A 47,434-nucleotide genomic window follows, 5' to 3' on the forward strand; every position below is an offset into this window, starting at 1 on the left:
GATGCGTCCACGATCCCAGATCGCCGGGCGGCACCACATCGGTATGCCCGTTGAAGCCCAGACTCCGCGCCCCCCGCTCGCCCCAGCGGGCAAACAGGTTCGGCACCCCGCCCCGGTCCACGCGACAACAGGTGAACCCCGCCCCGGTCAGCAGATCGGCCAACAACACCAGCGCGCCGCCTTCCTCGGGCGTGACCGAGGGGCAGCGGATCAGGCGGGCGGTCAGCTCGGCGGGGTCGGTCATCTCATATCCCTAATTGCAATGCACGGCGGATCAGGTTGCCGCCACTCGGAACCAGCAGCACCCGCATCCAGCGCCGAAACTGCACCACATCCAGCCGGTCCTGCAAGGCAAACCCCAATCGCAGCCCGAACATACCCGCCACGCTATCGCCGCATAGGGCAAAAGCAACCGCCTGCATTCCGGCACAACGCACAGGCTTCCTGTTTGCCCAAATACGCATGCGACAGCGCAATCGGCGCGACATTTTCAGTCTTTATTAACGTCCGTCACGCATTATCATTGCGCTGCATTTGCGAAAGCCCTAGACATGCTGCAACGCCGAAACGGATGGATTCGATGAAAGACATGCCCGCACAGACCACCGCCGTCATCGCCGAACTGGAAGATTTGCAAGCCCGCGCCAAAACCGCCGTGCTGGCGCTGGTCGCCCCCGATGGCAAGGTCGATGCAGCGGCGCTGGAAACGCATCAGCGCGCCGCACATGCACTGTCGTGGCTGGCAACCTATGTGGAATCGCTGCGGCAACTGGCGGCATGGGCAGACCGGGTGCAGGGCGAAACCGAGGGGCTGATCCTCCAGATCGGCTTTGGCGAATACCTGTCGCAGATCGCCGGCGGCATCCCGATGAGCCAGACGGAATTTGCCCGCCTGTCGGATATGGGCGTCGAATGGCACCCTTCGGATGCGGCAACGGCGCTGATGGCGGGCAACACACCGCAGGCGCGGGCGCGGCTGGCAGCGATCATCGCCGACAATCCCGGCGCAGCCACCATCGGCAAAACCGGGCTGGACGAGGATCTGGAAATGATCCGCGACCAGTTCCGCCGCTGGGCCGATGACAAGGTGGTGCCCCACGCCCACGACTGGCACATGCGCGATGAACTGATCCCCATGGAAATCATTTCCGAACTGGCGGAACTGGGCGTCTTTGGCCTGACCATCCCCGAGGAATTCGGCGGTCTCGGCCTGTCCAAGGCCAGCATGGTCGTGGTCAGCGAAGAATTGTCGCGCGCCTATATCGGCGTCGGCAGTCTTGGCACCCGGTCGGAAATCGCCGCCGAACTGATTATCTGCGGCGGCACCGAGGCGCAAAAGGAACAGTGGCTGCCGAAGCTGGCCAGCGGGGAAATTCTGCCGACGGCCGTGTTCACCGAACCCAACACCGGGTCCGACCTCGGCAGCCTGCGCAGCCGCGCGGTGCGCGATGGCGACACCTGGAAAATCACCGGCAACAAGACCTGGATCACCCATGCCGCCCGCACTCATGTGATGACCCTGCTGGCCCGGACCGAGCCGGAAACCGACGACTGGCGCGGGCTGTCGATGTTTCTGGCCGAAAAGATGCCGGGCACCGACACCGACCCCTTCCCCACCCCCGGCATGACCGGCGGCGAGATCGAGGTTCTGGGCTATCGCGGCATGAAGGAATACGAGCTTGGCTTTGACGGGTTCGAGGTCAAGGGCGACAACCTGCTGGGTGGCGTCACCGGCCAGGGCTTCAAACAGTTGATGCAGACCTTTGAATCGGCGCGGATTCAGACGGCGGCGCGGGCGATTGGCGTGGCGCAGAACGCGCTGGAACTGGGGCTGCAATACGCGCTGGACCGCAAGCAATTCGGCAAGGCGCTGATGAATTTCCCCCGCGTGGCCGACAAGCTGGCCCTGTCGGCGGTGGAAATCATGATCGCGCGGCATCTGACCTATTTCAGTGCGTGGCAGAAAGACCACGGCAACCGCTGCGATCTCGAGGCGGGGATGGCGAAACTGCTGGGCGCGCGCGTGGCCTGGGCGGCGGCGGATAACGCCCTGCAAATCCACGGCGGCAACGGCTTTGCACTGGAATATCAGATCAGCCGGGTTTTGTGCGATGCCCGTATTCTGAACATCTTTGAGGGTGCCGCGGAAATTCAGGCACAGGTGATCGCCCGGCGTCTGCTGGGCTGAGAGGGGCGCGCCCCAAGGCGGGGGGCTTCGCGCCCCCCGGACCCCCTGCGGCGTATTTGTTGCAAACAGGAAACCCCTGCGGGCGGTCGCGCAGGCGTGATGTGGACGGGAACGGAAATCCGGGCTAGGGGGTTGCCGGATTAATAATGATTCAAATGCCCTGAGGAGACGCCCGCATGTTCCGTCCCGTTGCCCTTGCCGTGACTGCCGCCGCCGCTCTGGCCGCCTGCACGCCCACGCCGAAAACCCCCGCCACGCAGGAAGGTGACGTTCCGCTTGGCCCTTATTACATCGTCGGTCTGGGCCGCGATGCCGTGCCAACCCGCAATGCCACGCTGAATCTGGCGCCCGGCCAGATCACCGGGCAAGGCCCCTGCAATACCTTTGTCGCCACCAATGCCGCAACGCTGCCGGCGATTCAGATCACCGCGTTTCAGGCCGGTCAATCGACCTGCCGCGATTCCGCGCTGGAAAGCCGCTATTTCTCGGCTCTGCAACAGGCGAGCAGCGCCGAATATAATGGCGGCGTTCTGGTGGTCAAAGGCCCGGTCTGGATCACCTACGAGGCGGGCACTCTGGCGCAGTAATCGCGGCGGCAGCATTTCGGGAAAGGCGGGCCAAGGGTCCGCCTTTTTTGGTATCAGCCGGTTACGCCGCGCCGGGCCGCTGTCGGCGCAGGAACCGCTGCGCCAGCAGATCAAGGCCGATCATCGCCAGCAAGGTGAGGCCGGTCAGCGGAAACAGCGCGCCGCCGATCCCCAAAAGGATGAACAGGCCGGTAAAGACACGGCGATCCGACGGCAAGGGCGGCACGCCAAGGCTGCCTGCCGGTCTGCGCTTCCACCACATGACCGCCGCCGAAACCGCCAGCAGCACGATCCCGGCACAGACCAGCAGCAGCACGATCTGGTTCGCCAGCCCATAGGTCTGCCCCATATGGGTATTGATGCCGAACTCCAGCCACCGCCCCAAGGGGCCATAGTCGGCATAGCTCATATCCAGCAGCGGGCGGCCGTCATACTGATCCAGATGAACGACGCGCTGCTGGCCAAGATCGGCGGGATAGACCGAGCCGGAATAGACCCCGGTCGGTGTCGTCGGCAAAGCAACCGTATAGCCGCGATGCAGGTTCAGGTCGTCAAAGATGCGCACCGCCGCGTCAAGGCCGATCTCGGTCTGGCCCGGCATCGGCGCAGCGGTTTCAGGGATCTGCGCCTGTTCCAGCGACCATGCGGTTTTCGCCACATCGGTCAGCTTTTGCCCCGACATCGGCACCTCGACGCGCACCCCCGCCGGATAGCCAAAGTTGTTGCCATTGGCCCATTCGTTCACCTGCTTGCCCCAGACCGAGGACCACGGCATCCCCGTCACCGCCAGAAACACGATAAAGGCGCCGGTGAAAATCCCCGTCACCGCATGGGTATCGCGCCAGAATACCCGCCGCGCAGGCGTGCCGCGCAGCGTGACCACGCCACCGCCCTGTCCGCGCGGCCACCACAGGTAAACCCCGGTCAGCACCAGCAGAATGGAAAAGCCGCCTGCGATCTCGATCACCTTGCGCGGGGTCGGGCCGAAATAGCGGAACGAGTGCAGATAGCGCACCGTCCATGCAAAGGTGCTGCGGTCGGGCCGCACCTCCAGCACGTCGCCGGTATATTGGTTCACATAAACCGCCATGCGCCCGCCGGTTTCGGGTTGAACGGTGATTTCCGTCGAGGCCCGGTCAGTTACCGGGTCAGTGTATTTCACCGCCGTGCCGGGCTGTGCGCTCAGCGCCGCGTCGATGATCTGCGACGGCGACAGGCGCTGTTCCGCCACGGGTGTCACCAGTTTGAAATCGGCGTGAACCAGATTGTCCACCTGATCGCGGAACAGATAGATCGCTCCGGTGATCGCCAGCGTTATCATAAAGGGCAAGACCAGCAGCCCGGCATAGAAATGCCAGCGCCAGACCGCGCGGTAAAGGTCCGTGGCCTGGCGGCGCACGGCAGATTGCGGGGCAGCCGCCCCGTAAGAAGTATCCGTCATGGTTGGTATCCGTTTTTGAAGATTTCGGTTGCGAAAACGTCAGCTTGCGGATGGCGGACCGGTTGCGGGCGGCAGGCCGGTGACAGCCGCCAGCCTTGGTGCGGCTTGTCTTTGCGGGCAGGCATCACGGCGCAAGGCCAGCCCGGCGGGGCGGATGATTGCGCCGAGGGGATCGAGGGTTGCCGGGGGATGTGTTCCGGCGCAGGGACAGGGCGCGGATTGCGGCCCCTCGCGCCGGTCATCGCCGCTGTCGGGCAGCGGTTGCATCGTCACGGGGTCGAATGCGGCCTCGACCATCCCTTCAGCGGTGCAGATGACCATTGTCACCGTTCCGCCCGCATCGCGCATCGGCATGATCGCGGCGGGGACAAGCGACGACAGCATCAGCGGCAGCAGCATCGCCCACAGCGCAATCAGCCGCAGGGCGCGGCGCATCATCTTACGCATCGCCCACCTCCGCCGTCAGCCGACGCACCAGCCGCCCGCGCGCGGCAGGCAGCGGGCGGCCCACCAGTTCAGCCGCCAGCCGCGTGGTCAGGAAATGGCCGGTGATGGCCAGCCCCTCGGCCAGACCATTGCCACGGTTATCGCCCGCCCCGCCCATGCTCGCGGGCAGCGGCAGCAGGCGGTCGGCCCATTCCCCTGCCCCGGCCCGGCTGACGGCGCGGCCCGATTTCGGGCTGACATAGGCCAGCCCCTCGGGCGCGCCGGTGACGGCGCAGGTGGTCAGGTCAAGGCCAAAGCCCATCTCGTCCAGCAGGCGCATTTCCCAGATCAGGTAATCCTGCGGCCAGTCGGCACCGGCCTCGATCGCGTCCAGCAGGGTCTCGGTCAGCAGCGCCAGACGCGGATGCGGGTCGCGTTCGGGCAGCGCAAAAGACAGCAGCGCGCAGACCGCATTCAGCCCCGCCAGCCCCAGCGGATCGGACAGCAGCCCGGCCCGCGCGCGCACCGGCTGCGCGGTGAAATGGCCCAGGGCATCCGCCTGCCGCGCCCGCCAGCGCAGCGCCAGCCGCGACCCCGGCTGCAACAGCGCCGCCCGCCGCGCCGAGGCCCCGCCCGGCACCAGCCCGGCGTGGCGGCCATATTCGGCCGTCATCACCTCGATGATGGCCGCTGTTTCGCCGTGCGTCCGCCGCGCGATCACGGTGCCTTCGGCCTGCCACTCCATCCGCCTGCCCTTTCCTTTCGCCGCAGCCTGCACCATCCTGAGCGAAACGAAAAGGAGGCCGCGATGCTGAAACCATGGAGCGAGGCGCAGCCAAGGCTGGTCGAGGTCGCGGCGGGGCGCGCAGCCGCCGATCTGGTGATCCGCGGCGGGGCCTGGGTCAACGTCCACACGCGCGAAGTGGTGGGCGGGCAGGACATCGCCATCGCCGACGGGCGCATCGCCTGCGTGCTGCCCGATGCCTCGGCCAATATCGGCCCGGATACGCAAGTGATCGAGGCCGCCGGGCGTTTCATGCTGCCCGGCCTGATTGATGCGCATATGCATATCGAATCGGGGATGCTGACCCCTGCCGGTTTTGCCGCCGCCGTCATCCCGCATGGCACGACGACGATCTTTCACGACCCGCACGAGATCGCCAATGTGATGGGGCCAGCGGGCGTGCGGCTGATGCGCGATGAAAGCGTGATCCAGCCGATCAACATCCTGACCCAGATGCCCAGTTGCGCGCCATCCGCCCCCGATCTGGAAACCACCGGCCACCCGATCACCAAAGGCGATGTGGCGCAGGCCATGGGCTGGGACGGGATCGTGGGTCTGGGCGAGATGATGAACTTTCCCGCCGTGATCGCCGGTGATGGCCAGATGCTGGCCGAGATCGCCGCCACCCGCGCGGCGGGCAAGGTCGTGGGCGGCCATTACGCCAGCCCCGATCTGGGCCGCAACTTTGCCGCCTATGTCGCAGGCGGCGCGCAGGACGACCATGAAACCACGACCGAAGCGCAGGGGATTGCCCGCGTCCGTCAGGGCATGGCCTGCATGATGCGGCTGGGGTCGGCCTGGTATGACGTGGAATCGCAGATCACCGCGATCACCGAACGCGGGCTTGATCCACGCGGCTTTATGCTTTGCACCGATGACAGCCATTCGGGAACTCTGGTGCATGAGGGGCATATGAACCGGGTGGTGCGGCACGCGATTGACTGCGGCTGCGATCCGCTGATTGCGATCCAGATGGCGACGCTCAACACCGCCACGCATTTCGGGCTGGCGCATGAGTTGGGGTCGATCACGCCGGGGCGGCGGGCGGATGTGATCCTGACCTCGGATCTGACGCGGCTGCCGGTGGAGCTGGTGATCGCACAGGGCCGCGTGGTGGCGCAGGACGGCGCGCTGCTGGTGGATTGCCCGCGCATCGACTGGCCCGATACGGCGCGGCAATCGGTGCGGCTGGGGCGGCGGCTGAATGCGGACGATTTCGCCGCCCGCGCCAAGGGCGACCGCGCGCGGGTTCGCGTGATCGGCGTCGTGGAAAATCAGGCCCCAACACGGGCGCTGACGCTGGATCTGCCCGTCAGGGACGGCGTGATCGAACCCGAAGGCGATGTAGCCTGCCTGTCGCTGGTCGAGCGTCACCACGGCAGCGGAGCCGTGACGAACGGCTTTGTGTCGGGCTTTGGCTGGCAGGGGCGCATGGCGCTTGCCTCGACCGTGGCGCATGACAGCCATCACATCATCGTCGCCGGCACCTGCCGCGAAACCATGGCGGCGGCGGTGGCACATCTGGCCACGCTTCAGGGCGGCGTCACCCTGTGGCGCGACGGGGCGGAACTGGCCACCGTGCCGCTGCCGATCGCCGGGCTGATGTCGGACGCCCCCGCCCCCAAGGTCGCCGCCGCCGCACAGGCGCTGACGCAGGCGATGCGGGATTGCGGCTGCACCCTGAACAACGCCTTCATGCAGCATTCACTGCTGGCGCTGGTGGTGATCCCGGAACTGCGTATCTCGGACAAGGGGATCGTTGACGTGACGCGGTTTCAGGTAGTGGATCTGCTGGCCCCCGACGAACCGGGAAGCGGGTGACCGATCAGTTTTTCGGCCTCGGGGCACCAATCCACAACACCATGTTGCAGCATGACCGTCGGATCAGGGTTATGCCCGGTAATGAACGGCGCAAAGCTGAGATCACTGTTATCGGCAAAAGCCTTGGCGCGGCTTTCGGCCTCATTATGGCTTAGCCGCTTTTGTTCGATCAGTTTCTGTTCACGCTGAACCACGCCACCGGCAAATTTGTAATGATGAAGAATGCCGGTAAAGCTGGGGCAACGCAGGCCGGTTGTGACATGCGGATGAGCCATCGGATCAATGTTTCCCGACATCTTGAACAAGGGATGCTTAATCAGGCAGCAGTTTTCGCCAAATACCTGCCGTCTGATACCGCCAAACAGAATGGGCAGACCGACACCGGAAATCTGGTTTTGTTGCAGGAAATAGGCCAGAGGCGCATCAGCGGATGAATAATCATAACTTTCGATCCCATCCAGGCTATAGCCGGAAAACGCCTTGCGCACCTGTGAAAACGGCACCGTTTCATCGTAATTCCTGACCGGATCGGACGGGACCATTTCCAGCATATAGGAAATCATTCCGCTATACCCGCCCGCATCCAGCCGCCGGACCAGATCATGCAGGGAAACTTTGTCAGAATGCGGATAGTCGAAAATCTCATCGCAATCTATTGCCAACCGCCAGCCACCCTTCAGATATTCCGTAACAGCAAGCCGGCGGATATATTTCTGATAATCCCGAAAAGAGGCCGAACAGACCGCAACAGTCGTATTCGGCAAGGATGACGCAATCTCGACCGAGCTATCGGTCGATTCATTATCCACATAAACAACGTGATCGACACCCATCTGGCGATGATACCGAACGCATTCTTCAAGGAAATAGGCGTTGTTCCGCCCCAAAAGGACAAGCCCGATCTGGTCTTTACCAAGCGTAACCTGCCTTGGCCCAGATATATGGCGAAACGTCTTGCGCAGTTGACGGCGGCGGTGCGCCTCGACCATGGCGCGATAAGCATCACCGACTATGGACATCCAGATTTACCCTCTATCAGACACGGCGCTTTATCTGCGCATTACAACATAACAGAAACCTGCTCATGGCGCCGGACTATAACCAGATGTTGCCATACAGGAAAGCCGCAACCTCTCTGCCCGGTTCACTGCATCCGCTTGGTCGTGCTTTGCCGCTGCATCCGCCGCCGCGCACCTGCCTGCCGGACCAGCGCGACGGAATAGATCACCAGCGAGGCCCAGATCATCGGAAAGGCGATCATCTGCGCGCCGCGGAAGGTTTCGCCAAAGACGAAAACGGCGGTCAGAAAGATCATCGTCGGCGCGATATATTGCAACACGCCCATGGTGGACAGCCGCACCTGCTTGGCCGCGTTGGCATACATCAGCAGCGGGATCGCCGTCACCGGGCCACAGCCCAGCAGAAACAGCGTATCATGCCAGCCTGTCGCGGCGAAATGCGCCTGCCCCTGCGCCATCTGCCACAGCGCATAGCCTGATGCCAGCGGCAGCAGCAGCAAGACCTCCATCGTAAAGCCCTGATTGGGGCCAAGCGGCAGGCGGCGCTTGAAATAGGCGTAAAAGCCCCAGCTGAAGGTCAGCCCCAGCGCAACCAAGGGCAACCGCCCGGCCGAAACCGTCAGCACCAGAACCGCCAGCGCCGCCAGTGCGATGGCTGCCATCTGCATCCGGCCCAACCGCTCGCCCAGCAGGGTGGCACCCAGAAAGACGCTGAACAGCGGGTTGATATAGTAACCCAAGGCGGCCTCAAGCGCGCGGTCATTGGCGATGGACCAGACATAGATCAGCCAGTTCGCCGAAATCAGCGCCGCGCAGATCGCCGCCATCGCCAGCAGACGCGGGTTTCGCAGCGCCTGCCAGACCTGCGCACCCTTGCGCTGCACCAGCAGGACGGTCAGCGCAATCGGCAGCGACCAGATGATCCGATGCGCGATCACCTCGGCCGGAGGGATATGGGCCAGTTGCTTCATGAACAACGGCAGAAACCCCCAAAAGATATAGGTGCCGACCGCAAGGGTCAGCCCGGCCGGGGAATCGCTTTGATCGGGGGCGGCGCTCATCCCGGCACGCTAGCGGCAGGCTGCGACAGACGCCATGGCCAAACGTCAGCCCAGCCCCGGCTGATTCAGCAAGGTGGTGCCGTCGCGGCTTTCGATCTCGATCACCCACAGGTCGGGGTCAAATCCGCGCTGGCGGGCGATGGCGGCATCGACCTCGCGTTCGGGGCCGCCCGCCATCTGCGACCAGATGCGCGCGCCGCTGTCCAGATCGTATTCGCGCGCCCACAGATCGGCGCTACCATCCAGCCGGGCGCATTTCACCAGCACCGCGCCCGCCGTAGCATCACCGCGCGCCAGCACATAGGCCGGGATATGCGCCTGCCCCAGCCGCGCCAGATAGGCCGACACCCACAGCCCCGCAGCCAGCCGCGCCTCAACCATCGCCGTCGCGGAAATCCAGCCCCATCTCGGAATAACGCTCGGCCTCGTCCAGCCAGTTCTCGCGCACCCGCACTTGCAGGAACAGATGGACACGGCGGCCCATGAACTCTTCCAGCTCGATGCGGGCGGCCTGACTGACGGCCTTGATCGTCTCGCCGCCCTTGCCCAGCACGATGCCCTTGTGGCCGGGGCGGGCGACATAGATCACCTGATCGACACGGGCCGAGCCATCCTGCCGTTCTTCCCACGCCTCGGTCTCGACGGTCAGCTGATAGGGGATTTCCTCGTGCAGCCGCAGGGTCAGCTTTTCGCGGGTCATTTCCGCAGCGATCATACGCATGGGCAGATCGGCGATCTGATCCTCGGGGTAAAGCCACGGGCCGGCCGGCATCTGTTCCGCCAGCCACGCGCGCAGATCATCACAGCCATGCCCGCGCTCCGCCGATACCATAAAGGTGCGGGTGAACGGAAAGGCCGCGTTCATCTTGTCGGCCAAAGCCAGCAGCGCCTCGGCCTTGACCCGGTCGATCTTGTTGATGACCAGCGCGACGGTGCGACCCTTGCCGCGTTCCATCATCGCATCCAGAATCCGCTCAACCCCATCGGTCAGCCCCCGATGCGCCTCGATCAGCAGACAAACCACATCGGCATCCTCGGCCCCGCCCCATGCCGCCGCGACCATGGAACGATCCAGCCGCCGCCTTGGCCGGAAAATCCCCGGAGTATCCACGAACACGATCTGGGCATTCCCCTCGATCGCAATGCCGCGGATGCGCGCGCGCGTGGTCTGAACCTTATGGGTGACAATCGACACCTTGGCGCCGACCATCTGGTTCAGCAAAGTGGATTTGCCCGCATTCGGTTCGCCGATCAGCGCCACAAAACCGGCGCGGCTTTCAACCTTCTCATCCATCAGCCCACCCGTCCCATCTTTGGTCCCTAAATATCCTCTGGGGGTCCGGGGGGCGAAGCGCCCCCGGTTGCAACGCCGCCGCTCACCCCGCCACCTGCGCCAGCAAAGCCGCCGCCGCAGCCTGTTCCACGCCGCGCTTGGCACCGGCCCCCTGAGCATCGGCGCTGCGGCCATCGGCCAGCGTCACGGTGATGCGGAACACCGGGGCGTGGTCCGGCCCCTCGCGCCCGGTCTGTTCATAGACCGGCGGCGGCATCCCCTGCGCCTGCGCCCATTCCTGCAAGGCGGTCTTGGCGTCACGGGCATCGGCGGCCACGTTGCTCAGCCGCTGGTCCCACAGGGTCAGGATCACGTCACGGGCCGCATCCAGCCCCGCGTCCAGATATACGGCGGCCAGCACCGCCTCCATCGCATCGGCCAGCAAGGCGTCTTTGCGCCGCCCGCCCGACAGCCGCTCTGACCGGCCCAGCTTCAGCACATCGCCAAGGCCGATCTCGCGCGCAATCTCGGCACAGGTTTCGCCACGCACCAGCGCGTTCAGGCGCGGCGCAAGCTGACCCTCGCTGGCCTGACGATCGGCAGCGATCAGCGTTTCGGCGATCACCAGCCCCAGAACCCGGTCGCCCAGAAATTCAAGCCGCTGGTTATCGGGGCGGCTGGCGCTGGAAATCGACCCATGCGTCAGCGCCCGCGCCAGCAGGTCCGGCCGGGCAAAATCATGGCCCAGCCGTGCCATAAAGGCGCGCGTGTCGGCTGCGACCTTCAACGCACCGCCTTGAAGAAACGATCCGACCGCCAGGTCCAGAAATACAACAACGAGTTGCCCGCGGATGAAAACATGATCCGGTCGGCACGGCCGATCAGATATTCCGCCGGAACAAAGCCCACGCCGCCGGTGATGGCACCAAAGCGCGAATCCTCGGAATTGTCACGGTTATCGCCCATAAAGAAATACTGCCCCTCGGGGACGGTAAAGACCGGCGTGTCATCGGCGATCCAGCCATCGCGGATGTTCAGCACGTCATGGGCCACCCCGTTGGGCAGAGTTTCCGTGAACCGCTGATATTCGCAGGCACCGCCGGGCGGCACCGGATCATTGGCGCAGGCCGGCACCAGACGCTGCGGCCCCTGCGGCTCTTTGATTTCGGTGAAGGTGCCGTTGGGCACCTGCGGCACCTCTTGCCCGTTGATCCACACGCGCCCGCCGCGCATCTGCACGGTATCGCCGGGCATCCCGATCAGCCGCTTGATGAAATCGACATTGCGCGAGGGATGACGGAACACCACCACATCGCCGCGCACCGGGTCGCTGGCCAGAATGCGGCCCGAAATGGGGCACAGCGAAAACGGGCAGGAATGCCGGGAATAGCCATAGGCCATCTTGTTCACGAACAGGAAATCCCCGATCAGCAGCGTGTCCTTCATGCTGCCCGACGGAATCCAGAACGGTTGAAAGAACAGCGTGCGAAAGATCCCCGCGATCACCAGCGCCCAAAAGATGGTGCGGATCGTTTCGATGATGCCGCCTTCGTTACGGGCGGTGCTGCGGTCTGCCATGTTCTGCGGTCCTTTCCGGTTCCCGACCGTCATGGGGCGGCGGGCCGGGCAAAGTCAAGCGCCGGGCAGCGGCAGCGCCTCGATCACGACGAAAGCCTGCGCCCAGGGGTGGTCGTCGGTCAGGGTAACATGAACCACGGCCCGATGGCCCGGCGGGGTCATATCGGCCAGCCGCACCGCCGCCCATCCGGTCAGGACCATCACCGGCTGCCCGGTGTCCAGATTGCCAACCGCCATATCGCGCCACGCGATCCCCATGCGCAGCCCGGTGCCAAGCGCCTTGGAGCAGGCCTCTTTCGCGGCCCAGCGTTTGGCCAGCGTCGCGGCTTCATGCGCGCGCGACCGCGCACGGGACAGTTCGCGTTCGGTAAACACCCGGTTACGAAAACGGTCGCCATGGCGATCCAGCACCGCCGCAATACGGTCGATGTTGCACAGATCGGTGCCGATACCAAGAATCATGGCCCGGCTGTCCGGGTCAGCCGCGCCGTGATCTGGCCGGTTGCCTGATTGATGGTCACGCTCAGCGTGGCAGGGGCGCCGCTGCCGGTTTCGGGCACAGAGGTTTGTGCCGGCATCGTCACCTCCAGCCCCTTGGCCGGGTCATAGGTCACGCTGCGCGCCGGGAAATCCAGCGCATAAAAGCCCGCGGGCCAGCCGCCCGCCTCGGCGCGGCTCAGCGAAACGACGCGGCATTGCCGGGCCTGCGCCTCGTCATAGGGGGGCGACAGGATCAGCAGATGAACCGAGGCCGCCGCCGGTTCGATACTGTCGATCTGCGCCAGCCGCACCGCGCCATCGGCATAGCTGGCGGACATCTGTTCCCACGGCTCGGCAATCGCTTCGGCCCGCGTCCACGCGCCGCAGGGGTTCACCGATTGCGCGGCGGCGGGCAGCGTGGTCAGGGCAAGGGCCAGTGCAAAGCGGATCACGAACGCGCCTCGTCCATGCAGCGGCGCATCTGGCGGATGGCCTGATCCAGTCCGGTGAACACCGATTCCGCGATCAGGAAATGGCCGATGTTCAATTCGGCGATCTGCGGAATCGCGGCGATGGGGCCGACGGTGGCAAAGGTCAGGCCGTGGCCTGCGTGGACCTCTAGCCCCAGATCCGCCGCCAGCGCCGCGCCGTCGCGCAGACCGGTCAGTTCGGCATCGCGGCGGGCGGTGTCGCCCTCGGTATCGAAGTCGCAATAGGCGCCGGTATGCAGTTCCACCACCGCCGCGCCGATTCGCGCCGCCGCCTGAATCTGCGCCGGCTCATGGCCGATGAACAGCGACACCCGGCTGCCCGCATCCCGCAGCGGTGCGATGAAATCGGCCATGCGCGTTTCCTGCCCGGCGACGTCCAGCCCGCCCTCGGTCGTGCGCTCTTCGCGTTTTTCGGGGACGATGCAGACCGCATGAGGCCGATGCCGCAGCGCGATGGCCTGCATTTCCGCCGTCGCCGCCATTTCCAGATTCAGCGGCAGGCGCAGCTCGCGCATCAGCGCATCAATATCGGCATCGGTAATGTGGCGGCGATCCTCGCGCAGATGGGCGGTGATGCCATCCGCGCCCGCCTGTTCGGCCAGCCGGGCGGCGCGCAAGGGATCGGGCCAAGGCGTGCCGCGCGCGTTACGGATCGTGGCCACATGGTCGATATTGACGCCAAGACGCAGCATAAGATCACCTTTTCCCAGATTTGCGGGCAGATTAGCCGCTCAATTCCGTCTGCGCCACCCACCAGCCGGGGCGGCGCAGCGCATCCGCCGCCGCCCGTGCCTGCGCCGGGGTGTCGAACAGGCCAAAGCATGTCGCGCCCGACCCCGACATGCGCGCCAGCCGCGCGCCCGTGGCCGTCAGCGCATCCAGCACATCGCCGATGGCGGGGGCAATGCGGATCGCGGGCGCTTGCAGATCGTTGCGGCAGGCGGCGGCAAAGCGGATCAGCCCCTCGGCATCGCGCCAGTCGGGCGCAGGCATGGGTGGGTTGTCGCGGCGGTCCAGCGCGGCAAACACGGCGGGGGTCGCCACCGCCACGCCGGGATTGACCAGCACCACCGGCACCGGCGGGATGGCGGGAACCGGGTCCAGCATCTCGCCCACGCCGCGCATCCGGGCGGGGCGGCCGGCCAGACAGACCGGCACATCCGCGCCCAGCCGTTCCGGCGAAGCGGGCAGCGCCAGCCCCTGCCGGGCAAAGCCGCGCAGCACCGCCGCCGCATCGGCAGAACCACCGCCGATGCCGCTGGCCACGGGCAGGTTCTTGGTCAGCCGGATCGCCGCATCCCCGCCGATGGCGCGGGCCGCGCGCAGGCACAGGTTGTCATCGCCCGCACCCAGCCCCGGCGCGAAGGGGCCGTCGATGCGCAGCGACAAAGCGCCGGACGACAGCGCAATCACATCGCCCACTCTGGCAAACACCACCAGCGAATCCAGCAGGTGATAGCCGTCGCCGCGCCGCCCGGTCACATGCAGCGTCAGGTTCAGCTTGGCGGGCGCGGGTTCCGTCAGCATCAGGGCTGTTGTTCGGCACTGCCTGCGGGGGGGCGCGCATCACCGTTATCGGCCTGTTCATCCGCCAGCACGGCATCAAGGCCGCGATCCAGCTTGGCGCGCAGACGGTCGGGGTCCATGTCTTCCTCGGTCTGGGCACCGCTGCCCAGCAAAGACAAGGCCCGGCGCCACTGGATTTCGGCCTCGCGCTTGCGCCCGACCATCCAATAGATGTCGCCAAGGTGATCGTTAATCAGCGGGTCGTTCGACATGCTGCGCGCGGCATTTTCCATCGGCGCCACCGCTTCGTCATAGCGGCCCAGCCGGTAATAGGCCCATGCCAGCGAATCCTGAATGTAGCCATCGTTCGGGGCCAGTTCGACGGCCCGTTTAATCATCCCCAGACCGCGTTCCAGATTGATGTTCCGGTCGATCCAGGAATAACCCAGATAGTTCAGCAGGCTGGCCTGATCGGGGCGGATGTCGATGGCGGCCAGAAAATCAGCCTCGGCCCGGTCGAACTGGCCGGATCGTTCCAGCGCGATCGCGCGCGCATACAGCGGAAACCAGCGCGCATCGTCGGGGGCATCGGCCAGCAGGGTCAGCGCCTTGTCATAGGCGGGCACGGCGGCAGCGTGCTTGGCCTGCTGGCGCAGCAGATCGCCCAAGGCGATCCACGCCTGCGGCAGATCAGGATAAGCGGCGGTCAGGGCCAGCGCGGCTTTTTCGGCCTCGTCCTTGCGCTCGGCGCGGGACAGGGCGTCGATGCGCGCCAGTTCGGCCACCGGACGCACCGCGCCCAGACCGGCCAGCGCATCGAATTCCTGTTCGGCCAGATCGAACTGCCCCTGCGATTGCAAAAGCTGGGCGACCATCAGCCGCGCCTCGCCCAGATCGGGGGCCAGCCAACTGGCCAGCCGGGCGTGGATCAGCGCCAGAGGGTCGGGGTCAGGGCCGGGGGCCTGCGCCATCGCCATGCCAAAGGTCAGAAACACCTGCGCCATCCCGTCCTGCGGCGAACGGATCACGTCAAAGGCCACCGGCATCCCGGTCACAAGCTGCGCGCGCAGCGCCAGCAGGGTCGGTTCGGATTCGATGCCCTGAATGCCGTCCAGCATGTCGATGGCATCCTCGTGGCGGTCAAGCTGCGCCAGAATCTGCGCGCGGGCGATAAAGCCCAGAATATGTGCCCCGGTCTGCGGATCGGCCAGCAAATCCGCGGCACCTTCGTAATCACCAGCCATCGCACGGGCCAGTGCAAGGTGATAGTTAACCATCCCCTGCGCACCGGGAATCCGGGTCAGGTCTTCGAACGTGGCCAGCGCCTCGGTCGCCTGTCCGGCCCCCATCTGCGCCCAGCCACGCAGCATCTCGTCCAGCAAAACCCGGCCCGGAGGCTCACCCTGCGCCAGCGGCGGGGCGGCATCCAGCAGCGCGATCAGGCCGGGCCAGTCGCCCGCCCGCGCCAGATCCGCACGGCGGACCAGACCCGACAATTCCGAGGGATGTTCCTGCTGATCCGCAATGCGGTGCGCCACAGTCGCCGCCTGATCGAACCGCCCCGAAGACACCAGCGCGATCAGGGCCGAATCCTCAAGGTAAGCATTGCCGGGATCTTGCGAGACGGTGCGCAGGAAATAATCGGCGGCGGCGCGGAAATCATTGTCGGTCGCCGCCATACGCCCCGCCAGATACGGCCCGGCCAGACCGCGCGTCAGCGGGGCCGATGACGCGGTTTCAGCCTGTTCGGCGGCTTCTGCCGGGGCGGCATCATCCTGCGCCGCGACCGTCTGGCCCGCCATGGCGGCAATCAGGGTTACGATCAAGGCGGCGTGTCTGCGGGTGCTGCGGGTCAAATCATCCGTCCTGTCGGTAGTGTCGCATCTGCGGCGATACCCTAATGGCAGGCCGGGCGGCGGGCAACGCCACCCCGGCCCGGCCAGATCACATATTCGGGTAGTTCGGCCCGTCGCCACCCTGCGGAGTCGTCCAGTCGATGTTCTGCGACGGGTCTTTGATGTCGCAGGTCTTGCAGTGAACACAGTTCTGAAAGTTGATGACGAACCGCGGGCCGGAATCGTCCCGGATCACCTCATACACCCCTGCCGGGCAATACCGCTGCGCCGGTTCGTCATATTCGGGCAGGTTCACCGCCACCGGCACCGAAGGATCGCGCAGCCGCAGATGGCAGGGCTGCGATTCTTCGTGATTGGTAAAGCTGAAGGCCACATTGGTCAGCCGATCAAAGCTGAGCTTGCCATCGGGGCGGGGATAGTCGATGGGCGCGAAATCGGCAGCCTTGCCGGTGGCGGCGGCGTCGGTCTTGCCGTGGCGCCAGGTGCCCAGCGGGTTCCAGCCGGTAAGGTTGGCCACCCACATGTCGAAGCCGCCCAGACCAAGGCTGGCCCACAGGCCCAGCCTGGACCAGATCGGCTTGACGTTGCGGACCGGTTTCAGATCCTTGGCGATGGGGCCGCTGCGCACCTCGTCTTCGTAGGCGGTCAGGCGATCACCCTCGCGCCCGGCGGCGATGGCGGCGGCTGCGGCCTCGGCGGCGGCGATGCCCGACAGCATGGCGTTGTGGTTGCCCTTGATACGCGGCACGTTCACCAGCCCCGCCGAACAGCCCAGCATTACACCGCCGTCAAAGGCGATGCGCGGAATCGACTGCCAGCCCCCTTCGCTGATCGCGCGGGCACCATAGGCAACCCGCTTGCCGCCCTCTAACAATTCCGCGATCATCGGATGATGCTTGAGCCGCTGGAATTCCATATAGGGATACAGATGCGGGTTCTGATAGTTCAGGTGGACGACAAAGCCGACCAGAACCTGATTGTTCTCAAGATGATAGATAAAGCTGCCGCCGCCCGCATTCTTGCCCAGCGGCCAGCCCATCGTATGCACGACGCGGCCTTTGTGGAATTTTTCCGGGCTGATTTCCCAGATTTCCTTCATGCCGATGCCGAATTTCTGCGGGTCATGGCCCTGGGACAGGTTCAGCCGCGACATGATGACCTTGGCCAGCGACCCGCGCACACCTTCGGCGATGAACACATATTTGCCGCGCAGCTCCATGCCCGGCTCATACCCGTCGCCGATGCTGCCATCGGGGTTGCGGCCAAATTCGCCCGCGACCACGCCCGCCACGCGGTCGCCATCCCAGACCACCTGCGAAGCGGCCATGCCGGGGAAAATCTCGACGCCCAGCGCCTCGGCCTGTTCGGCCAGCCAGCGGCAGACGTTGCCCATGGATACGATGTATTTGCCATGGTTCGACATCAGGGGGGGCATCGGCCAGTTCGGCACACGGATCTGGCCCGCCTCGCCCAGAATGTAAAAATTGTCGTCCGTCACCTCGGTCGTGACCGGCGCGCCCTGTTCGCGCCACTCGGGGATCAGCCGGTCAAGGCCGGATGTATCCAGCACCGCGCCCGACAGGATATGCGCCCCGATTTCCGACCCTTTTTCCAGAACGACCACGTTCAGGTCCCGGTCGATCTGTTTCAGCCGGATCGCGGCCGACAGCCCCGACGGACCGCCCCCCACGATCACAACGTCATAATCCATCGATTCACGTTCGATGAGGCTCTCGTCGCTCATGGCTGCGTCCTTCCCCTTGGTTCCGGCGAAATCAGTAACCCGCCTGCCTGCGCAGGGCAATCATGACGCTGGGAAGAATTCTGCCGAACCTGTGCGGCGGGGTTGCAAATTCCCCGCGCTTGGGGTCAGGCTTGGCGTAACAGTTGCGCCCCTGCCACCTGATTGGCGGGGGCGTTCGATTAACACCTCATCTGAAGGGGCAGCGATGGAAAAGATACCGATGACGCGCGCGGGCCATCACGCGCTGGAAAACGAATTGCGCGATCTCAAGGCGAATGACCGCCCGGCGGTGATCCGCCAGATCGCCGAGGCGCGCGAACATGGCGACCTGTCGGAAAACGCCGAATACCACGCCGCCCGCGAAAAGCAGAGCTTTATCGAAGGCCGCATCAAGGAACTTGAGGTGATCCTGTCGCGGGCCGAGGTCATCGACACCTCGCGCCTGTCGGGGGCGGTGAAATTCGGTGCCAAGGTCACGCTGCTGGACGAAGACACCGACGAAGAAAAAACCTTCCAGATCGTCGGCGAGGCCGAGGCCGATCTGGAACGCGGCCTGCTGAACATGAAATCGCCTCTGGCCCGCGCCCTGATCGGCAAGGAAGAGGGCGATTCCGTCGAGGTGGTGACGCCGGGCGGGCAAAAAGATTACGAAATCCTGTCGATCCGCTACGAATGAACGGGCTGCGCGACAGAATCGAACTGCTGCGGCAGCGCGACGGTGCGCTGACCGTCGGCATTGCCCTGACCGCCGTCTGGCTGCTGATGGTGGCGGTGTTCTGGCTGTTTGGCCCGGCAGGCGACGGCACAGCCAGCGGGCTGGCGCGGCTGGCATCCTTCATCGGTGTGGTGATGCCGCTGGCGCTGATCTGGCTGGCGGTCGGGCTGGCGCGATCCATCGCCACCCTGCGCGCCGAAGCCGACGATCTGCGCGCAAAGCTGACGCAGATGCGCACGGCCGGGGGCGATACGATCCGCCCCGCCGCTGCCGCACTGGCAACGCCGCCTGCCCCGGCCCCGGCTCCGGCAGCAATGCCGACCGCTGCGGCACCCACCCCGCCACCTGCCGCCGCCGTGCGGGCACGGCCTGCGGATACGCGGCAAACGGCGATGCGCTTTGACGCGCCCGAATCCGTGCCCATCGACACGACCGACCTGATTCTGGCACTGAACTTTCCCGATGGTCCCGACGATCTGCGCGCCATCGACGCCCTGCGCGCCGCGTTGCGCGACCACGACACCGCACGGCTGATCCGCGCCGCGCAAGATGTGGTCACGCTGCTGGCCGAGGCGGATCTGTATATGGACAGCCTGCGCCCCGACCCGGCCCCGCCCGAGCTGTGGCGCCGCTTTGCCGATGGCGCGCGCGGCAGTTCAGTGGCGGCAATCGGCGGCATCCATGACGAAGCCGCGCTGGACATCGCCACCGCCCTGCTGAAAAACGACGAGATTTTCCGCGACAGCGCCCATCACTTTCTGCGCCATTTCGATCTGGCGCTGACGCGGATGGTTTCAGGGATGAGCGACGATGACATCGCCGATCTGGCGCAGACCCGTTCGGCGCGGGCCTTTATGCTGCTGGGGCGCGCGGCGCATATCTTTGGCTAGGTCGCGCCCCAAGGTGCGTATTTGGGCAAACAGGAAGCCCGCAGCCGGTTTTCCATGACAAATGGCAGCCCAGGTGTGGCGGGGGGCGGCAGATGGTGCCCCCCCGTCGCACTTGTCAGATACCGGCGTCCACGATGGCGCGGGCCAGCACCGGGACCGTCTGCTGGTTCAGGCCGGCGATGTTCAGCCGCGAATCGCCGACCATATAGATCGCCGCGTCCTGTTTCAGCCGCTGCACCTGTTCCGGCGTGGCCCCAAGGCGCGAGAACATACCGCGATGCTGGGCGATGAAGTCGAAGCGGTCTGATCCGGTCAGGTCGCGCAATTCGTCGGCCAGTTGTTCGCGCAGGGCCAGCATCCCTTTGCGCACGTCCTCCAGCTCGGCGGCCCAATCGGCGCGCAGGGCGTCGCTGGTCAGGATCGTCGAGACGATGCGCGCGCCGTGATCGGGCGGGAAGGAAAAGTTCTGCCGGTTCAGGAAGGCCAGCGACCCTTGCGCCAGATCGCGGGTGGCCGCGTTTTCGCACACCGCCAGCAGCAGGCCGGTGCGTTCGCGGTAGATGCCAAAGTTCTTGCTGCACGACGCCGCGATCAGCACCTGCGGCAGGCGCGAGACGATCAGGCGGGTGCCTGCCGCGTCTTCCTCTAGCCCGTCGCCAAAGCCCTGATAGGCCAGGTCGATCAGCGGGATGGCGCCGGTTTTTTCCAGAATGTCGGCGACCTCGGCCCATTGGTCCAGCGTCAGGTTGGCGCCGGTCGGGTTGTGGCAGCAGCCGTGCAGCAGCACCAGATCATCCTTGCGGGCGCGGGCCAGACCGGCCTTCATCCCCTCGAAATCGACGCCACGGGTTTCCGGGTCAAAGTAGCGGTATTCGACCGAGGGCAGCCCCATGAATTTCAGGATCGAGTTATGGTTCGGCCAGGTCGGGTCGGACACATGCACCGTTACAGCCGGATTGGCCAGCCGCGCCAGTTCCAGCGCCTGCCGCACCGCGCCGGTGCCGCCCACGGATGCCACGCTGGCCACCCGGTCGGCGGGCCAGCCATCTCCTATAATCATGCCGGTCAGCGCGTTGCGGTAATCCGCCTCGCCTGCCAGCCCGGTATAGGTTTTCGTGGTCTGGCTTTCCCAGATCTGCTGTTCGGCGGCCTTGACCGCGCGCATGACCGGGGTCAGGCCCTGCGCGTCCTTATAGACGCCGACGCCCAGGTCGATCTTGCCCTGACGGGTATCGACCTTGAATTCCTCGATCAGCATCAGGATTTTGTCAGGGGCTTGGGCTTTCAGATTGGACAGCATCTCAGGCGTCTCCGGTTGCGATCTTGAGGTCGTCAAAGCTGCCCCATTCGGTCCAGCTTCCGTCATAAAGCGAATGGTCGCGGTGTCCGGCGCGTTCCAGCGCCAGCAACAGCACGGCGGCGGTGATGCCGCTGCCGCAGGTGGTGATGGCCGGGCGGGTCAGATCGACGCCCGCCGCCTGAAAGGCCGCGCGCAGCTCATCTGGCGATTTCATCGTGCCATCGGCGTTCAGCACCTGCCCGAACGGCAGGTTGCGCGCGCCCGGAATATGGCCCGAGCGCAGGCCGGGGCGCGGTTCGGGCACATCGCCGCGAAAGCGTTCGGGGCTGCGCGCGTCGATGATCTGGTAATCGCCCAACTTGGATGCCGCCGCCACCTGCGTCACGTCGCGCACCAGATGCGCCTGCCGCTGCACCGTCATGTGACGGTCGCGCAGGATCGGGGGCATGTCCTCGACCTCGCGGCCTTCGGCCTGCCATTTCTGGAAACCGCCGTCCAGCACCGCCACGTCGGTCTTGCCCATCAGGCGAAAGGTCCACCAGACCCGCGCGGCGCTGCGCACATCGGAATTGTCATAGACCACCACCTGATGCCCGTCGCCGATGCCCATGGCGCGCATCCGGCTGATGAACATTTCCACCGGAGGCGCCATATGCGGCAGGCCGCTGCGTTTATCGGCGATTTCGTCGATGTCGAAAAACCGCGCGCCGGGGATATGCGCCTGATCGTATTCGGCGCGGGCATCGCGGCCAAGCGCGGGCATATGCCAACTGGCGTCGATAATGCGCAGATCGGGGTTGTTGATATGATCGGCCAGCCAGCCGGTCGAAACCAGAACCTGCGGATCGTCCGTCATCGTGCTGCTCATGCCGCTCCCCTGTCACCGCAAACAACAAATCGCCCCGATGTAACCCTAGCCGGGCTGCGGGGCAATGGGTCAGCCGCCCAGATGCGAGGTGCCGCGCGCCTCGGCCAGTTCGACCTGACGCTGACGTTCGCGGAAACGGGCGCGGTCGGCGTCGCTGTATTCGGTGGCGCAGTGGTGGCACTGAACGCCCGGCTCATATTCGGGCCGCGCGCGGTCATCCGGCGACAAGGGGCGGCGGCAGGCGTGGCACAGCCCGTCATGCGCACCCTGCGCCAGCCCATACGTCAGGCTGACCCGCTGATCGAAGACAAAGCAATCGCCGCGCCACAGGCTGTCGCTGGCGGGCACGTCTTCGAGGTATTTCAGGATGCCGCCTTGCAGGTGGAACACCTCGGGCACGCCTTCGCCCAGCAGAAAGTTGGTGGATTTTTCGCAGCGGATGCCGCCGGTGCAGAACATCGCCACCCGCTTGCCCGCGAACTGATCGGCATTCGCCCGCCACCACGCCGGAAAATCGCGAAAGCTGCGGGTGCCGGGGTCGATGGCGCGGGCAAAGCTGCCGATGGCGTATTCGTAATCGTTGCGGGTGTCGATCACCACCACGTCATTGGCCGAAATCAGCGCGTTCCAGTCGCGCGGCGCGACATAGCGCCCGACCGCCGCCGTCGGATCGACATCGGGCTGGCCCATGGTGACGATCTCGCGTTTGAGCCGCACTTTCATGCGGGCAAAGGGCATGGTTTCGGCGGGGCTTTCCTTCCACTCCAGCGCGGAACAGCCCGGCAGGGCGCGGATGTGATCCAGCACGGCGGCGATGCCTGCCGCAGGCCCGGCGATGGTGCCGTTGATACCTTCGCGCGCCAGCAACAGCGTGCCGCGCACGCCATGATCCTGACACACAGACAACAGCGGCCCGCGAAGGGCCGCCGGATCGTCGAAACGGGTAAAGTGATACAACGCGGCGACAGTCAGCATATGCTGCCCTTAGCCGCCGCGCCGCCGTGCCGCAACCTAGAACTGCAAGCCCAGCGCCATGCCGCCCAGCAAATAGCAGAACAGCGTAATCAGCACGACACCGACGATATTCAGCACCACGCCGCCACGCGCCATCTGCCCGATGGTCACATAGCCCGAACCGAACACGATGGCGTTCGGCGGCGTGCCGACCGGCAGCATAAAGGCACAGGTCGCCGCAAGGGCCGCCGGGATCAGCAGCGTCATCGGATCGGCCCCGATACCCAGCGCGACCCCGCCCAGAACCGGGATAAAGGTCGCCGCCGTTGCGGTGTTCGAGGTGACTTCGGTCAGGAACAGGATCAGCAGGGTAACAGTCGCCGCCAGCGCAAGGATCGGCAAGGTGCCCAGACCCGAGACCTGCGCGCCGAACCACTGATCCAGCCCCGAGGCCGCAACCGCCCCCGCCAGCGCCAGACCGCCGCCGAACAGCAGCAGCACACCCCAAGGCAGGCCGTCCTCGGCGTCCTTCCAGTCCAGAACCATGCGCTGCGTGCCCTGCCCCGGCAGGATGAACAGCAAAATCCCCGCAGCGATAGCGATGGCCGTGTCGTTCAGACTGCCCAGCGGGCCAAGATTCACGCCCAGCAGACTGCTGAACAGCCCCGGCACCACCCAGAAAAACGCAGCACCGCCAAACACCAGCATCACCATCCGTTCGCCCTGCGACACAGGGCCAAGACCGGCGATTTCACGGTCGATCATCTGACGCCCGCCCGGAATCTCGGTCAGGTTGAACCGATACAGCACGTTGGTCATCAGGAACCACGCGATGAAAATAAAGGTAAAGGCCAGCGGCGTGCCAACCATCATCCACTGAAGAAAGCCGATCTCGCGCCCCAGTTCATCGCGGACATAGCCGGCAACGATGGCGTTGGGCGGGCTGCCCAGCAGCGTGCCAAGCCCGCCCATGCTGGCCGACCATGCAATCGCCAGCACCAGACAGACGCCAAAGGCGCGGATTTCGGGATCGCGGATCGCATCCGACAGGGTGGCACCACCCGACAGCGCATCGCCCAGATCATCGGCGCTTTGCGTGGTGGCCTTGCTTTCGATCACCAGTTTCAGCACCGACAGCGCAATCGGCAGCATCATCAGCGTGGTGGCCGTGTTCGACACCCACATCGACAAAAAGCCGGTGGCCAGCATCAGGCCCAGCACGATCCGCTTGGGTTCGACCCCGACCTTGCGCAGCGTCAGCAGCGCGATACGGCGGTGCAGGTTCCATTTTTCCATCGCGATGGCGATCAGAAAGCCGCCCAGAAACAGAAACACGATGGAATTGGCATAAGCTGCGGTGGTCTGTGTCACCGTCCGTTCGGTCAGCGCCGGAATCAGCACCACCGGCAACAAGGAGGTCGCCGACAGCGGGATCGCCTCGGACATCCACCAGATCGCCATCAGCGTGCCGATGGACGCGACCACACGGGCATCAGGCGACAGCTCTGCCGCATTCCCCAGCAACATGTAAACGATCAGCGCCGCCGCAATCCCGCCGGCGCGAAAAATCCATATCCACCGATTGCCGGCACCGGGACCGTCGGGATATTCTTCGTATTGGCCCTGATGGCGCAGTTCATCCATCATAAGTTCCCCCCTCACGCATTACCGTCAGTTTTGACGTATATCGTCCTTTACTGCGACGCACCTGCCGCAAGCGTCAAGCGTCATGCGACCGAAAGACGCATTTATCGCACGGGATTGCCGCCATTGACGCGCCCCCCTCAGATGCTACCACTGACGGTCAGCGCAATCTTGGGGGGAACGGCTGTGGCAAGCGCCTTGATCGTTATCGACATGCAACTGGATTTCTGCCCCGGCGGCCGTCTGGCCGTGGCTGGCGGCGATGAGATCGTGGCGCCGATCAACGATCTGATGGCCGATTACGATACCGTCGTGCTGACGCAGGACTGGCACCCGCAGGATCACGCCAGCTTTGCCAGCAACCACCCCGGCGCAGCGCCGTTCAGCGTGGCGCAGATGCCCTATGGCCCGCAGGTGCTGTGGCCCGACCATTGCGTGATCGCGACCGAGGGGGCCGGGTTTCACCCCGCGCTGGCCGTGGATGTCGCCGATCTGGTGATCCGCAAGGGATTTCGCCCGCAGATCGACAGCTATTCCGCCTTTTACGAAAACGACCGCACGACCCCAACCGGGCTGGCGGGCTATCTGCGCGAACGCGGCGCAAGCGACCTGACCTTTGTCGGGCTGGCGCATGATTTCTGCGTCGCGTGGTCGGCCATCGACGCCGCCCGGCTGGGCTTTCGCGCCCGTGTCATTGAAACCGCAACCCGTGCCATCGACCTTGACGGATCGCTGGACCGCGCCCGCGCCGATATGGCCGCCGCCGGCGTGACGCAGGAGTAATCAGATGGTCGATATCGCCACCCGCGTCTATAATCACAAATGGAAAATCGACCCCATCGTGCGGTCTCTGATCGACACCGATTTCTATAAGCTGCTGATGTGCCAGTCTGTTTTTCGCAACCGGCCCGATACGCAGGTGACATTCAGCCTGATTAACCGATCCCGCGACGTGCCGCTGGCCCGGCTGATCGACGAAGGCGAATTGCGCGAACAGCTTGACCATGTGCGCAGCCTGTCGCTGACGCGCGGCGAAAGCACATGGCTGCGCGGCAATACCTTCTATGGCAAGCGGCAGATGTTCCGCCCCGACTTTATGGAGTTTCTGGAGAACCTGCGCCTGCCGCCCTATCATCTGGAACGCAAGGGCGATCAGTATGAGCTGACCTTCGAAGGCCGCTGGCCCGAGGTGATGCTGTGGGAAATTCCCGCGCTGGCCATCCTGATGGAGCTGCGATCACGCGCGGTTCTGGGCGAGATGGGGCGGTTCGAATTGCAGGTGCTGTATGCCCGCGCCATGACCCGCATCTGGGAAAAGATCCAGAACCTGCGGCATCTGGACCGGCTGCGCATCGCCGATTTCGGCACCCGCCGCCGCCACTCCTTTCTGTGGCAGGACTGGTGCGTTCAGGCGATGATCGAGGGGCTGGGCAACCGCTTTACCGGCACCTCGAACTGCCTGATCGCCATGCGCCGCGACATCGAGGCGATCGGCACCAATGCCCATGAATTGCCGATGGTCTATGCCGCGCTGGCCGATACCGACGATGAATTGCGTCAGGCCCCCTATCGCGTTCTGGCCGACTGGCACGAAGAACATGACGGCAACCTGCGCGTGATCCTGCCCGACACCTATGGCACCAAGGGGTTTCTGGACGGCGCGCCCGACTGGCTGGCGGGCTGGACCGGGGTGCGCATCGACAGCGGCGATCCGGCGACGGGGGCGGAAACCGCGATCCGCTGGTGGCAGGAACGCGGCGAAGACCCGCGACAAAAGCTGATAATCTTTTCCGACGGGCTGGATGTCGAACAGATCAACACGCTTTACACTCAGTTTCAGGATCGGGTGAAGGTCAGCTTTGGCTGGGGAACGCTGTTGACCAACGACTTCCGCGGCCTTGTGGCAGGCGACGGGCTGGCACCGTTTTCGCTGGTCTGCAAGGCGGTGGCGGCGAATGGGCGGCCCACCGTCAAACTGTCCGACAACCCCGCCAAGGCCACTGGTCCCGATGATGAAATCGCCCGCTATCGCCGGGTGTTCGGGGTGGGCGATCAGGTGTCGCAGCAGGTCATCGTCTGACCAAGGCGCCGGGCGCAGGCGCTGACAGCGGCCCCGCGCTCAGGCGCAGCCTTGCGCATGGCGGCAATCATTCTGCCGATCCGGCTGTGGCAAGGGCTACGCCGCGAACGGCGGCATCGGTGTTATTTCGACTTGCGCGGCGTGGTTTCGGGCAGGTTGCGCAGGATCTTTTTCAGGCCCTTTTCATCCACCAGCCGCGCCGCCTTGCCCGGAGAAACCCAACGGCGGGTGCGCTGACCTGCTTCGGGATAGCTGTCGGCAAGCCCGGACACTTCGGCGACAAACACACGCACCTGAACCGGGGTGATGACGCCCGTCGAATCGTTCAGCTTGTCGTAATCATAGCGGCCAACCTCGTCCCGGCTGATCTTGCCTTTGACGCCCGCTTCTTCCCACGCTTCCTGAAACGCGGCATCTGCATCGCTGCGATCCGACATCGGCCAGCCTTTGGGGATGATCCAGCGCCCGGTGCCACGGCTGGTAATCAGCAGCACTTTGCCATTGCGGGGATCGCGGCAGATCGCCCCGACCTGAAGCCTGCTGCCCGCCACCGCTGCAGGGATCACAGCCGCCGCAGCCGTGATTTTACCACTCATCTCAATCAATCGTCCCGCCTTTCATCGACCTTGCCGCGCAAAGTCTTTATCTCGCCGCGCTCTGCCTTGGCCTTTAACCGCCGCCGTTGACTGCCCAAAGTCGGGCGGGTCGCGATGCGTCGTTTAGGGGCAACGGCTGCCGCCCGGATCAGTTCCGCCAACCGTTCCCGCGCCAATTCACGATTGCGCGCCTGACTGCGGGTTTCCTGCGCCAGAATCACCACAGCCCCGTCCTGTGTCCACCGCCGCCCGGCCAGCCGCCGCAACCGCCGCTTGACCGGCTCGGTCAGGCTGGGCGACCGTTCCGCCTCGAACCGCAGTTCAACGGCGGTCGAGACCTTGTTCACATTCTGCCCCCCCGGCCCCTGCGACCGGGTGAATTGTTCCGACAGCTCCCATTCATGGAGTTGGATGGCGTCTGACACATAGAGCATCGGGCAGCTTTACGTCCCGTTATGCCTGCATGAAAAGGCAAATTGATTAAATTAATGTGAAATCTGACGCAGAATAGCCGCAGATTTCATATCACTTTTCCGTGATCCGATTCGGCCCAATCGCGAAATGGCAGCACAGCGCCGCCTTCCCGGCTTTGCCGGACGCGGGCCAGATCGACCTGCGCGAAAACCCAGCCGGGTTCATCCATCGCGCCTTGGGCCACGATCCCGGTTTCCGGCCACAGCCCATCCGGCGGGCCATAGATCGCCGCCCGGCCCCGGTTTTCATCCACGGCGGGCGACCAGTCGCACAACCCGACCGTGGGCGAATGCACGACAACGCATTGATTTTCCAGCGCCCGCGCCATCGCCCCGATCCGCACCCGGTTAAAGCCCGCAACCGTATCGGTGCAAGAGGGCACCAGCAACAGTTCCGCCCCCGCATCCGCCAACGCCCGCGCCAGCAGGGGAAACTCGCTGTCATAACAGATCAGCACCCCGATGCGGCCCAGATCGGTATCGAACAGCCGCAAGCCCGGCGCGCCGACGACATGCCAGCTTTCGCGTTCGAACCGGGTCATGATCTGTTTGTCCTGATGCCCGATCACCCCGCCCGGCCCGAACAGAACCGCCCGGTTCACCGGCCGCGTGCCCTGAAACACCGGACCGGATGCCGCAAGGATATGGCAGCCACGTTCCCGCGCCAGCCGTTCATGCAGCGCGGCGGCGGCAGGCATGTGCCGCGCCACCTCGTGCAGCGATTGTTCCAGATCACCGGCGACCGCGCGCCCGCCAAGGCTGGCCAGCTCCATCGCGCCATATTCGGGGAACACCAGCAGATCGGCGTCGCCCGCGTCATCGACCCAGGCCGTCAGCTTGGCCTGATAGTCGTCAAAGCTGTCGAACCAGTCCAGCGGATAGGCAGCGGCGGCGATCTTCATAGCGGGCGCATCCAGAATTGCAGGTCTTTGCGGGTCTCCGTGCTGTCGCCCACATCCCGCCATGTGAACGAGGCAATAGCGCCGGGCAGTTTCTGATACCCGCGCTTGCGCCAAAAGCCATCCAGCGGGCGGTAATCGGCGGGCCGCGCCGGGTGGTCATCGGGGCGGATCACGCTGCAAAAAGCGCAATAGCGATGGCCCAGGGCGCGGGCGTGGCCTTCGCGCGCATCGAAAAAGGCGTGGCCAAGGCCGTGGCCGCGATATTCAGGCAGCAGCACCGATTCGGCGCAGTAAAAGATCTGGTCCAGCGGCTCGGGCCGGTCGGCAAAGGCGGCGGCGAAATCGGCGGCGTGATCCGCCATCGGTGCGCCGGTAGCCGCGCCCACCACGCGCCCGCCATCCAGCGCCGCCACGACCACCGCTCCGGGCGACTGATAGGCGCGCAGGTAATCGCGTTCATAAGCCAAATCGCCGTCATAAAGATAAGGCCAGTCGCGGAACACCGCGATCCGCAGCCGCGCCACATCATCCAGCGCGGCGGTCAGATCATCCCCGGTCAGAACGCGGGTTTCGATCATGCGGAAACCTGCGCCACCCAGTCGGCAAGGTTGTAATAGGTGGTCACGCGGGCAATCTTGCCGTCGCGGATGGTAAAGAACGACCCGGCAGGCAGGCGATAGGTCTGGCCACGCGCCTCGGGCAGGCCGGGGTCGGTTTTCAGATAGCTGCCATTCACCACGAATTCCGCCGCCGCACGGTCGCCCGCATCATTGGCGAAGATCACCATATCGGTCAGATTCTCGCGATAGCTGTCGGTCATATGCGCGCTGAATTCCGCAAACAGCGCCTTGCCCTTGCGGATTTTACCCTCGTTGACGTGGTGTTCCACATCATCATGCAGCATCGCGATCATGTCATCGGTGCGACCGGCGTTGAAAGCGTCGTAATAGGCGGCGATCAGGGCTTTGGCGTCCATCGTCTTCTCCTTGTGCGGCCCTTTCGGCATAGCGCGGGCAAGCGGTGCCGTCACCCCAGCCCTTGGGACCAGTTTAACGCGATCTTCACCCTTGGCCGGATAGAAAACCGGGGATGAACAGCGAATCGGACATGCCGCAGATGGAACCAGACAGCAGCCGGGATGAGGCGGCGCAACTGCGCGACCTGATAACCGAATGCCTGACTCAGCTCAGGCAGGGGCAGGTGCCGCAGGCCGATGCCAGCCGGTTGCCACCGGCCAGTCAGGCCGTTGCCCTCGAATTTCTGCATGTCAGCGGGCAGATCAAAACCAAGAATCTCAGCCTGATGCACGGGCTGGAAACGCTGCGCGACGGCTTTGCGATTTTTGGCAAGGATCAGCGGCTGATCTTTGCCAATAACTCGTTCCGCACGTTTTTCCGGCAAAAGGTGCGGATCGACACCGGGGTGCATCTGCAATTGCTGTGCGATGCGATCGACCGGCATCAGATGACCGATATGTCCGGCACCCAGATGATGGAATGGGTCATGCGTGCCGTCACCGACGATGCCGAACCGCTGATCGTGCGGCTGTCTTCGGGCGAGATGTTCCGCTGGTCCATGCGCCGCGACCCGTCAGGCAACCTGGTGCTGATCGCCAGCGACATCTCGCGCGAGAGGGCGCGGCAGTTCGAACTGGAACAACTGATGGCCGAGGCCAGCCGCGCCAGCGACGCCAAGACGACCTTTCTGGCCCATATGAGCCACGAGCTGCGCACACCGATGAACGGCGTCATCGGCATGGCGGAAATGCTGTGCGACAGCGGGCTTGACCCGGAACGCCAGCGTTACGCCGAAACGATCCGCAACTCGGCCGAGGCGTTGCTGACCATCATCAACGACGTTCTCGATTTCTCGCGCGGGCGCAGCGACGGCATCCGCCTGACCGAAGCCAGCTTTGATCTGGAAAAGGTCGTGGTCGAGGTGGCGACCCTGCTGCAACCCTCCGCCCGCGCCAAGGGGCTGGACCTGCGGGTGTTGTGCGATCCGATGATGCCGACCCGCTGGCACGGCGATGAGGGGCGCGTGCGGCAGGTTGTCGTCAACCTGCTGGGCAATGCGGTGAAATACACGCAAACGGGCTTTGTGCGGCTGATCGTGACGCCGGGCAGCGAAGGGCCGAACGTGCTGATCTATGACAGCGGCCCCGGCATCCCGGATGAGCGGGTCGATTCGATCTTCGAGGAATTCAGCCAGTTGGCAGAACCGGGCCTGACCGGCATCAGCGGCAGCGGGCTGGGGCTGGCCATCACCGCGCAACTGGTGCAGGCCATGGGCGGCAATCTGTGGCTGGACAGCCATCCGGGCACCGGGTCCACCTTTGGGGTCAACCTGCCCTTGCGCTCGGCCAGCAACACGCAGCAGCCGCTGCCGCCGGTCGCGCCGCAGGCTGGCACCATTCTGGCCGTGCAGGATGATCGCGTCCTGTCGCGGCACCTGCGCCGGATGACCGCCGGAACCGGCCTGCGCATGGACATCCGCAACGATGACGAAGGCTTGCGGGACGCGCTGGACAGCGGCCCGCCCCCCGCCCTGGCGTTGCTGTTCTGCACCGGCGACCGGGATCGCATCATGCGGCGCGTGGATCTGCTGCGCCGCCGCTCGCCCGGAACCAAGATCTGGCTGATGGTCAGCGCCAGCCAGCAGCACCCGGCCTCGCAGGAATTTGATCGGGTCGTCACCCTGCCGGTGATCCGTGAAGCCCTGCTGGCGCCGATGATCGCACAGGTTTCGGCCTCGACGCCAGCCGATGCCGCGCCCCCTCCGACCGAGCTGCGGCAGATGAAGGTGCTGGTCGCCGATGACAATGCCACCAACCGGCTGGTTATCGAAAAGATGCTGCGGCATTGCGACTGTATCTTGCTGCCGGCGGAAGATGGCCAGCAGGCGGTGACGATCTGGCAGCAGGAACAGCCCGACCTGATCCTGATGGATGTGTCGATGCCGGTCATGGATGGCAAACAGGCCGCGCAGGCGATCCGTCGCATCGAACAGGCCAAGGGCCTGCCCCCGACCCGCATCGTTGCCGTAACCGCCGCCGTCAGCGACGAGGACCGGGCCGAGGTGCTGGCCTCGGGCATCGACGAAGTGCTGACCAAGCCGGTGCGCCGCGCGGGGCTGACCGAACAACTGACCCGCCACGCCCCCGCCGACGCCCGCCCGCCCTTGCCGCCAGATGAGGGTCAGGCAGCATGACCGCTGGCGACAGGCTGTTTTCAATCAGGCACAGATTTGCTAGCGAGTGCGCAGTATTATTGGATTCGAGGGTTCCACGATGACGACGCCACTTTCCATGGGCCATCGCCCGATCACCTGTTTCAAGGCTTATGACGTGCGCGGCGAACTGGGGGTCGATCTGGACGCCGATGTGGCCTATCGCGTCGGCCGCGCCTTTGCGCAGGCGCGCGGTGCGAAAAAGGTGGTGGTCGGCCGCGACAGCCGCGAATCTTCGCCCGAACTGGCAACGGCGCTGATCCGCGGCCTGACCGAAGGCGGGGCCGATGTGCTGGACCTGGGCCTGGCCGGCACCGAAGAGGTTTATTTCGCCACCGGCCATTTCGGGGCCGATGGCGGGATCGAGGTCACGGCCTCGCACAATCCGATCAGCTATAACGGCATGAAGATCGTCGGTCAGGGGTCCGCCCCGCTGGACCCGGCAACCGAACTGCCGCCGATCGTCGAACTGGCGCAAAGCGGCGAATTCGCCGCAGCAAAGGTCGGCAGCGTCACCGACTTCCGCGAGGCGCGCGACACTTATGCCAAGGCCATGGCCGATTTCGTCGATGTGGCTGCACTGCGCCCGATGAAGATTCTGGTCAACGCCGGCAACGGCACCGCCGGGCCGACCTTTGACGCCATTGCCGCCGAACTGGAACGCCGTGGCGCGCCGCTGACCTTTGTGCGGATGCACCATGACGTCGATTCCAGCTTTCCCAACGGCATTCCCAACCCGCTGCTGCCCGAAAACCAGCCGCGCACATCGGATGCCGTCCGGGCCGAAGGCGCGGATCTGGGCGTCGCTTGGGATGGCGACTTTGACCGCTGCTTCTTTTTTGACGAAACAGGGCGGTTCATTCCGGGCGAATATATCGTCGGCCTTTTGGGGGCGGCCTTTCTGGAAAAATCGCCGGGCGAAAAGGTTGTCCACGATCCCCGCGTGGTGATGAATACCCGCGCCATGATTGCCGAAGCGGGCGGCGAGGCCGTGCAATCCAAGACCGGCCACGCCTTTATCAAGCGCAAGATGCGCGATGTTGGCGCGATCTATGGCGGCGAGATGTCGGCTCACCACTATTTCCGCGACTTTTTCTATTGCGACAGCGGCATGATCCCATGGTTGCTGGTGGTGGAACTGCTGTCGCGCAAGGGAAAATCGCTGGCGGATCTGTTGTCGGAACGGATGCGGCTTTACCCCTCGTCGGGCGAAAGCAACTATCGTCTGACCGATCCCGATGTATCCATCGCCCGTGTCATCGAAACATTCGCCCCGCAGGCCACCAGCCGCGACGATATGGACGGTGTTTCGCTGGATTTCGGCAACTGGCGGTTCAACCTGCGGAAATCCAACACCGAACCCGTTGTGCGTCTGAATCTGGAATCGGATGGCGACAGCGATCTGGTGCAGGAAAAGCAGGCCGAAATCGTCGCGGTTTTGCAGGGCTGAAATGTCGGAACCGGGGGCTGTCTGCCCCCGGACCCCCGAGGATATTTTGAAACGAAAGACAGCGCCGCCGGGGCCGAGCGGTTGTGATCGGCGGGCTTGGTCCGGGCATTTTTGCCGGTGCTGTCCGGCAGTAGGCGTTAGATGCGCGGCAGGCGGTCAAAGCCAAAGGCAGCAAAGTCGCGCGCATAAGCATTGCGGGCGGCGTTTGCCAGATCCGGGTCGGCCAGAAAGCCGGGCCATGTTTCCGGCGCGGGCGGATTGGGCGTGGGCGATATGCCGGTGCGGTGCGTCAGCATGGCCATTTCATCGGGCAGATCATCTTCGCGCGCGATCAGATCGGGGCTGCCAAAGCGGGAAAACCCTGCGATCACCTCGGACTGGCTGGCCCAGCCGGGGTGGGTGGGCAGGCTGCTTTGGCCGTTCAGGTTGCGGCGCAGGAACAGCAGAAACTCGGTAAAGTGCCGCGCCTGCGCGGCATCGTCCATCAGCGCCAGTTCCTCATCCGGGGGCAGCGCGACGCGGTGGACATCGCGCAGGGTGCGGCGCAGGTCGGGTTTGGCCGCCGCCAGCACATGCTGAAACGCCACCCATGCCCGCAGCAAGGGATGGCGCAGCACGGTAAAGGCGCGATGGCCGGGGTGGTCGCGCCGCCAGCCGCGCAAGCTGGACTGAGTATAGTCGCGACCCAACTGGCCCAGACCGGCCATCCAGTCACCCACCGCTTCGGTAGGGCCGCCGCGCACCGGCATGAACAGCAGGCCGCGCCCTGCCCCGACCGTCAGGAAGGATGGCACGGCGGGGCCACGGCGCGGCTCGAACCCCGGAATGCGGGTCAGACCAAACGGGTCCATCGCGGCCAGCGCATCGCGCATTGCCCCCAGATTGCTGACCTTTTCCGCCATCGGGCGCGGGTTTTGCGGCACCTGATCGGTGGCCGGTTCCACCCGCTCCAGATCGCGACGGCCCAGCCAGTGCAGCAGCCCCGTCATCACATCGGCATCGCGCAGATCGTCATAGCCCAGCCAGAAGGCCGACTGGCCGCTGGCCTGCAAACGCTGCATGACCCCGGCCAGAAACGCCTCGGTTTCCGACAGCATCTCGCGGAAACCGGCGGGGTCAAAGGTGATGCTGGCCGGGATCGGGGTTTCGGTTTCGTTCAGCTTCCACTGGTTCGTTTCTTGCGCCAGCCGGGTCGAGACATAGCTGTCCAGCGGGTTGCGGGTCAGCACCACCTTGGCACAACTGCGGTCGGCAAGGATCGCGTCCAGCACACGCGGATCATGCCCCGGAAAGTAACGGAACCCCGGCAGGTGGTTCGGCTTGTCCAGCAGCTTGCGCAGCAGCAGATGCGGGTCGGCCTCGCGTTCGGCGCGGGTGACGCCCTGCAATTCGTCCTTGTCGGGCCAGCCCATCATATAGGGGTTGAACGCCTCGCCAAAACAGGTGACGCGGCGGATACGGTTCAGCGTCGCCTCAAGCAGATTGGACCCGGTGCGCATCCCGGCAAAGATGACATAGCTGCGATAGGCGGGGTCAGACATCGGCGGCCTCGGATTCGTCGGCGGGGTTGATATTGCCGGTCAGGTAGGACCGAAGCCCGGCATTGCGCAACCGTCGCAGCAGATCGGGCAGGCCATCCAGCGACCGCATCGGCGGCAAAGGCGCGGCCCCGGCAGCAGAGCCGTCGATCTGGCGCAGAGCCGCATCCAGCACCGCTTCGGGCTGGTTCAGAAACGCGGCCAGATCCCAGATCCTCACCTGCGCCTTGACCCAGACCGAGCGCAAGATCTGAAGATGCGCCTGTTCGGCCCGCTGAAACAGCGCGGCGGCGCGGCGGATGTCGTCAAAGGGCATGTCGGACGCAATCAGCGGCACCGCCCATGCGCCGGTGATGACGAACAGCCGCGCATTCGGATCGGTTGCGACGAACCAGTTCAGTTCCTGACTGTCGCGCGGGGCGTGCTGAAACACCTGCATCCGTGGGCTGATACGGATCAGCGAGGTCAGGAACCCCTTGGGGTCGTGATCGCGCAAGGCCGGGCTGTCGGGGATCGCCCCCGGCCCGATGGCGGGGCGACCGGCGAACTCAACGCCGTCGGGGCTGAACAGATGGCCATGCACATCCGCGCTGATCCGCGCGGCCAGCCAGTCCTCGAAATCGGGGAACAGGTCGGTAAAGCCCTGAAACACCGCATAAGGGGCGGATGTCTTGCCGTTTTCGCGATCTTTGCGGGGAAAGCGGCTTTGCATATACAGCCCCGGCCGCCCCAGAGTTCGCCGGGCCACGGCACGGTCGATCAACTGCGCGATCCGGCCCGGATCGGGCTGCGTCGTGGCGGGCGCGGGTTGCGGAAAATGCGCATACAGCCCGGCGGCGCGCGGCCAGATCTTGCGCGCGACAAAGCAGCCTGACGCCTGCAACATATCCTGCTGATCGTCATAGAACTGATAGGGGCGGCCCTGATCGTCGAACTTGGCCAGCGTCAGCGATCTGCTTTCGATGCGGGGCGAATGGCGGCGCACAAGGGTCTGGAAATAGCACTCATCGGGGATCCATGTGCCGCGAAAATAGCGGTCGAATTCCTCGCGCCGGGGGTCGGACAGGATGGCGCGCAGCGTTCGCGTGGTCAGGCACCACCATTGCGACCCCAGATGCGGCGCGATGCCTGCGGGCATCCGGCGGCGAATGCCCAGCCACCGCTGAAGCCGCACGGCACGGTCGAACATGCGGGGATGGCGACGCCAGTCAAAGGGGAAAAACAGCGTGAACCGTTCGCTGTCCAGACCGCCAACGGCCCAGTTCACATCGGTGGCATTCGTGCTTTCGATATGGTCGCGCGCGGGGTCGCAGCCCAGATAGGCGCAAAGCTCAGCCACCGGACGCAGCGGCAGGCAGGAACCCGAGGCCAGCAGCACATGCGTCAGATCGGGAAACTGATCCAGCAGCAGTTCGGCAGCATCCTGCGTTGCCTGCACCAGACTGAAGCTGCCCCATTCGCAATGGCGACGGCGGCAGAACCGCACCTGCGGCAGATCGGCAAGGGCATAGCGCATCTGATGCGCCTCGACGATCGGGGTTTTGGCGTCGATATGAACCGACACCGCCGCGCCGCCTGCTGCCCACAGCCGGGCCATCCGCGCGGCCAGATCCAGCCGCTGATGGCACAGCAGGATCACGCCCAGGCGCACAGGGCTGCCCGCGCTCATGCCCAGCCACCGCGCGACATCAGGCCCAGATCTTCAAGCTGTTGCCAGTCGCGGTATTCCTGCGATGCCGGGCACCACAGATCGACACCCTGCCCGACCCCGCGATGATAGGCCCGGTATTCCTGACTGCCGGCATAGTGCTGGCGCCGGTCCAGTTCCTCGGACGCTTTTTCAGCCAGTGTGGACAGGAATTTCGCGTGCAGCAGACAGCCTGATACCGCCTCGCCGCCGTCTTCGTCATAGACCAGATTCAGCGCGCGTGGCAGCAGCATATGCATGGAACTGGCATAGGCATAGCGCCAGTGCCACCGGACCAGCGGGGTCTTGTTCAGCGCCGGACCGGACAGCGGATCATCGGCGAAAAAGGCACGGGCGCGCGGGCCGCCCTGAATCCACAGGTTGCCATAGCGACGGTCCTTGCGGATCGAATAATTCGCCGGATCGAACCAGCGGGCAATGGTGAACGGGTCGGTGCCTTCGGTATAAGGCTGGGCGTCGATTGGCCCTTTGGGATACATATCCAGCAGCATCGCCGGAAAAGACCGCAGGCCCGAGGCATCCAGCCAGTCGGTCAGCGCCGCCAGCGGGCGACGGTCGCAATGCGGATAGACCAGAAATTCATCGGGATCGACGGTCAGGCACCAATAACCGCTGCCATAGCGCATCAGCAGCCAGTTGATCCAATCCATCCCGAAACGCGCCGTCTTATAGCTGGCCTGCGTGCGCCACAGCGACACATCCGGCTGATCGGCCAGCCATGCCCGGCTGCCATCGGTGCTGTCGTTATCGACGATCAGGAAATGCGAAACCCCCATCCGCCGATAATAATCCATGAAATAGGGCAGCCGGATGCGTTCGTTCCGCATGGCGGAAAACAGCAGAATATCGCCGGGCCTGATCTGCGCCGCCCGCACCGCCACCGGCGACAGCGCGCGGCGACGACGCACGGCGCGGCCGAGCAGCCACTGCCGCTCGGCCCGCTTGCGCATACCGCGCAGCTGTTGCTGAAACCATTGGGACGAAAACATTCAGCCTGTGAATTACGGTTTCGTGAGACTCGACCCGGAATGCGGCCTAAGCCACCCCGATGCAAGAGATTTCACGCACGCATAGGACGATCATCCTGCCCCATCAGCCCAAGTTCGGCCAATTGCCGCCAATCCCCCGACCAGCGATGCGCCGCCGGGTGCCACAGATCAGGCGCCCCGGCGACGGCGGCATAATAGGGGCCAAACGCCTCAGGTTCGGAAAAATGTTCGCCGCGTGCGGCCTCTCGTCGGGCGTTGGCGGGGGCGTCGGGCAGGAATTTGGTGTGCAGCAGAACGCCCGACAGCCGTGAATCGCCCGGCCCGTCATAGGCAGCGTTCAGCCCGCGCGGCAGCATCGAATGAGTCGAGACGACATAGACCCAGCGGCGGTTCCAGCGCACCAGCGGCAGCTTGTTCAGGGTCGGCCCGCGCCGGGGCTGATCGGCGAAAAAGACGCGCTGGCGGGTGCCCCCCTGCGTCCACCTGTTCAGGCGCGGGCGCTGAATCTGCGTCTGATAGGGACCGGCGTCGAACCAGCACAGGTGATCCAGAACGCCCTGCCCCGGCGGGATCGGCGCGTCCAGCCGCCCCTTGGGAAACAGGTCCAGCATCAGGGCACCCATGGCGCTGCGGCCCGCCTTGTCCAGCGCCGCCGCGACATCGGGCAGCAGGCGATCCGGCCAGCCGGGATAGACCAGCAGTTCATCGGCATCGACCGTCAGGCACCAGTGCCCGTGTCCGTAACGCGCCAACAGCCAACCCAGCCAGTCCATGCCAAAGCGCGACGCCCGGTATCCACCCTGCGCCCGCCACAGCGATACATCGGGCGCAGCGGTCAGCAGATCGGCGCTGTCATCGCGACTGTCGTGATCGACGATCAGGAAATGCCGCACCCCCATGGCGCGGTAATGATCCAGCCAGCCCGGCAGGCGCAACGATTCATCGCGGATGACGGCAAAGGCCAGCAGATCGCCCGGCCGGATCGCGCCGGTCCGGTCGCAAAGCAGAGTCAGCGCGCGGCGGGCATGGATGATCCGCCACAGAAGTGAGCGCCGTTTCCAGCGTGCCCGCCAAGCCGACCAGAGATCGCGCAACGGATGCACGGATGGCGGCGGCAGGGTGACATTCACCCCTGATAATGCCCGTTCTGATGCCACCGCCAGGCGTCACCGATCATCTGCCGCATGGTGGACCGATCCGGCGACCAGCCCAGTTCATCGCGCGCGCGCGCGCTGCCGCAGACCAGTTGCACGGCATCACCGGCACGGCGCGGCCCCTCGGCCATCGGGACGGGGCGGTTGGTAACGTGGCGGGTTTCGTCCACCACCTCGCGCACGGAAAAGCCGGTGCCGGTGCCAAGGCAGAACACGCGGCTGTCGCGGCCATCGCGCAGCCATTTCAGGCCCAGAACATGCGCATCGACCAGATCACTGACATGCACATAATCGCGGATGCAGGTGCCGTCGGGCGTCGGGTAATCGGTGCCATGAATGGTCAGCGCCGGACGCCGCCCGTCCACCGCATCAAGGATCAGCGGAATCAGATGGGTTTCGGGCCGGTGAAATTCGCCCACCTCGGCATCGGGGTCGGCCCCCGCGACGTTGAAATAACGAAAGATCACACTGCGCAGCCCGTCCGAGGCGCCGAAATCGCGCAGCATATCCTCGATCGCGCGCTTGCTGGCACCATAGGCGTTCAGCGGCTGTTGCGGAGTGTTTTCGTCCAGCACGACGCCATCATGATCGCCATAGGTGGCACAGGTCGAGCTGAACACAAAGTCGCGCACCCCGGCGGCCAGCGTCGCTTCGATCAGGTTCAGCGAACAGGCGACATTGGCGCGCCAATACAGGCCGGGCTTGGCCATCGCCTCGCCCACCTGGCTGAGCGCGGCAAAGTGCATCACGGCCACCGGGCGATGTTCGGCAAAAGCCGCGTCCAGCGCGGCACGATCCGCCAGATCGCCGTGAACAAAGGGGCCGAATTTCACCGCATCGCGCCAGCCCGTCACCAGACTGTCGAACGTCACCGGCACATAGCCCGCCGCCGCCAATGCCTTGCACGCGTGCGAGCCGATATAGCCCGCACCACCCGTCACCAGAACCTTGTCCGCCATATCACTCCGCCGTTATTCCGCCGCGCGGCGAACCGACATCAGATTGGACAGATAGTCCGAGAATTCGCCCTTCAGCTCATCCCGTTCCAGCCCAAAGGCAACCGTCGCCTGCAAAAAGCCGATCTTGCTGCCGCAATCGAAACGCTGGCCACGGAAGCGCAGGCCGAACACATCGCGGCCCGCGGTGATTTCGTCGGCGATGGCGTCGGTCAACTGAATTTCCCCGCCCGAGCCGGCGCGCAGCTTGTTCAGGTTCTGCATCACGGTCGGTGCCAGAATATAGCGCCCGATCACGGCCAGATTCGACGGCGCGGTGCCGGGGGCGGGCTTTTCGACCATACCCCTGGCACGGACGATGGCGCCCATATCCTCGGCCACGTCCAGCACACCATAGGACGAGGCCTTGTCTGCCGCGACCTCCATCGTGGCAACCATGCTGCCGCCGGTTTCTTCATGCGCCTCGATCATCTGTTGCAGGCAGGGCGGCTCGCCCAGAATGACGTCATCGGTCAGGATCACGGCAAAGGGTTCGTCGGCCAGCAGACGGCGCGCGCACCAGACCGCGTGACCCAGCCCAAGCGCCTTGTGCTGGCGGATATAGGCAATGGCACCCGATTCCATATTCGTGGCGCGCAGGGTTTCCAGCAGGTCTTTCTTGCCTTTTTCGCGCAGGCTTGCCTCAAGCTCATGCGCGTGGTCGAAATAATCTTCCAGCGCGCCCTTGCCGCGCGAGGTCACGAAGATGAATTCCTTGATGCCAGCGGCCCGCGCCTCGTCGATGGCGTATTGGATCAGCGGACGGTCAACCAGCGTCATGATCTCTTTCGGGATGCTTTTCGTGGCAGGCAGGAACCGCGTTCCCAGACCGGCGACCGGAAAAATGGCCTTGGTTACTTTGCGACTCATTCCTAAAGCTCCTGCTCAACTCAATACGCGCGGCGACACAGCCGCGATACGCAGCGGCGTTATGCGGTCATCATGACACAGTATCAAGACTGCGCGCCCGCACGAACAGAATTCTGCTTAAAATTCGACACGCCCCACGCGAAAACAGGCGGTTTCTTGCAGATCAGGTAACAGGATGCCTGTCTTTTCGGTCAGGTCAGGCCCATGCGCGCCATCATCGCCTCGATCCGGGGGACATCCTGCGGGTTGTTCAGTTCCCAGAATTCGCGCCCGCGCGAATCAACCTCGACGCACAAAACCGGACGACCGCGTTCAAGAAAACGCAACTGCTCTAACCCCTCCAGCTTTTCCAGCGCGCCTTCATCCCATGTCGCATAGGCGGCCAGCGCGTCGGGGCGATAGGCATAGACGCCGACGTGGTGAAACACCGGGCTGGGGGCATCGGGCGCGACATCGGCGGGCACGAAGGGGATGACTTCCTTGGAAAAATACAGCGCATGTCCGGTCGTGCCAAAGACGGCAGTGGTGCCGCCCACGCGACCGGCATGGCGGTCGGCGATCAGATCGGCGCGCATCTGGCCGGTGCAGCGCAGCACCGGCGTCGCCACCTCGGCCAGCGGATCGGCGCGCAGACCGGCCACCAGATCACTGATGAACCATGCCGGGGTCAGCGGCGCATCGCCCTGTAAATTCACCACGATTTCTGGTGAAATTCCCAGATTGCGCACGGCTTCGGCACAGCGTTCGGTGCCATTGCGGCAGGTGGTTGCGGTCATCACCACCTCGGCCCCGAAACCCGCCGCATGATCGGCAATGCGCGAATCATCGGTCGCGACCACAACCCGGTCGATGCCCGGCACGGTGATCGCGGCGTCCCAGCTGCGGCGGATCAGGCTGCGCGCCTCGCCTTGCGCGCCGCGCAGATCGACCAGCGGCTTGCCCGGATAGCGCGACGAGGCAAAGCGCGCCGGGATGACAATGACCACGCTCATTTCAGTCTTTCAACAGCAGAACGCCGGGGGCGTAGGCAATGAAGAACGGGTTTTCGAACCCCGGTTTGCCATAGGCCAGCGGGGTGTGATCGTCGAAGCGCACCACCTCGCCGCCCGCGCCGCGCAGCACGGCATCGCCGGCCGCCGTGTCCCACTCCATCGTGCGGCCAAGGCGGGGATAGAGATCCGCCTCGCCCGTGGCGACCAGACAGAATTTCAGCGACGACCCGGCCGAGGTCATGTCGCGCACGCCATAGCGCCCGATATAGTTATCCGTCGCCGCATCGCGGTGCGATTTCGAGGCAACCACCATCAGCCCGCGATTGTCGGGCATGGCATTGACGCCGATGGGCGCGGTTTCGCCCGGTTCTGCCCCGAACGGCCCGGTTTCCTCGACCGAGCGGCCATCGGCGGTGGTATAGAACAGCCGCGCCTTGGCCGGAGCATAAACCACCCCGCGCACGGGCTGGCCGTTTTCGACATAAGCGATATTCACGGTGAAATCGCCGCGGCGCTGGACGAATTCCTTGGTGCCATCCAGCGGATCGACGATCAGAAAGGTGTCAGCGACCTGCCCATGCGTCGCAGCCTGTTCTTCGGTAATCAGCGCGACATCGGGAAAGGCATCGCGCAACCCGGCAGAAATCAGCGCATCCGCCGCTTCGTCGGCTTCCGTCACCGGCGAGGCATCGGATTTCGCCCGCACCTCGAAATCGTCAGAGCCGTAGATTTCCATGATCTTGTCGCCAGCTTGCAGCGCAAGGCGGCGCATTTCCACGGTCAGTCGTTCAAAATCCATCGTTTTCATCCCGTCGCGGCCAGCAAAGATGCGGCGGCGTTCATTGAATCGAAACCTTTGTGTCTTTATGATCCGACGATCCGCAATGGGCAAGCACCGCGCCTGCCCCGACCATCTGGGCTAACATGTTCGTTCAGCGCAAGAACCGAAACCTGTTCGAGGCCGCGTTGACCACGCTGGCCCTGATCCACCATCAGACGGTCTATAACATGCGTATGGGCGACCGGAACGCGGTCGTCGGCCTGCTGACCGCGATCTTTCAAAGCTCGCTGATGGTGCTGGCGTTTTATATCATGTATTATGTGATGGGCATCCGGGGATCGCTGGTGCGCGGCGATTTCATGGTGTTCATCATGTCGGGCATCTTCATGTTCATGACCCATATTCAGGCCGTGGGGGCCGTATCAGGGTCGGGCGCGCTGACGTCGAACATGATAAAACACGCGCCCCTGAACACGGCTGTGCTGATTTCCGGCGCGGCAATGGCGACGCTGTATAAACAGATGCTGTCATGCATCGTCATCATGTGGCTTTATCACGCCGTCATCACCCCGATCGAGATTGAAAACTGGCTGGGCTGCCTGTCGATGCTGCTGCTGGCCTGGCTGTCGGGCTGCGGCGTGGGCATGGTGTTTCTGGCGATGCGGCCATGGTGGCCCAAGGCGGCGGGTATCCTGACCATGGTGTATCAGCGCATCAACATGGTCGCCTCGGGCAAGATGTTTCTGGCCAATACCATCCCCAGCTTCATGCTGCCGTGGTTTTACTGGAACCCGTTGTTTCATATCATAGATCAGGCGCGCGGCTTTGCCTTTATCAATTACAGCCCGCAGCGCACCTCGGTGGAATATCCGCTGTGGGTGACGGTCGCGGTCATCATGATCGGCCTGATGGCGGAGTTCGTCACCCGCAATCGCGTGTCGCTCAGCTGGTCGATGGGCAAATGAGGGCGCGCCGCACCCTGACCCTGCAACGGGCGCGCGCCGTGCGCAACGGATCGCCGCATGCGCTTGCGGCGCGCAAATCGCTTCCTATATAGACGCCGAAGCCGGTTGATGGCGCAAGCCAGCCAGCCGGTTGTCGGAACCACCCAAGGGATCGGGCGGCGGGGGCCGTAACGGACCCAACGCCCGCAGATCGCCGCAAGAAAGGCTATATTCATGTCCAAAGTCATCGGGATTGACCTCGGCACCACCAACAGCTGCGTCGCCATCATGGACGGCAGCCAGCCCAAGGTCATCGAAAACAGCGAAGGTGCGCGCACCACCCCCTCGATCGTCGCCTTTACCGACAGCGAACGTCTGGTCGGCCAGCCGGCAAAGCGTCAGGCCGTCACCAACCCCGCCAACACCATTTTCGCGGTCAAGCGCCTGATCGGCCGCCGCGTCACCGACGCCGAGGTGGAAAAGGACAAGAACCTTGTTCCCTATTCCATCGTTGACGGCGGCAACGGCGACGCCTGGGTCGAGGCGCATGGCGAAAAATATTCCCCCGCCCAGATCAGCGCGATGATCCTGCAAAAGATGAAGGACACCGCCGAATCCTATCTGGGCGAGTCGGTGACGCAGGCCGTCATCACCGTTCCGGCCTATTTCAACGACGCCCAGCGTCAGGCCACCAAGGACGCCGGCAAGATCGCGGGTCTTGAGGTGCTGCGCATCATCAACGAACCCACCGCCGCCGCGCTGGCCTATGGTCTGGACAAGAAAGAATCGAAAACCATCGCCGTTTATGACCTTGGCGGCGGCACCTTCGACATCACCATTCTGGAAATCGACGACGGTCTGTTCGAGGTGAAATCGACCAACGGGGACACGTTCCTTGGCGGTGAAGATTTCGACATGCGCATCGTCAACTATCTGGCGGAAGAGTTCAAAAAAGAACACGGCGTCGATCTGACCAAGGACAAGATGGCCCTTCAGCGCCTGAAAGAGGCGGCGGAAAAGGCCAAGATCGAACTGTCCTCGGCATCTCAGACCGAAATCAACCAGCCGTTCATCAGCATGGACAAAAACAGCGGCACGCCGCTGCACATGGTGGTCAAGCTGACCCGCGCCAAGCTGGAATCGCTGGTCGGCGATCTGGTCAAGCGCACGATGAAGCCCTGTCAGGACGCCCTGAAAGACGCCGGTGTCAGCAAGGACGAAATCGACGAGGTGATCCTTGTCGGCGGCCAGACCCGGATGCCGATGGTCATCGAAGAAGTGACCAAATTCTTTGGCAAGGAACCGCACAAGGGCGTCAACCCCGATGAGGTCGTGGCGCTTGGCGCGGCCATTCAGGGCGGCGTGCTGCAAGGCGATGTCAAGGATGTGGTGCTGCTGGACGTGACCCCGCTGTCGCTGGGCATCGAAACGCTGGGCGGCGTCTTTACCCGGCTGATCGACCGCAACACCACCATTCCGACCAAGAAAAGCCAGATCTTCTCGACCGCCGAAGACAACCAGAACGCGGTGACGATCCGGGTGTTCCAGGGTGAACGCGAAATGGCCGCAGACAACAAGCTGCTGGGTCAGTTCAACCTTGAAGACATCCCGCCCGCTCCGCGCGGTCTGCCGCAGATCGAGGTGACGTTCGACATCGACGCCAACGGCATCGTGTCGGTCAGCGCCAAGGACAAGGGCACCGGCAAGTCGCAGAACATCACCATTCAGGCTTCGGGCGGCTTGTCCGACGAAGATATTGAAAAGATGGTGAAAGACGCCGAAGCCAATGCCGAGGCCGACAAATCCCGGCGCGAGATGGTCGAAGCCCGGAACCAGGCTGAAAGCCTGATCCACTCGACCCGCAAATCGCTTGAGGAACATGGCGACAAGGTGGATGGCTCGACCGTCGAGGCGATCGAACTGGCGATCGGCGCGCTGGAAGACACGCTCAAGGGCGACGACGCGGGCAAGATCCGTGGCGGCATTCAAAACGTCATGGATGCGTCGATGAAGCTGGGCGAAGCGATCTACAAGGCGCAGTCCGAAGGCGCTGACGGCGAAGACGCCGGCGAACCCGGCCCGCGCGGCGTCGATGACGACATCGTGGACGCCGATTTCGAAGATCTGGGCGAAGACAAGAAGCGCAACTGATCTGGATTGCCATCAACCGGGCCGGTCCGCGACCCTGCGGGCCGGCCCAATGCGTAAAGGGCCGGTGGGAACGACATGGCGAAACGCTGTTATTATGAAGTGCTGGGGGTGACGCGCGGCGCGTCGGGCGACGAAATCAAGCGCGCCTACCGACAAAAGGCAAAAGAACTGCATCCTGATCGCAACAAGGATGACCAGAATGCCGAATCCGCCTTCAAAGAGGTGAACGAGGCTTACGATTGCCTGAAAGACGATCAGCGCAAGGCGGCCTATGACCGCTTTGGCCATGCCGCGTTCGAGGGCGGCGGCGGCTTTGGCGGTGGACGCGGGGGCCATCCGGGCGATTTTGGCGCCGCCTTCGCCGATGTGTTCGAGGATCTGTTCGGCGACATGATGGGCCGCCGGGCCGGGGGCGGCGGTGGCCGCAACCGGGCACAGCGCGGACAGGATCTGCGCTATAACCTCAGGGTTTCGCTGGAAGAAGCCTTCACCGGCATTCAGAAAACCATCACCGTTCCCGGCTCGGCCGCCTGCGAGGATTGCAGCGGCACCGGGGCCGAGGGTGCGACGCAACCCGCCGCCTGCCCCACCTGCGCGGGCATGGGCAAGGTGCGGGCACAGCAGGGCTTTTTCACCGTCGAACGCACCTGCCCCACCTGCGGCGGGCAAGGCCAGATCGTCAAGAATCCCTGCAAATCCTGCCACGGCGCGGGCCGCACCGAACGCGAACGCACGCTGTCGGTCAACATCCCCGCCGGCGTGGAAACCGGCACCCGCATCCGCTTGGCCGGCGAGGGCGAGGCCGGGATGCGCGGCGGCCCCTCGGGCGATCTGTATATCTTTATCGAAGTGCGCGAGCATGAGATTTTCATGCGCGACGGCAAGGCCCTGGCCTGTCAGGTGCCGGTCAGCATGGTGACAGCCGCCCTGGGTGGCGAGGTCGAGGTGCCGACCATCGACGGCGGACGCTCGCGCGTCAAGGTGCCGCCGGGCAGTCAATCGGGGCGGCAGATGCGCCTGCGCGGCAAGGGTATGCCGCCGCTGCGCCACGGCCCCGGCATGAACGGCGAGGCGGGCGATCTGCTGATCGAGCTGATCGTGGAAACGCCGGTCAACCTGACCCATCGCCAGCGCGAATTGCTGCGCGAATTTGAATCGATCAAGGCCGATAACAGCCCGCAATCCGCCGGTTTTTTCGATAAGGTCAAAGGTTTCTGGGACGGAATGCGCAGCTAAAATCGCCGGGGCTTAACGCTTTGTTCACCGCTTCCGTGCCACCCTGGCGGCATGGAAGCGAATCGACCCAACCACTTTGCCGAGGCGCCGATGCCTCTGTTCGCGCCCGCCACGGATGAGGCGCTGGTCCCGGTGCATCCGGGCGCGCGGGCAGCGCCGTCTTATCTGGCCGATCATCGCGCCCGCCTGCGCGAACGGTTCATGGCGGGCGGGGCGGCGGCCATGCCCGATTACGAGATGCTGGAACTGGTGCTGTTTCGCGCCATCCCGCGCCAGGATGTCAAACCTCTGGCGCGGCGGCTGATCGAACATTTCGGTGATTTCAACCGGGTTCTGTCGGCCCCGCCCGCACGGCTGAGCGCCGTTTCCGGCGTTGGCCCCGCCGTCGTAACCGAATTGAAGATCGTCGAGGCTGCCGCGCAGCGCCTGTCGCGCGCGCGCGTGATGAACCGTCCGGTTCTGTCGGGATGGGACGCCTTGCTGGATTATTGCCACACCGCCATGTCGCACCGCGAAACCGAACAGTTCCGCGTGCTGTATCTGGACCGCAAGAACGTCCTGATCGAGGATGAGGAACAGGGCCGCGGCACCGTCGATCACGTCCCCGTCTATCCGCGCGAAATCGTCCGCCGCGCGCTTGAACTGAATGCCTCGGCGTTGATTCTGGTGCATAACCACCCAACTACCCCTATTTCTCGCACATTCAAGCACGCTCGATCAT

At 64.5% G+C, this 47,434-nt stretch carries 47 protein-coding genes (1 of these 47 only partly in view); 13 read left to right on the top strand and 34 right to left on the bottom strand.

Going from position 1 to position 47,434, the window contains the following annotated elements; translation table 11 throughout:
• On the bottom strand, positions 1 to 244 hold the beginning of the coding sequence (gene dapE / locus Q4G14_RS04060; RefSeq protein ID WP_303360438.1) for a succinyl-diaminopimelate desuccinylase. Its footprint begins 893 nt before the window's first position; 244 of the gene's 1,137 nt are visible here — the first part of the coding sequence; the start codon lies at positions 242 to 244; the stop codon falls past the left edge of the window.
• Position 245: 1 nt separating this feature from the next.
• Positions 246 to 422 carry a hypothetical protein gene (locus tag Q4G14_RS04065; RefSeq protein WP_303360439.1) on the bottom strand — a complete coding sequence of 59 codons (177 nt, stop codon included), beginning with the start codon at positions 420 to 422 and terminating at the stop codon, positions 246 to 248.
• A gap of 158 nt (positions 423 to 580) precedes the next feature.
• Here Q4G14_RS04065 and Q4G14_RS04070 point away from each other — a divergent pair, with 158 nt between their 5' ends.
• Positions 581 to 2,188 carry an acyl-CoA dehydrogenase family protein gene (locus Q4G14_RS04070; protein ID WP_303360497.1) on the top strand — a complete coding sequence of 536 codons (1,608 nt, stop codon included), beginning with the start codon at positions 581 to 583 and terminating at the stop codon, positions 2,186 to 2,188.
• A gap of 176 nt (positions 2,189 to 2,364) precedes the next feature.
• Positions 2,365 to 2,775 carry an META domain-containing protein gene (locus Q4G14_RS04075; RefSeq protein ID WP_303360440.1) on the top strand — a complete coding sequence of 137 codons (411 nt, stop codon included), beginning with the start codon at positions 2,365 to 2,367 and terminating at the stop codon, positions 2,773 to 2,775.
• A 61-nt stretch (positions 2,776 to 2,836) separates the two neighbouring features.
• Here Q4G14_RS04075 and Q4G14_RS04080 read toward each other — a convergent pair whose 3' ends face one another.
• From Q4G14_RS04080 to recO, 3 genes are read right to left on the bottom strand one after another with little or no spacing between them, the layout of a single operon-like run.
• A complete protein-coding gene (locus tag Q4G14_RS04080; RefSeq protein ID WP_303360441.1) occupies positions 2,837 to 4,216 on the bottom strand; it encodes a PepSY domain-containing protein in 1,380 nt (459 codons plus the stop codon).
• Positions 4,217 to 4,255: 39 nt separating this feature from the next.
• Positions 4,256 to 4,663, bottom strand: a complete 408-nt coding sequence (locus Q4G14_RS04085; protein ID WP_303360442.1) for a hypothetical protein — start codon at positions 4,661 to 4,663, stop codon at positions 4,256 to 4,258.
• The gene (gene recO, locus Q4G14_RS04090; RefSeq protein ID WP_303360443.1) at positions 4,656 to 5,387 is read right to left on the bottom strand and encodes a DNA repair protein RecO; all 732 of its coding nucleotides are present in this window, start codon (positions 5,385 to 5,387) and stop codon (positions 4,656 to 4,658) included. Before recO ends, Q4G14_RS04085 begins: the two co-directional genes overlap by 8 nt.
• Before the next feature lie 63 nt (positions 5,388 to 5,450).
• On the opposite strand from recO, the gene ade reads away from it, so the two are divergent.
• Entirely contained in the window at positions 5,451 to 7,247 is a 1,797-nt protein-coding gene (gene ade, locus Q4G14_RS04095; RefSeq protein ID WP_303360444.1) for an adenine deaminase, read from the top strand.
• Here ade and Q4G14_RS04100 read toward each other — a convergent pair.
• From Q4G14_RS04100 to Q4G14_RS04155, 12 genes are all read right to left on the bottom strand, one after another.
• Positions 7,202 to 8,266, bottom strand: a complete 1,065-nt coding sequence (locus Q4G14_RS04100; protein WP_303360445.1) for a glycosyltransferase family 2 protein — start codon at positions 8,264 to 8,266, stop codon at positions 7,202 to 7,204. The two genes, ade and Q4G14_RS04100, sit on opposite strands and share 46 nt — an antisense overlap.
• Before the next feature lie 125 nt (positions 8,267 to 8,391).
• Positions 8,392 to 9,327 (bottom strand): EamA family transporter RarD, encoded by a 936-nt coding sequence (gene rarD / locus Q4G14_RS04105; RefSeq protein ID WP_303360446.1) that lies wholly within the window; start codon positions 9,325 to 9,327, stop codon positions 8,392 to 8,394.
• 45 nt (positions 9,328 to 9,372) lie between these two features.
• Positions 9,373 to 9,708 carry a DUF1491 family protein gene (locus Q4G14_RS04110; protein WP_303360447.1) on the bottom strand — a complete coding sequence of 112 codons (336 nt, stop codon included), beginning with the start codon at positions 9,706 to 9,708 and terminating at the stop codon, positions 9,373 to 9,375.
• Complete coding sequence (gene era / locus Q4G14_RS04115; protein WP_303360448.1) at positions 9,701 to 10,621, bottom strand: GTPase Era; 921 nt, start codon at positions 10,619 to 10,621, stop codon at positions 9,701 to 9,703. Before era ends, Q4G14_RS04110 begins: the two co-directional genes overlap by 8 nt.
• 82 nt (positions 10,622 to 10,703) lie before the next feature.
• Complete coding sequence (rnc, locus tag Q4G14_RS04120) at positions 10,704 to 11,387, bottom strand: ribonuclease III (protein ID WP_303360449.1); 684 nt, start codon at positions 11,385 to 11,387, stop codon at positions 10,704 to 10,706.
• Complete coding sequence (lepB, locus tag Q4G14_RS04125) at positions 11,384 to 12,178, bottom strand: signal peptidase I (RefSeq protein ID WP_303360450.1); 795 nt, start codon at positions 12,176 to 12,178, stop codon at positions 11,384 to 11,386. The genes rnc and lepB overlap by 4 nt, the downstream gene beginning before the upstream one ends.
• A 54-nt stretch (positions 12,179 to 12,232) precedes the next feature.
• Positions 12,233 to 12,640 carry a holo-ACP synthase gene (gene acpS, locus Q4G14_RS04130; protein ID WP_303360451.1) on the bottom strand — a complete coding sequence of 136 codons (408 nt, stop codon included), beginning with the start codon at positions 12,638 to 12,640 and terminating at the stop codon, positions 12,233 to 12,235.
• Entirely contained in the window at positions 12,637 to 13,110 is a 474-nt protein-coding gene (locus Q4G14_RS04135) for a hypothetical protein (RefSeq protein WP_303360452.1), read from the bottom strand. The genes acpS and Q4G14_RS04135 overlap by 4 nt, the downstream gene beginning before the upstream one ends.
• Positions 13,107 to 13,841, bottom strand: a complete 735-nt coding sequence (locus Q4G14_RS04140; protein ID WP_303360453.1) for a pyridoxine 5'-phosphate synthase — start codon at positions 13,839 to 13,841, stop codon at positions 13,107 to 13,109. The genes Q4G14_RS04135 and Q4G14_RS04140 overlap by 4 nt, the downstream gene beginning before the upstream one ends.
• Positions 13,842 to 13,872: 31 nt before the next feature.
• Entirely contained in the window at positions 13,873 to 14,673 is an 801-nt protein-coding gene (locus tag Q4G14_RS04145; RefSeq protein ID WP_303360498.1) for a 4-(cytidine 5'-diphospho)-2-C-methyl-D-erythritol kinase, read from the bottom strand.
• A gap of 2 nt (positions 14,674 to 14,675) precedes the next feature.
• The gene (locus Q4G14_RS04150) at positions 14,676 to 16,511 is read right to left on the bottom strand and encodes a tetratricopeptide repeat protein (RefSeq protein WP_303360454.1); all 1,836 of its coding nucleotides are present in this window, start codon (positions 16,509 to 16,511) and stop codon (positions 14,676 to 14,678) included.
• 88 nt (positions 16,512 to 16,599) lie between these two features.
• Complete coding sequence (locus Q4G14_RS04155) at positions 16,600 to 18,255, bottom strand: electron transfer flavoprotein-ubiquinone oxidoreductase (RefSeq protein WP_303360455.1); 1,656 nt, start codon at positions 18,253 to 18,255, stop codon at positions 16,600 to 16,602.
• A gap of 205 nt (positions 18,256 to 18,460) precedes the next feature.
• On the opposite strand from Q4G14_RS04155, the gene greA reads away from it, so the two are divergent.
• Together greA and Q4G14_RS04165 are read left to right on the top strand one after the other, a co-directional pair.
• On the top strand, positions 18,461 to 18,931 hold the full coding sequence (gene greA, locus Q4G14_RS04160) for a transcription elongation factor GreA (RefSeq protein WP_303360456.1): 471 nt from the start codon (positions 18,461 to 18,463) through the stop codon (positions 18,929 to 18,931).
• Positions 18,928 to 19,860 (top strand): hypothetical protein, encoded by a 933-nt coding sequence (locus Q4G14_RS04165; RefSeq protein WP_303360457.1) that lies wholly within the window; start codon positions 18,928 to 18,930, stop codon positions 19,858 to 19,860. The genes greA and Q4G14_RS04165 overlap by 4 nt, the downstream gene beginning before the upstream one ends.
• A 115-nt stretch (positions 19,861 to 19,975) precedes the next feature.
• Here the strand turns inward: Q4G14_RS04165 and Q4G14_RS04170 are convergent, their stop codons facing one another.
• From Q4G14_RS04170 to Q4G14_RS04185, 4 genes are all read right to left on the bottom strand, one after another.
• Entirely contained in the window at positions 19,976 to 21,160 is a 1,185-nt protein-coding gene (locus tag Q4G14_RS04170; RefSeq protein WP_303360458.1) for an amino acid aminotransferase, read from the bottom strand.
• 1 nt (position 21,161) lies between these two features.
• On the bottom strand, positions 21,162 to 22,016 hold the full coding sequence (gene sseA / locus Q4G14_RS04175; protein WP_303360499.1) for a 3-mercaptopyruvate sulfurtransferase: 855 nt from the start codon (positions 22,014 to 22,016) through the stop codon (positions 21,162 to 21,164).
• Positions 22,017 to 22,097: 81 nt separating this feature from the next.
• The gene (locus Q4G14_RS04180) at positions 22,098 to 23,003 is read right to left on the bottom strand and encodes a rhodanese-related sulfurtransferase (protein ID WP_303360459.1); all 906 of its coding nucleotides are present in this window, start codon (positions 23,001 to 23,003) and stop codon (positions 22,098 to 22,100) included.
• Between the two features lie 36 nt (positions 23,004 to 23,039).
• Positions 23,040 to 24,629 carry an SLC13 family permease gene (locus Q4G14_RS04185; RefSeq protein ID WP_303360460.1) on the bottom strand — a complete coding sequence of 530 codons (1,590 nt, stop codon included), beginning with the start codon at positions 24,627 to 24,629 and terminating at the stop codon, positions 23,040 to 23,042.
• Positions 24,630 to 24,812: 183 nt separating this feature from the next.
• Between Q4G14_RS04185 and pncA the strand changes: the two genes are divergently transcribed.
• The gene (gene pncA, locus Q4G14_RS04190; protein ID WP_303360461.1) at positions 24,813 to 25,409 is read left to right on the top strand and encodes a bifunctional nicotinamidase/pyrazinamidase; all 597 of its coding nucleotides are present in this window, start codon (positions 24,813 to 24,815) and stop codon (positions 25,407 to 25,409) included.
• Positions 25,410 to 25,413: 4 nt separating this feature from the next.
• Positions 25,414 to 26,706: a nicotinate phosphoribosyltransferase gene (pncB, locus tag Q4G14_RS04195; protein WP_303360462.1), complete on the top strand. Its 1,293-nt coding sequence runs from the start codon at positions 25,414 to 25,416 to the stop codon at positions 26,704 to 26,706.
• Positions 26,707 to 26,828: 122 nt separating this feature from the next.
• Here the strand turns inward: pncB and Q4G14_RS04200 are convergent, their stop codons facing one another.
• The 5 genes from Q4G14_RS04200 to Q4G14_RS04220 all read right to left on the bottom strand — a co-directional run bounded on the left by Q4G14_RS04200 (position 26,829) and on the right by Q4G14_RS04220 (position 29,653).
• Positions 26,829 to 27,302 (bottom strand): NUDIX hydrolase, encoded by a 474-nt coding sequence (locus Q4G14_RS04200; protein ID WP_303360463.1) that lies wholly within the window; start codon positions 27,300 to 27,302, stop codon positions 26,829 to 26,831.
• A gap of 5 nt (positions 27,303 to 27,307) precedes the next feature.
• Positions 27,308 to 27,736 carry an alternative ribosome rescue aminoacyl-tRNA hydrolase ArfB gene (arfB, locus tag Q4G14_RS04205; protein ID WP_303360464.1) on the bottom strand — a complete coding sequence of 143 codons (429 nt, stop codon included), beginning with the start codon at positions 27,734 to 27,736 and terminating at the stop codon, positions 27,308 to 27,310.
• 86 nt (positions 27,737 to 27,822) lie between these two features.
• On the bottom strand, positions 27,823 to 28,677 hold the full coding sequence (locus Q4G14_RS04210) for a carbon-nitrogen hydrolase family protein (protein ID WP_303360465.1): 855 nt from the start codon (positions 28,675 to 28,677) through the stop codon (positions 27,823 to 27,825).
• Positions 28,674 to 29,255, bottom strand: a complete 582-nt coding sequence (locus Q4G14_RS04215; RefSeq protein ID WP_303360466.1) for a GNAT family N-acetyltransferase — start codon at positions 29,253 to 29,255, stop codon at positions 28,674 to 28,676. Before Q4G14_RS04215 ends, Q4G14_RS04210 begins: the two co-directional genes overlap by 4 nt.
• Complete coding sequence (locus Q4G14_RS04220; RefSeq protein ID WP_303360467.1) at positions 29,252 to 29,653, bottom strand: ketosteroid isomerase-related protein; 402 nt, start codon at positions 29,651 to 29,653, stop codon at positions 29,252 to 29,254. The genes Q4G14_RS04215 and Q4G14_RS04220 overlap by 4 nt, the downstream gene beginning before the upstream one ends.
• Positions 29,654 to 29,766: 113 nt before the next feature.
• Here Q4G14_RS04220 and Q4G14_RS04225 point away from each other — a divergent pair, with 113 nt between their 5' ends.
• Both Q4G14_RS04225 and Q4G14_RS04230 read left to right on the top strand, forming a co-directional pair.
• Positions 29,767 to 31,887, top strand: coding sequence for an ATP-binding protein (locus Q4G14_RS04225; RefSeq protein WP_303360468.1), 2,121 nt, complete (start codon positions 29,767 to 29,769; stop codon positions 31,885 to 31,887).
• 79 nt (positions 31,888 to 31,966) lie between these two features.
• Positions 31,967 to 33,355, top strand: a complete 1,389-nt coding sequence (locus Q4G14_RS04230; protein ID WP_303360469.1) for a phosphomannomutase — start codon at positions 31,967 to 31,969, stop codon at positions 33,353 to 33,355.
• Positions 33,356 to 33,492: 137 nt separating this feature from the next.
• Here Q4G14_RS04230 and Q4G14_RS04235 read toward each other — a convergent pair whose 3' ends face one another.
• The 8 genes from Q4G14_RS04235 to cysQ all read right to left on the bottom strand — a co-directional run bounded on the left by Q4G14_RS04235 (position 33,493) and on the right by cysQ (position 42,400).
• Positions 33,493 to 34,896: a hypothetical protein gene (locus Q4G14_RS04235; protein ID WP_303360470.1), complete on the bottom strand. Its 1,404-nt coding sequence runs from the start codon at positions 34,894 to 34,896 to the stop codon at positions 33,493 to 33,495.
• On the bottom strand, positions 34,889 to 36,562 hold the full coding sequence (locus Q4G14_RS04240) for a beta-1,6-N-acetylglucosaminyltransferase (RefSeq protein ID WP_303360471.1): 1,674 nt from the start codon (positions 36,560 to 36,562) through the stop codon (positions 34,889 to 34,891). Before Q4G14_RS04240 ends, Q4G14_RS04235 begins: the two co-directional genes overlap by 8 nt.
• The gene (locus Q4G14_RS04245; RefSeq protein ID WP_303360472.1) at positions 36,559 to 37,590 is read right to left on the bottom strand and encodes a glycosyltransferase family 2 protein; all 1,032 of its coding nucleotides are present in this window, start codon (positions 37,588 to 37,590) and stop codon (positions 36,559 to 36,561) included. Before Q4G14_RS04245 ends, Q4G14_RS04240 begins: the two co-directional genes overlap by 4 nt.
• 71 nt (positions 37,591 to 37,661) lie before the next feature.
• The gene (locus Q4G14_RS04250; RefSeq protein ID WP_368661308.1) at positions 37,662 to 38,693 is read right to left on the bottom strand and encodes a glycosyltransferase family 2 protein; all 1,032 of its coding nucleotides are present in this window, start codon (positions 38,691 to 38,693) and stop codon (positions 37,662 to 37,664) included.
• Positions 38,694 to 38,716: 23 nt separating this feature from the next.
• Entirely contained in the window at positions 38,717 to 39,703 is a 987-nt protein-coding gene (galE, locus tag Q4G14_RS04255; protein WP_303360474.1) for a UDP-glucose 4-epimerase GalE, read from the bottom strand.
• Between the two features lie 12 nt (positions 39,704 to 39,715).
• Positions 39,716 to 40,609, bottom strand: coding sequence for a UTP--glucose-1-phosphate uridylyltransferase (locus Q4G14_RS04260; RefSeq protein WP_303360475.1), 894 nt, complete (start codon positions 40,607 to 40,609; stop codon positions 39,716 to 39,718).
• A 191-nt stretch (positions 40,610 to 40,800) separates the two neighbouring features.
• Positions 40,801 to 41,601 (bottom strand): 3-deoxy-manno-octulosonate cytidylyltransferase, encoded by an 801-nt coding sequence (locus Q4G14_RS04265; RefSeq protein ID WP_303360476.1) that lies wholly within the window; start codon positions 41,599 to 41,601, stop codon positions 40,801 to 40,803.
• 1 nt (position 41,602) lies between these two features.
• The gene (gene cysQ, locus Q4G14_RS04270; RefSeq protein WP_303360477.1) at positions 41,603 to 42,400 is read right to left on the bottom strand and encodes a 3'(2'),5'-bisphosphate nucleotidase CysQ; all 798 of its coding nucleotides are present in this window, start codon (positions 42,398 to 42,400) and stop codon (positions 41,603 to 41,605) included.
• A gap of 125 nt (positions 42,401 to 42,525) precedes the next feature.
• Between cysQ and Q4G14_RS04275 the strand changes: the two genes are divergently transcribed.
• The 4 genes from Q4G14_RS04275 to Q4G14_RS04290 all read left to right on the top strand — a co-directional run.
• Positions 42,526 to 43,347, top strand: coding sequence for an ABC transporter permease (locus tag Q4G14_RS04275; protein WP_303360478.1), 822 nt, complete (start codon positions 42,526 to 42,528; stop codon positions 43,345 to 43,347).
• Positions 43,348 to 43,560: 213 nt separating this feature from the next.
• Entirely contained in the window at positions 43,561 to 45,477 is a 1,917-nt protein-coding gene (gene dnaK, locus Q4G14_RS04280; protein ID WP_303360479.1) for a molecular chaperone DnaK, read from the top strand.
• 75 nt (positions 45,478 to 45,552) lie between these two features.
• Positions 45,553 to 46,713, top strand: a complete 1,161-nt coding sequence (gene dnaJ, locus Q4G14_RS04285) for a molecular chaperone DnaJ (RefSeq protein WP_303360480.1) — start codon at positions 45,553 to 45,555, stop codon at positions 46,711 to 46,713.
• 51 nt (positions 46,714 to 46,764) lie between these two features.
• Positions 46,765 to 47,434 (top strand): RadC family protein (locus Q4G14_RS04290; protein WP_303360481.1); only part of this gene is annotated, 670 nt, incomplete at its 3' end.

Origin of the sequence: Paracoccus sp. (in: a-proteobacteria), assembly GCF_030538755.1 — a bacterium.
Classification (GTDB): Bacteria; Pseudomonadota; Alphaproteobacteria; order Rhodobacterales; family Rhodobacteraceae; genus Paracoccus.

Excerpts from the sequence above, each read along its gene's own strand:
- Q4G14_RS04080 (WP_303360441.1), bottom strand. The coding sequence starts at position 4,216 with ATGACGGATACTTCTTACGGGGCGGCTGCCCCGCAATCTGCCGTGCGC.
- Q4G14_RS04230 (WP_303360469.1), top strand. The coding sequence starts at position 31,967 with ATGACGACGCCACTTTCCATGGGCCATCGCCCGATCACCTGTTTCAAG.
- ade (WP_303360444.1), top strand. The coding sequence starts at position 5,451 with ATGCTGAAACCATGGAGCGAGGCGCAGCCAAGGCTGGTCGAGGTCGCG.
- Q4G14_RS04220 (WP_303360467.1), bottom strand. The coding sequence starts at position 29,653 with ATGGACGCCAAAGCCCTGATCGCCGCCTATTACGACGCTTTCAACGCC.
- cysQ (WP_303360477.1), bottom strand. The coding sequence starts at position 42,400 with ATGGATTTTGAACGACTGACCGTGGAAATGCGCCGCCTTGCGCTGCAA.
- Q4G14_RS04155 (WP_303360455.1), bottom strand. The coding sequence starts at position 18,255 with ATGAGCGACGAGAGCCTCATCGAACGTGAATCGATGGATTATGACGTT.
- acpS (WP_303360451.1), bottom strand. The coding sequence starts at position 12,640 with ATGATTCTTGGTATCGGCACCGATCTGTGCAACATCGACCGTATTGCG.
- galE (WP_303360474.1), bottom strand. The coding sequence starts at position 39,703 with ATGGCGGACAAGGTTCTGGTGACGGGTGGTGCGGGCTATATCGGCTCG.
- Q4G14_RS04110 (WP_303360447.1), bottom strand. The coding sequence starts at position 9,708 with ATGGTTGAGGCGCGGCTGGCTGCGGGGCTGTGGGTGTCGGCCTATCTG.
- Q4G14_RS04265 (WP_303360476.1), bottom strand. The coding sequence starts at position 41,601 with ATGAGCGTGGTCATTGTCATCCCGGCGCGCTTTGCCTCGTCGCGCTAT.
- Q4G14_RS04245 (WP_303360472.1), bottom strand. The coding sequence starts at position 37,590 with ATGTTTTCGTCCCAATGGTTTCAGCAACAGCTGCGCGGTATGCGCAAG.
- Q4G14_RS04215 (WP_303360466.1), bottom strand. The coding sequence starts at position 29,255 with ATGATCGAAACCCGCGTTCTGACCGGGGATGATCTGACCGCCGCGCTG.
- Q4G14_RS04180 (WP_303360459.1), bottom strand. The coding sequence starts at position 23,003 with ATGCTGACTGTCGCCGCGTTGTATCACTTTACCCGTTTCGACGATCCG.
- Q4G14_RS04165 (WP_303360457.1), top strand. The coding sequence starts at position 18,928 with ATGAACGGGCTGCGCGACAGAATCGAACTGCTGCGGCAGCGCGACGGT.
- Q4G14_RS04075 (WP_303360440.1), top strand. The coding sequence starts at position 2,365 with ATGTTCCGTCCCGTTGCCCTTGCCGTGACTGCCGCCGCCGCTCTGGCC.
- Q4G14_RS04085 (WP_303360442.1), bottom strand. The coding sequence starts at position 4,663 with ATGCGTAAGATGATGCGCCGCGCCCTGCGGCTGATTGCGCTGTGGGCG.
- Q4G14_RS04170 (WP_303360458.1), bottom strand. The coding sequence starts at position 21,160 with ATGCTGTCCAATCTGAAAGCCCAAGCCCCTGACAAAATCCTGATGCTG.
- arfB (WP_303360464.1), bottom strand. The coding sequence starts at position 27,736 with ATGCTCTATGTGTCAGACGCCATCCAACTCCATGAATGGGAGCTGTCG.
- Q4G14_RS04275 (WP_303360478.1), top strand. The coding sequence starts at position 42,526 with ATGTTCGTTCAGCGCAAGAACCGAAACCTGTTCGAGGCCGCGTTGACC.
- era (WP_303360448.1), bottom strand. The coding sequence starts at position 10,621 with ATGGATGAGAAGGTTGAAAGCCGCGCCGGTTTTGTGGCGCTGATCGGC.
- Q4G14_RS04235 (WP_303360470.1), bottom strand. The coding sequence starts at position 34,896 with ATGTCTGACCCCGCCTATCGCAGCTATGTCATCTTTGCCGGGATGCGC.
- Q4G14_RS04100 (WP_303360445.1), bottom strand. The coding sequence starts at position 8,266 with ATGTCCATAGTCGGTGATGCTTATCGCGCCATGGTCGAGGCGCACCGC.
- lepB (WP_303360450.1), bottom strand. The coding sequence starts at position 12,178 with ATGGCAGACCGCAGCACCGCCCGTAACGAAGGCGGCATCATCGAAACG.
- Q4G14_RS04185 (WP_303360460.1), bottom strand. The coding sequence starts at position 24,629 with ATGATGGATGAACTGCGCCATCAGGGCCAATACGAAGAATATCCCGAC.
- Q4G14_RS04210 (WP_303360465.1), bottom strand. The coding sequence starts at position 28,677 with ATGAAGATCGCCGCCGCTGCCTATCCGCTGGACTGGTTCGACAGCTTT.
- pncB (WP_303360462.1), top strand. The coding sequence starts at position 25,414 with ATGGTCGATATCGCCACCCGCGTCTATAATCACAAATGGAAAATCGAC.
- Q4G14_RS04200 (WP_303360463.1), bottom strand. The coding sequence starts at position 27,302 with ATGAGTGGTAAAATCACGGCTGCGGCGGCTGTGATCCCTGCAGCGGTG.
- sseA (WP_303360499.1), bottom strand. The coding sequence starts at position 22,016 with ATGACGGACGATCCGCAGGTTCTGGTTTCGACCGGCTGGCTGGCCGAT.
- Q4G14_RS04065 (WP_303360439.1), bottom strand. The coding sequence starts at position 422 with ATGCAGGCGGTTGCTTTTGCCCTATGCGGCGATAGCGTGGCGGGTATG.
- Q4G14_RS04240 (WP_303360471.1), bottom strand. The coding sequence starts at position 36,562 with ATGAGCGCGGGCAGCCCTGTGCGCCTGGGCGTGATCCTGCTGTGCCAT.
- Q4G14_RS04140 (WP_303360453.1), bottom strand. The coding sequence starts at position 13,841 with ATGCTGCGTCTTGGCGTCAATATCGACCATGTGGCCACGATCCGTAAC.
- greA (WP_303360456.1), top strand. The coding sequence starts at position 18,461 with ATGGAAAAGATACCGATGACGCGCGCGGGCCATCACGCGCTGGAAAAC.
- dnaJ (WP_303360480.1), top strand. The coding sequence starts at position 45,553 with ATGGCGAAACGCTGTTATTATGAAGTGCTGGGGGTGACGCGCGGCGCG.
- Q4G14_RS04225 (WP_303360468.1), top strand. The coding sequence starts at position 29,767 with ATGAACAGCGAATCGGACATGCCGCAGATGGAACCAGACAGCAGCCGG.
- dnaK (WP_303360479.1), top strand. The coding sequence starts at position 43,561 with ATGTCCAAAGTCATCGGGATTGACCTCGGCACCACCAACAGCTGCGTC.
- recO (WP_303360443.1), bottom strand. The coding sequence starts at position 5,387 with ATGGAGTGGCAGGCCGAAGGCACCGTGATCGCGCGGCGGACGCACGGC.
- Q4G14_RS04070 (WP_303360497.1), top strand. The coding sequence starts at position 581 with ATGAAAGACATGCCCGCACAGACCACCGCCGTCATCGCCGAACTGGAA.
- rarD (WP_303360446.1), bottom strand. The coding sequence starts at position 9,327 with ATGAGCGCCGCCCCCGATCAAAGCGATTCCCCGGCCGGGCTGACCCTT.
- Q4G14_RS04260 (WP_303360475.1), bottom strand. The coding sequence starts at position 40,609 with ATGAGTCGCAAAGTAACCAAGGCCATTTTTCCGGTCGCCGGTCTGGGA.